This window comes from endosymbiont of Lamellibrachia barhami (genome assembly GCF_011947365.2).
GTDB lineage: Bacteria > Pseudomonadota > Gammaproteobacteria > Chromatiales > Chromatiaceae > QGON01.
The window spans coordinates 2,296,199-2,353,869 of record NZ_JAAVSH020000001.1; the positions used below are offsets into that span (position 1 = coordinate 2,296,199).

At 56.5% G+C, this 57,671-nt stretch carries 49 protein-coding genes and 2 pseudogenes (1 of these 51 cut by a window edge); 22 read left to right on the forward strand and 29 right to left on the reverse strand.

Going from position 1 to position 57,671, the window contains the following annotated elements; genetic code table 11:
• The first annotated feature begins 90 nt into the window (after positions 1 to 90).
• The 4 genes from G9Q73_RS10365 (at position 91) to G9Q73_RS10380 (ending at position 6,725) form a co-directional block, all read left to right on the forward strand.
• Positions 91 to 2,265, forward strand: coding sequence for a sensor histidine kinase (locus G9Q73_RS10365; RefSeq protein WP_177419723.1), 2,175 nt, complete (start codon positions 91 to 93; stop codon positions 2,263 to 2,265).
• Complete coding sequence (locus tag G9Q73_RS10370) at positions 2,262 to 3,629, forward strand: sigma-54-dependent transcriptional regulator (RefSeq protein WP_177419724.1); 1,368 nt, start codon at positions 2,262 to 2,264, stop codon at positions 3,627 to 3,629. Before G9Q73_RS10365 ends, G9Q73_RS10370 begins: the two co-directional genes overlap by 4 nt.
• 143 nt (positions 3,630 to 3,772) lie before the next feature.
• Positions 3,773 to 5,146 carry a Trk system potassium transporter TrkA gene (gene trkA / locus G9Q73_RS10375; RefSeq protein ID WP_177419725.1) on the forward strand — a complete coding sequence of 458 codons (1,374 nt, stop codon included), beginning with the start codon at positions 3,773 to 3,775 and terminating at the stop codon, positions 5,144 to 5,146.
• Between the two features lie 127 nt (positions 5,147 to 5,273).
• On the forward strand, positions 5,274 to 6,725 hold the full coding sequence (locus tag G9Q73_RS10380; RefSeq protein ID WP_177419726.1) for a TrkH family potassium uptake protein: 1,452 nt from the start codon (positions 5,274 to 5,276) through the stop codon (positions 6,723 to 6,725).
• Between the two features lie 319 nt (positions 6,726 to 7,044).
• Here G9Q73_RS10380 and yihA read toward each other — a convergent pair whose 3' ends face one another.
• The 6 genes and pseudogenes from yihA to G9Q73_RS10410 form a co-directional block, all read right to left on the reverse strand.
• The gene (gene yihA, locus G9Q73_RS10385) at positions 7,045 to 7,662 is read right to left on the reverse strand and encodes a ribosome biogenesis GTP-binding protein YihA/YsxC (RefSeq protein ID WP_177419727.1); all 618 of its coding nucleotides are present in this window, start codon (positions 7,660 to 7,662) and stop codon (positions 7,045 to 7,047) included.
• An 11-nt stretch (positions 7,663 to 7,673) separates the two neighbouring features.
• The gene (locus G9Q73_RS10390) at positions 7,674 to 8,129 is read right to left on the reverse strand and encodes a bacteriohemerythrin (protein WP_177419728.1); all 456 of its coding nucleotides are present in this window, start codon (positions 8,127 to 8,129) and stop codon (positions 7,674 to 7,676) included.
• Positions 8,130 to 8,235: 106 nt separating this feature from the next.
• Positions 8,236 to 8,715, reverse strand: coding sequence for a cyclic pyranopterin monophosphate synthase MoaC (gene moaC / locus G9Q73_RS10395; RefSeq protein ID WP_177421401.1), 480 nt, complete (start codon positions 8,713 to 8,715; stop codon positions 8,236 to 8,238).
• A gap of 7 nt (positions 8,716 to 8,722) precedes the next feature.
• Positions 8,723 to 9,262 carry a YfcE family phosphodiesterase gene (locus G9Q73_RS10400; protein WP_177419729.1) on the reverse strand — a complete coding sequence of 180 codons (540 nt, stop codon included), beginning with the start codon at positions 9,260 to 9,262 and terminating at the stop codon, positions 8,723 to 8,725.
• A 63-nt stretch (positions 9,263 to 9,325) separates the two neighbouring features.
• Positions 9,326 to 9,874: an inorganic diphosphatase gene (gene ppa, locus G9Q73_RS10405; protein ID WP_177419730.1), complete on the reverse strand. Its 549-nt coding sequence runs from the start codon at positions 9,872 to 9,874 to the stop codon at positions 9,326 to 9,328.
• Positions 9,875 to 10,156: 282 nt separating this feature from the next.
• Positions 10,157 to 11,416: pseudogene (locus G9Q73_RS10410) on the reverse strand (proton/sodium-translocating pyrophosphatase); the annotation flags it as partial.
• Positions 11,417 to 11,424: 8 nt separating this feature from the next.
• On the opposite strand from G9Q73_RS10410, the pseudogene G9Q73_RS10415 reads away from it, so the two are divergent.
• Positions 11,425 to 12,477, forward strand: a pseudogene (locus G9Q73_RS10415) (M3 family metallopeptidase); the annotation flags it as partial.
• Between the two features lie 94 nt (positions 12,478 to 12,571).
• Here the strand turns inward: G9Q73_RS10415 and G9Q73_RS10420 are convergent.
• The 7 genes from G9Q73_RS10420 to G9Q73_RS10450 all read right to left on the reverse strand — a co-directional run bounded on the left by G9Q73_RS10420 (position 12,572) and on the right by G9Q73_RS10450 (position 19,484).
• Positions 12,572 to 13,078 (reverse strand): hypothetical protein, encoded by a 507-nt coding sequence (locus tag G9Q73_RS10420; RefSeq protein WP_177419731.1) that lies wholly within the window; start codon positions 13,076 to 13,078, stop codon positions 12,572 to 12,574.
• Between the two features lie 9 nt (positions 13,079 to 13,087).
• On the reverse strand, positions 13,088 to 13,297 hold the full coding sequence (locus G9Q73_RS10425; protein ID WP_177419732.1) for a hypothetical protein: 210 nt from the start codon (positions 13,295 to 13,297) through the stop codon (positions 13,088 to 13,090).
• Between the two features lie 244 nt (positions 13,298 to 13,541).
• Positions 13,542 to 14,846 carry an ArsB/NhaD family transporter gene (locus G9Q73_RS10430; RefSeq protein WP_177419733.1) on the reverse strand — a complete coding sequence of 435 codons (1,305 nt, stop codon included), beginning with the start codon at positions 14,844 to 14,846 and terminating at the stop codon, positions 13,542 to 13,544.
• A gap of 3 nt (positions 14,847 to 14,849) precedes the next feature.
• Complete coding sequence (locus G9Q73_RS10435; RefSeq protein WP_177419734.1) at positions 14,850 to 15,302, reverse strand: CBS domain-containing protein; 453 nt, start codon at positions 15,300 to 15,302, stop codon at positions 14,850 to 14,852.
• A complete protein-coding gene (locus G9Q73_RS10440; RefSeq protein ID WP_177419735.1) occupies positions 15,299 to 16,045 on the reverse strand; it encodes a tRNA 2-thiocytidine biosynthesis TtcA family protein in 747 nt (248 codons plus the stop codon). The genes G9Q73_RS10435 and G9Q73_RS10440 overlap by 4 nt, the downstream gene beginning before the upstream one ends.
• Positions 16,046 to 16,314: 269 nt before the next feature.
• Positions 16,315 to 18,786, reverse strand: a complete 2,472-nt coding sequence (locus G9Q73_RS10445; protein ID WP_177419736.1) for an ABC transporter permease — start codon at positions 18,784 to 18,786, stop codon at positions 16,315 to 16,317.
• Positions 18,780 to 19,484 carry an ABC transporter ATP-binding protein gene (locus G9Q73_RS10450; RefSeq protein ID WP_177419737.1) on the reverse strand — a complete coding sequence of 235 codons (705 nt, stop codon included), beginning with the start codon at positions 19,482 to 19,484 and terminating at the stop codon, positions 18,780 to 18,782. The genes G9Q73_RS10445 and G9Q73_RS10450 overlap by 7 nt, the downstream gene beginning before the upstream one ends.
• Positions 19,485 to 19,497: 13 nt before the next feature.
• On the opposite strand from G9Q73_RS10450, the gene G9Q73_RS10455 reads away from it, so the two are divergent.
• Entirely contained in the window at positions 19,498 to 20,145 is a 648-nt protein-coding gene (locus G9Q73_RS10455) for an arylesterase (protein ID WP_177419738.1), read from the forward strand.
• On the opposite strand, the gene G9Q73_RS10460 is transcribed toward G9Q73_RS10455, so the two are convergent.
• The 3 genes from G9Q73_RS10460 to G9Q73_RS10470 all read right to left on the reverse strand — a co-directional run bounded on the left by G9Q73_RS10460 (position 20,072) and on the right by G9Q73_RS10470 (position 24,381).
• Positions 20,072 to 22,357 carry a CBS domain-containing protein gene (locus tag G9Q73_RS10460; RefSeq protein ID WP_177419739.1) on the reverse strand — a complete coding sequence of 762 codons (2,286 nt, stop codon included), beginning with the start codon at positions 22,355 to 22,357 and terminating at the stop codon, positions 20,072 to 20,074. The genes G9Q73_RS10455 and G9Q73_RS10460 overlap by 74 nt on opposite strands.
• Positions 22,354 to 22,983 (reverse strand): ANTAR domain-containing response regulator, encoded by a 630-nt coding sequence (locus tag G9Q73_RS10465; RefSeq protein ID WP_177419740.1) that lies wholly within the window; start codon positions 22,981 to 22,983, stop codon positions 22,354 to 22,356. The genes G9Q73_RS10460 and G9Q73_RS10465 overlap by 4 nt, the downstream gene beginning before the upstream one ends.
• A gap of 63 nt (positions 22,984 to 23,046) precedes the next feature.
• Positions 23,047 to 24,381, reverse strand: coding sequence for a GGDEF domain-containing protein (locus G9Q73_RS10470; RefSeq protein ID WP_177419741.1), 1,335 nt, complete (start codon positions 24,379 to 24,381; stop codon positions 23,047 to 23,049).
• Positions 24,382 to 24,800: 419 nt separating this feature from the next.
• Between G9Q73_RS10470 and G9Q73_RS10475 the strand changes: the two genes are divergently transcribed.
• Positions 24,801 to 25,715, forward strand: a complete 915-nt coding sequence (locus tag G9Q73_RS10475) for an SPFH domain-containing protein (protein WP_177419742.1) — start codon at positions 24,801 to 24,803, stop codon at positions 25,713 to 25,715.
• Positions 25,715 to 26,161 carry an NfeD family protein gene (locus G9Q73_RS10480; RefSeq protein ID WP_177419743.1) on the forward strand — a complete coding sequence of 149 codons (447 nt, stop codon included), beginning with the start codon at positions 25,715 to 25,717 and terminating at the stop codon, positions 26,159 to 26,161. The genes G9Q73_RS10475 and G9Q73_RS10480 overlap by 1 nt, the downstream gene beginning before the upstream one ends.
• Positions 26,162 to 26,311: 150 nt before the next feature.
• Here G9Q73_RS10480 and G9Q73_RS10485 read toward each other — a convergent pair whose 3' ends face one another.
• Both G9Q73_RS10485 and G9Q73_RS10490 read right to left on the reverse strand, forming a co-directional pair.
• A complete protein-coding gene (locus tag G9Q73_RS10485) occupies positions 26,312 to 27,307 on the reverse strand; it encodes a zinc-dependent alcohol dehydrogenase family protein (RefSeq protein ID WP_177419744.1) in 996 nt (331 codons plus the stop codon).
• Positions 27,304 to 27,504 carry a hypothetical protein gene (locus tag G9Q73_RS10490; RefSeq protein WP_246345177.1) on the reverse strand — a complete coding sequence of 67 codons (201 nt, stop codon included), beginning with the start codon at positions 27,502 to 27,504 and terminating at the stop codon, positions 27,304 to 27,306. Before G9Q73_RS10490 ends, G9Q73_RS10485 begins: the two co-directional genes overlap by 4 nt.
• A gap of 134 nt (positions 27,505 to 27,638) precedes the next feature.
• On the opposite strand from G9Q73_RS10490, the gene G9Q73_RS10495 reads away from it, so the two are divergent.
• The gene (locus G9Q73_RS10495; RefSeq protein ID WP_246345179.1) at positions 27,639 to 28,250 is read left to right on the forward strand and encodes a uracil-DNA glycosylase family protein; all 612 of its coding nucleotides are present in this window, start codon (positions 27,639 to 27,641) and stop codon (positions 28,248 to 28,250) included.
• Between the two features lie 73 nt (positions 28,251 to 28,323).
• Positions 28,324 to 28,785 carry an OsmC family protein gene (locus G9Q73_RS10500; protein ID WP_177419745.1) on the forward strand — a complete coding sequence of 154 codons (462 nt, stop codon included), beginning with the start codon at positions 28,324 to 28,326 and terminating at the stop codon, positions 28,783 to 28,785.
• A gap of 48 nt (positions 28,786 to 28,833) precedes the next feature.
• Here the strand turns inward: G9Q73_RS10500 and G9Q73_RS10505 are convergent, their stop codons facing one another.
• The 3 genes from G9Q73_RS10505 to G9Q73_RS10515 are packed head-to-tail and all read right to left on the reverse strand — an operon-like array spanning position 28,834 to position 31,497.
• Positions 28,834 to 29,781: an acetoin utilization protein AcuC gene (locus G9Q73_RS10505; RefSeq protein ID WP_177419746.1), complete on the reverse strand. Its 948-nt coding sequence runs from the start codon at positions 29,779 to 29,781 to the stop codon at positions 28,834 to 28,836.
• 11 nt (positions 29,782 to 29,792) lie between these two features.
• Positions 29,793 to 30,425: a peptide-methionine (S)-S-oxide reductase MsrA gene (gene msrA, locus G9Q73_RS10510; RefSeq protein ID WP_177419747.1), complete on the reverse strand. Its 633-nt coding sequence runs from the start codon at positions 30,423 to 30,425 to the stop codon at positions 29,793 to 29,795.
• Between the two features lie 52 nt (positions 30,426 to 30,477).
• On the reverse strand, positions 30,478 to 31,497 hold the full coding sequence (locus G9Q73_RS10515) for a response regulator (protein ID WP_369408875.1): 1,020 nt from the start codon (positions 31,495 to 31,497) through the stop codon (positions 30,478 to 30,480).
• Between the two features lie 115 nt (positions 31,498 to 31,612).
• Here G9Q73_RS10515 and metH point away from each other — a divergent pair, with 115 nt between their 5' ends.
• The 3 genes from metH (at position 31,613) to G9Q73_RS10530 (ending at position 37,748) form a co-directional block, all read left to right on the forward strand.
• The gene (gene metH / locus G9Q73_RS10520) at positions 31,613 to 35,413 is read left to right on the forward strand and encodes a methionine synthase (protein WP_177419748.1); all 3,801 of its coding nucleotides are present in this window, start codon (positions 31,613 to 31,615) and stop codon (positions 35,411 to 35,413) included.
• A 467-nt stretch (positions 35,414 to 35,880) separates the two neighbouring features.
• A complete protein-coding gene (locus G9Q73_RS10525) occupies positions 35,881 to 37,020 on the forward strand; it encodes a hypothetical protein (protein WP_177419749.1) in 1,140 nt (379 codons plus the stop codon).
• A gap of 68 nt (positions 37,021 to 37,088) precedes the next feature.
• Positions 37,089 to 37,748 carry a c-type cytochrome gene (locus G9Q73_RS10530; RefSeq protein WP_177419750.1) on the forward strand — a complete coding sequence of 220 codons (660 nt, stop codon included), beginning with the start codon at positions 37,089 to 37,091 and terminating at the stop codon, positions 37,746 to 37,748.
• 70 nt (positions 37,749 to 37,818) lie between these two features.
• On the opposite strand, the gene G9Q73_RS10535 is transcribed toward G9Q73_RS10530, so the two are convergent.
• Positions 37,819 to 38,397 (reverse strand): PEGA domain-containing protein, encoded by a 579-nt coding sequence (locus G9Q73_RS10535; protein WP_177419751.1) that lies wholly within the window; start codon positions 38,395 to 38,397, stop codon positions 37,819 to 37,821.
• Between the two features lie 306 nt (positions 38,398 to 38,703).
• Here G9Q73_RS10535 and nosD point away from each other — a divergent pair, with 306 nt between their 5' ends.
• On the forward strand, positions 38,704 to 40,122 hold the full coding sequence (nosD, locus tag G9Q73_RS10540; RefSeq protein ID WP_177419752.1) for a nitrous oxide reductase family maturation protein NosD: 1,419 nt from the start codon (positions 38,704 to 38,706) through the stop codon (positions 40,120 to 40,122).
• A gap of 1,401 nt (positions 40,123 to 41,523) precedes the next feature.
• Here the strand turns inward: nosD and G9Q73_RS10545 are convergent.
• The 4 genes from G9Q73_RS10545 to G9Q73_RS10560 form a co-directional block, all read right to left on the reverse strand.
• Entirely contained in the window at positions 41,524 to 42,018 is a 495-nt protein-coding gene (locus G9Q73_RS10545; RefSeq protein WP_246345181.1) for a retropepsin-like aspartic protease family protein, read from the reverse strand.
• 261 nt (positions 42,019 to 42,279) lie between these two features.
• Entirely contained in the window at positions 42,280 to 42,885 is a 606-nt protein-coding gene (locus tag G9Q73_RS10550; protein ID WP_177419753.1) for an MlaC/ttg2D family ABC transporter substrate-binding protein, read from the reverse strand.
• A 110-nt stretch (positions 42,886 to 42,995) separates the two neighbouring features.
• Complete coding sequence (locus G9Q73_RS10555) at positions 42,996 to 45,119, reverse strand: nitric oxide reductase activation protein NorD (protein ID WP_177419754.1); 2,124 nt, start codon at positions 45,117 to 45,119, stop codon at positions 42,996 to 42,998.
• A gap of 225 nt (positions 45,120 to 45,344) precedes the next feature.
• A complete protein-coding gene (locus G9Q73_RS10560; protein WP_177419755.1) occupies positions 45,345 to 46,157 on the reverse strand; it encodes a CbbQ/NirQ/NorQ/GpvN family protein in 813 nt (270 codons plus the stop codon).
• A gap of 565 nt (positions 46,158 to 46,722) precedes the next feature.
• Here G9Q73_RS10560 and G9Q73_RS10565 point away from each other — a divergent pair.
• The 7 genes from G9Q73_RS10565 to G9Q73_RS10595 all read left to right on the forward strand — a co-directional run bounded on the left by G9Q73_RS10565 (position 46,723) and on the right by G9Q73_RS10595 (position 53,522).
• A complete protein-coding gene (locus G9Q73_RS10565) occupies positions 46,723 to 47,994 on the forward strand; it encodes a CoB--CoM heterodisulfide reductase iron-sulfur subunit A family protein (protein ID WP_177419756.1) in 1,272 nt (423 codons plus the stop codon).
• Positions 47,995 to 47,997: 3 nt separating this feature from the next.
• Complete coding sequence (locus G9Q73_RS10570) at positions 47,998 to 50,247, forward strand: hydrogenase iron-sulfur subunit (RefSeq protein ID WP_177419757.1); 2,250 nt, start codon at positions 47,998 to 48,000, stop codon at positions 50,245 to 50,247.
• A gap of 11 nt (positions 50,248 to 50,258) precedes the next feature.
• Positions 50,259 to 50,870, forward strand: coding sequence for a 4Fe-4S dicluster domain-containing protein (locus G9Q73_RS10575; protein ID WP_177419758.1), 612 nt, complete (start codon positions 50,259 to 50,261; stop codon positions 50,868 to 50,870).
• Between the two features lie 16 nt (positions 50,871 to 50,886).
• The gene (locus G9Q73_RS10580) at positions 50,887 to 51,786 is read left to right on the forward strand and encodes a CoB--CoM heterodisulfide reductase iron-sulfur subunit B family protein (protein ID WP_177419759.1); all 900 of its coding nucleotides are present in this window, start codon (positions 50,887 to 50,889) and stop codon (positions 51,784 to 51,786) included.
• A gap of 152 nt (positions 51,787 to 51,938) precedes the next feature.
• Positions 51,939 to 52,430, forward strand: a complete 492-nt coding sequence (locus G9Q73_RS10585; protein ID WP_177419760.1) for a hypothetical protein — start codon at positions 51,939 to 51,941, stop codon at positions 52,428 to 52,430.
• Between the two features lie 3 nt (positions 52,431 to 52,433).
• Positions 52,434 to 53,057: a hypothetical protein gene (locus G9Q73_RS10590; protein ID WP_177419761.1), complete on the forward strand. Its 624-nt coding sequence runs from the start codon at positions 52,434 to 52,436 to the stop codon at positions 53,055 to 53,057.
• On the forward strand, positions 53,058 to 53,522 hold the full coding sequence (locus G9Q73_RS10595; RefSeq protein WP_177419762.1) for a hypothetical protein: 465 nt from the start codon (positions 53,058 to 53,060) through the stop codon (positions 53,520 to 53,522).
• A gap of 134 nt (positions 53,523 to 53,656) precedes the next feature.
• On the opposite strand, the gene G9Q73_RS10600 is transcribed toward G9Q73_RS10595, so the two are convergent.
• Positions 53,657 to 55,072: a response regulator gene (locus G9Q73_RS10600; protein WP_178941496.1), complete on the reverse strand. Its 1,416-nt coding sequence runs from the start codon at positions 55,070 to 55,072 to the stop codon at positions 53,657 to 53,659.
• Positions 55,073 to 55,186: 114 nt separating this feature from the next.
• Between G9Q73_RS10600 and G9Q73_RS10605 the strand changes: the two genes are divergently transcribed.
• Positions 55,187 to 55,534 carry a 4a-hydroxytetrahydrobiopterin dehydratase gene (locus G9Q73_RS10605; RefSeq protein WP_177419764.1) on the forward strand — a complete coding sequence of 116 codons (348 nt, stop codon included), beginning with the start codon at positions 55,187 to 55,189 and terminating at the stop codon, positions 55,532 to 55,534.
• A gap of 183 nt (positions 55,535 to 55,717) precedes the next feature.
• On the opposite strand, the gene G9Q73_RS10610 is transcribed toward G9Q73_RS10605, so the two are convergent.
• Positions 55,718 to 56,608: a YkgJ family cysteine cluster protein gene (locus tag G9Q73_RS10610; protein ID WP_177419765.1), complete on the reverse strand. Its 891-nt coding sequence runs from the start codon at positions 56,606 to 56,608 to the stop codon at positions 55,718 to 55,720.
• 246 nt (positions 56,609 to 56,854) lie between these two features.
• Positions 56,855 to 57,671 carry the end of an adenylyl-sulfate reductase subunit alpha gene (gene aprA, locus G9Q73_RS10615; protein WP_177419766.1) on the reverse strand. 1,178 nt of this gene lie beyond the right edge of the window, so the window shows 817 of its 1,995 coding nt (coding positions 1,179-1,995); its start codon lies off the right edge, out of view; its stop codon occupies positions 56,855 to 56,857.

Below are 57,671 nucleotides of genomic sequence, written 5' to 3' on the forward strand. Positions count from 1 at the left end.
GATCTGGTTGGATATCGAATCCCTGCCGCTGCCGCTGCGCCCCCTGGCCTATCTCGGCACAGGCTGGAAACTGACAACCGGGTGGACCCAATGGCCTCTACAACCCTGAAATCCATGCGTATGGGCGGCCTGTCAGTGGTGGTGCTGCTGACGCTGCTGTTGACGTCGCTGCATCTGATGAGCAGCGCGGTACAGAACTCCGCTGAACTGAGTCGCTATTTCGTGCCTCTGCTGGTGGTTTCCATCGCCGGCATGTTCATCCTGCTCGGACTGATCATCTACAACAGTATCCGCCTGATAAGACAGTATGCGCGGCAGCGGCCGGGATCCCGCCTGATCCTGCGCATGGTGGTGTTATTCAGCGCGATCTCGCTGGCGCCTGTCGGGGTGGTCTACTACTACTCATTCGGTTTTCTCCAGGCGGGTATCGACAGTTGGTTCGATGTGGATATCGACCGTGCGATGGAGGATGCCCGTGAGTTGGGTCAGTCCGCGTTGGGTCTGAATCAGCGGCTGCTGCTCAAATACACCGAGCAGTTGTTGAGCAGCATCGATGATCAGTCGGAGTCGGCCCTCTCCCTGGCGATTGCCGAACTGCTGCAGCAGTCAGGGGCAGTGGAGCTGGCGCTCACCGACCTGGGTGGACAGATCATCGCCTATGCCAATGTGGATCCGACCGTGCTGGCACCGGGTGTCCCGGACAGTGAGATTCGCCAGCAGTTGCGGGCGGGTAATGATTATGTGGGTTTGGAGCATGGTAAGGACGATCTGATGATTCGGGTAGCGGTGCGGGACCCGTTGAGCCGACCTTTTATCCTGCAGGGACTCTACCCGACGTCCACCCGCATCAGCGGGCTTTCGGAGAAACTGGAGCTGGCCTATAACCGGTACAAGGAGCTGGGGTATCTGCGTCAGTCGCTGAAGTGGAATTTCTCTCTGACCCTATCGCTGGTGCTGCTGTTTGGTGTTTTGTCTGCTATCTGGGCCGCCTTCTTCACCGCGCGCCGCATGGTGGCGCCTATCGCAAATATTGCGGAGGGTACCCGGGCGGTAGCGGAAGGTGACTACGATCGTCAGCTGCCGGTGCCGCGCCGGGCTGACGAGCTGGCCTTTCTGGTCGCCTCGTTCAATGCAATGACCCGGCGCATCGCCCAGGCCAGGGATCAGGCAGATCGCAGTCAGCGCGAGGTGGAAGGGCAGCGTGCCTACCTGGAAACAGTGCTCGGCAGCCTCTCCTCCGGTGTGCTGACCTTTGATGCCACGCGTAATCTACAGACTGCCAACCCAGCTGCGGGAAAGATCCTGGGGAGCGATCTTGGTAGCTTGATTGGGGCGCAGTTGCAGGAGTTGGCGCTGGGATCCCCTGTGTTGCGCCAGTTTGTGGAGATCCTGCAGACACCGCTATTGAATCCGAACGAAGAGTGGAAGGGTGAGGTGACGCTCTTCGGCGGTGAAGGGAGAAAGGTTTTGATCTGCAGGAGCACACCCTTTGCGCAACCCAATGGGCGCAACGGGCATATCATCCTGTTTGATGATGTTACCGCCCTGATCCGCGCCCAGCGGGATGCGGCCTGGGGTGAAGTGGCGCGTCGCCTTGCCCATGAGATCAAGAACCCGTTGACGCCGATCCAGCTCTCGGCGGAACGCCTGCGGCACAAATATCTTCACACCATGCCGGAGCAGGATGCCAGGGTACTGGATCGTGCAACCCACACCATCGTGCAGCAGGTGGAGGCGATGAAGGAGATGGTCAATGATTTTTCTGAATATGCGCGCCCCCCCCAGATGCAGGCCAAACCTTTGCAGGCCGACAGTCTGATCAGCGAGGTGGTGGATCTCTACAGGGGGGTCGATAAGGAGATCTGTCTTGATGTTTCTCTGCAGGCTGGCACCAGTCAGATTGAAGCGGATTCCCTGCGGCTGCGCCAGGTGGTGCATAATCTAGTGAAAAATGCTCAAGAGGCGGTTGCCGCCCAGGATAATGGCTGCGTTTCGGTTTCCACTCAGATCATTGAGCGGGCAGACCATGCCTTCTTTGAGATGCGGGTGCAGGATAACGGTCCCGGTTTCAGTGAAGAGATGCTGCAACATCTGTTTGAACCCTATGTAACCTCAAAACCAAAGGGTACCGGTTTGGGGCTGGCGATTGTAAAGAAGATTGTGGAGGAGCATGGCGGTATCATCTGGGCCGAGAACTGTTCAGACGGTGCCTGTTTGACCCTACAGCTGCCAGTGCTATGTGGTACGGAGGAAGAAAAACAATGAGTACATCCCATATCCTGGTGGTGGATGATGAGCCGGATATCCGCAATCTCGTCAAAGAGATCCTGGAGGATGAAGGCTACGAAGTGGTGGTCGCAGAGAACGGTGCAACCGCCCGTCAGGCTCTGCGGGATCGTCGCCCAGACCTTGTGCTGCTCGACATCTGGATGCCTGACGTGGACGGCATCACCCTGCTGAAAGAGTGGGGTGAGGACGAGGGCCTGCCCTGTCCGATAATCATGATGTCGGGGCACGGCACGGTGGAGACCGCAGTGGAGGCAACCCGTCTTGGGGCCTACGATTTTCTTGAGAAACCCCTCTCCCTTGCCAAGCTGCTGTTAACGGTGGAGCGTTCCCTCGAGGCCGAGCAGTTGAAGCAGGAGAATGTGGGACTGCGTCGCCACTCCATGCCGATACATGAGCCGACCGGCAAGAGCCCAATGATGCAGCGTCTGAAGGAACAGGTGAAGCGGATCGCCCAGCACGACACCTGGGTGCTGATCACCGGTGAACCCGGCAGCGGCCGGGAGACGCTGGCCCGGTATCTCCATATGCAGAGCGTGCGCCGGGATCGCCCATTTGTCGATGTGGCGGTGAGTTCCATCGCCAGCGAAAATTCTGCCCGGGAGTTGTTCGGCAGCGAAGAGGGGGGGCGTATCCACTATGGCCGTCTGGAACAGGCCGCGGGTGGCACGCTGTTTCTGGACGAGGTGGCGGATATGGATCTGGAGGCGCAGTCTCAGCTGCTGGGCGCGCTGGATACCGGCGCCTTTCTGCGGGTGGGTGGTACTGATCCTGTGAGCATCGACGTGCGCATCATCGCCGCAACCCATAAAAACCTCGAAGAGTCGGTACAGAGTGGCGATTTTCGGGAAGACCTGTTCTATCATCTGAACGTAGTCCCACTGCGTGTGCCCCCCCTGCGGGAGCACCCGGAGGATGTGCCTGACTTGCTTAACTTCTACGTCGATCATTTCGTCGCACATGAAAAGCTACCCTACCGGCGTTTCAATGTGGGGGCACAGAATTTTCTGCGCAACCACCCCTGGTACGGCAATGTACGAGAGCTTAAAAATCTGGTGCAGCGACTGTTGATTCTCGGAGCGGGAGACGAGGTTTCCCAGGATGAAGTCGAGGCGGCGCTGGGTGCGCCGGAGCTCAGAAGCGGAGATGGTGGGGGGGGTGTGGTCTCCTTCGATTTGCCGTTGAGGCAGGCCAGGGAGCAGTTTGAAAAGGCCTATCTTGAATACCAGCTGCACAAGCACGAAGGCAATATTTCACGCATGGCAAAAGACGTGGGGATGGAGCGCACCCATCTCTATCGTAAGTTGCGTTCGCTGGAAATCGAGATAAAGGATCGGCGCTAGTGCAGAGTCAGTCTTGAAGTCCGCAACTTACCACGAAGACCACGAAAAACACGAAGATAAGAAATTGATTCAAAATAAGTTTCTTTGCGTTTTTGTGGTGAAAACGGTGTTTCTGAACGGGCAATAGTGTAGGGATAAAAAGAATGAAAATTATCATCCTTGGCGCCGGGCAGGTGGGGCGCTCGGTCGCCAATGCCCTGGTGCATGAGGACAACGACATTACGGTGGTGGACCAGAAAAACGACCTGCTGCTGGAACTGCAGGATCGGCTTGATCTTGGAATTGTGCAGGGGCATGCCGGGCATCCGGATGTGTTGCGTCGCGCCGGGGCTGAAGATGCCGATATGATCCTGGCGGTGACCAACAGTGATGAGACGAATATGGTTGCCTGTCAGGTTGCCTACACCCTGTTCCACACCCCCATGAAGATTGCCAGGGTCCGGGCGCAGGGTTATCTCGACTATCCCGGGATCTTTGCCCCAGAGGTCTTCCCTGTTGATGTGCTGATCAGTCCGGAGCAGTTGGTCACAGAATATATTCTGCGCTTGGTGGAGTACCCCGGCGCCCTGCAGGTGCTCGATTTCGCGAGGGGACGTGTTCGCCTGGTGGCGGTCAAGGCTTACTATGACGGCCCTTTGGTCGGGCATAAGCTCCGCACACTCTATGACCATATCCCGAACACTGATGTCCGCGTGGCGGCGATCTACCGGGAGGGTGAGGTCATCCAGCCGTTAGGTGATACGGTGATTGAAGTGGATGACGAGGTTTTTTTCATCGCAGCCACGGAGGATATTCGTGCGGTGATGAGTGAGTTGCGCAAGCAGGAGAAGCGATACAAACGGCTGATCTTCGCCGGAGCCGGAAATATCGGCAGGCGGCTGGCGCAGGCTCTGGAGTCGAAATACCGGGTAAAACTCATCGAATCCAACCAGGATCGGGCGCGGGAGATCGCTGAGCGTCTCGACAAGACAATCGTGTTGCACGGCGATGCGGCGGACGAGGATCTGCTGCTGGAGGAGAACATTGAGAATACTGATGTTTTCTGCGCCGTCACCAACGACGATGAGGCCAATATCCTTTCGGCGATGCTGGCCAAGCGGCTCGGCGCTGGCAAGGCGATGGCGCTGATCAATCGGGCAGCCTATGTGGAACTGGTGCAGAGTGGTCCCATCGATATCGCCATCTCACCGGAACTGGCCACAATCGGCAGTCTCCTGACCCATGTGCGGCGGGGTGATGTCGTGGTAGTACACTCCCTGCGGAGGGGCGCGGCCGAGGCTATAGAGGCGGTGGCGCACGGTGATCGGGGTTCCTCCAAGGTAGTGGGACGCTCCATTGATGAGATCAAATTGCCCAAAGGGGCCAGCATCGGCGCAGTGGTGCGGGGCGAAGAAGTGCTGATCGCTCACCACGATACCACCATCGAGAGCGGTGACCACGTGATCCTCTTTCTGGTTGATAAACGGCAAATTAGGGATGTAGAGAAGTTGTTCCAGGTTGGGGTTACGTTTCTTTAAGGCAAAAGGCTAAAGGTGAAAGGATAGAGAAAATGGTTTCATTATTACTCGATGACAGGCGTCCAGTTCTGGGCTGTGTTCAAGGCTGTGAGCCTTTAGCCTTTAGCCTTTAGCCTTTCCCTTTTTTATGCACTTCTCCGTCGTCCAACGCATTCTCGGTGTCCTGCTCATGCTCTTTAGCCTGACCATGCTGCCACCGATGCTGGTGTCGCTCTGGTTTGGAGATGGGGAGCTGATTGGTTTCACCGATGGCTTTATCCTGACCTTGGGGCTGGGTTTGGCAATTTGGGCGCCGGTGCGCAGTCGGCATCAGGAGTTGCGGGTCAGGGACGGCTTCCTGGTGGTGGTGATGTTCTGGACTGTATTGGGTTTGACCGGTGCATTGCCGTTTATGCTCTCAGAAAGTGCGGACATGACAATAACCGATGCGATATTTGAGTCGGTCTCCGGGCTTACCACTACTGGGGCAACAGTGATCATCGGGATCGATTATCTGCCTCCGTCAATCCTCTATTACCGGCAGCAACTGCAGTGGCTTGGTGGCATGGGTATCATCGTCCTGGCGGTGGCAGTGTTGCCGATGCTGGGTATTGGTGGCATGCAGCTCTACCGTGCGGAGACGCCGGGACCGATGAAGGATAGTAAGCTGACGCCACGCATCACCGAGACGGCAAAGGCGCTCTGGTATATCTATCTTGGACTCACTGTCAGTTGCGCCCTGGCCTATTGGGTGGCGGGCATGACGCCCTTTGACGCGCTGGGACATGCTTTTTCGACAGTGGCGATTGGCGGTTTTTCAACCCATGACGCAAGCATAGGGTATTTTGACAGTACCCTGATAGAGATGATTGCAGTCGTCTTCATGGTGCTCTCCGGGGTAAATTTTGCCCTCCATTTTCTCGTCGTCCGGCGCAGGTCGCTGGGTATCTATCTGGGGGATTCCGAATTTCGACTCTATATCGCAACGCTTGGAGTGGTCACCCTGATGGTGGTAGTCGCACTCTATGGCATGGGCATCTACTCCGATTGGAGTGAAGCGTTTACCCAGGGGCTGTTTCAGGCGGTCTCCATCGGCACAACCACCGGATTTACCACAACTGACTACTCTCTTTGGCCCGGCGTGATTTCGATTCTGCTGCTCTTTACCAGCTTTATTGGTGGCTGTGCCGGTTCCACTGGCGGGGGTATCAAGGTGATTCGCTTTCTGCTGCTGATCAAGCAGGGGATGCGAGAGATCAATCGCCTGATCCACCCCAGTGCCCAGATTCCCATCCGGGTCGGAGACAAGACCATTCCCAGGCGGGTCGTTGAGGCGGTGTGGGGCTTTTTCGCCCTCTATGTGGCCAGTTTTACCGTTATGTACATGGCATTGGCATTCACCGGGTTGGACCTGATGACCGCCTTCTCTGCAGTGGGTGCGAGTATCAATAACCTGGGGCCGGGACTTGCCGGTGTCGGCGCCAACTATGCGGGTCTAAATGACACGGCGAAACTGATCCTCTGCTTCGCGATGCTTCTTGGGCGGCTGGAGATTTTTACTTTGCTGGTGCTGCTGACCCCTGCCTTCTGGCGCAAATAGCGTGGGTCAAAACCATTTTAGGAGTTTTGGTTCTTGTTCTGCGATCCAGGATGTCGGTGGGATTTATTTCCAGTAAAAATAAATGGTTGAGGTTTTTGCGAGCCGATGAAGACTATTTTTCATCAGTTTTGAACTATCTTTGACGATACCGGTCTTATTTTACAAGTCGCGACGACTGATAGGGCTGCTTCCCTCCCTTGGCGGCCCGCCCTTCCCGGTGACCCCATCCGGGAAGATCGACCCCGGACGCCTTTCCCCTTTAGGTGCTCGGGGTCTTCTTTTTTGCCCTGTTTATTTCCTGTCGCGAACTTCTTTGGGCTTATTGCGCTTCGTCCTGGTTCTGGTCTAGGTCAAACCAAATGTCGAGCAGGTGATGCACTTCGGCAATACCCTGGCGTTTTGGGGATGAAAAAAGCTGCAGCGTAATCTCAGGGTACGCCTTCAGCGTTTCTCTGACCTGCAAGAGTGTGCTGTTGGCTGCTCCCCGTTTCAGCTTGTCCGCTTTTGTCAGCAGGATGTGAGTGGGGAGGCCCTGGTGGGTGTTCCATTCCAGCATCTGCCGGTCAAAATCCTTTAACGGGTGGCGAACATCCATTAATAATATCAGTCCGCGCAGAGACTGCCGCTGAGCCAGGTAGTCTGCGAGTGCTCCCTGCCACTGGCGTTTTACCGCCTCCGCCACTTTAGCGTAGCCATATCCCGGCAGGTCGACCAGACGCCTGTTTTCATCCAGAGAAAAGAAATTCAGCAGCTGGGTCCGCCCTGGGGTTTTGCTGGTGCGCGCCAGGCTTTTTTGCTGACATAGAGCATTGAGGGCGCTGGACTTTCCGGCATTTGAGCGGCCGGCAAATGCCACTTCGATGCCTGTGTCGGCGGGACTTTGAGAGAGCTTGGCCGCGCTGGTGAGGAACTGTGCGCGGTGGTAAAAGGGGTTCATATTAAGGTAGATCAACTGCCCCAAAGGCGCCGGATCCAGGATTTTTTGCTCAGTTTCGGGCTGGCGCCTGCGGCAAGAAAGAAGCCGGTGTACCGCATGTCCTCCTCCATAATGTGCTTGGTGAGCCAGGTCTTGAGAAAATGCAGCAACTCGAAGCCGATGGCGGTTTTGCCCGACTCGACCTTCTCTATGAGCTCGACGACGTGACTAAGCAACTCGTCATGGATCTCTTTGTGCTCATCATAGCCGGGGTAGTTGAGAATACGCATCAGGCTCTCTTCCACGGCAAAATGGATACGGGTGTAGTCCGCGAGTTCTGCGAGAATGACTTTGACGACATCGCTGCCATGGCGCTCGTGGATTGCCTGATGCATGCGGTTTATCAGATTCACCAGAATTTTGTGCTGTTCGTCGATCTCCTCAATTCCAACGCTTAGCGAATCTGACCACTCTACAAAGGCACCCATGGCGTATCTCCTCGGGTTGGCATATCGTTCAAAAGATGCATGTTAAGAAATATGAAGAACACTCATGCTATTTTACATTATTTTGCATTTGTTAATATGATCGTAGTTACTCAGAACGCTTCCAGTGCCCCGATTTGCCGCCGGCTTTTTCCAATAGCCGCACCTGATTGATGGTCATGCCGCGATCGACAGCCTTACACATATCATAGATGGTCAATAGCGCCACCTGGGTTGCACAGAGCGCTTCCATCTCGACGCCGGTCTGACCACGGGTCTCCACCCTGCTTTGGCAGTAGACACTGTTGCTGTCTGGCTCAGGGATAAGATCGATATTGACCTTGGTCAGTGCCAGTGGGTGGCATAGGGGCACCAGATCTGCGGTCTTTTTGGCGGCCATGATGCCGGCTACCCTGGCGATACCGAGCACATCGCCCTTTTTATGCCCTCCCTGCATGATCAGTCGGAGGGTGTCAGGCTCCATTTGGATGCGTCCTTCAGTGACGGCTACGCGGTGGGTAACGGTTTTATCACCCACATCGACCATATGAGCCTCGCCGATAGCGTTGAAGTGGGTGAGTTCAGACATCTGTTTGTTACTCATCGTCCTCGTGTTCTATCTTCTTCGAGATCTCGCGGACCTCAAACTGCATGCTTTCAAGATCGGCCATGACGTAGGTGGCTGCGGATTTTCCGACGCCACCAATAGTGCCGGGATTGACCAGCGGGGTCTTGCCGCCCTTGATGTTGGGCAGGTCTTCAAATTTGACTTTGTGACTGTGGCCACAGCAGACCAGATCCCAGTTGCCGGTTGCGGCGATCGCACGCGCATAATGGGGGTAGTGCACCAGAAAGATGCGTTTTCCCGCCAGTTTCACCCCGGCATCCATACCATGATATTCAATCACGCTGTCTTCATGACTGGTGAGACGCCCCAAGGTATAGAGGTCGCCGGTATTGTTGCCATGAATGACGTGTACGGGTAAACGGTGTTTATTCAGGCATTTCAGTGTGCTGGGCGCGACAACATCGCCACAATGCAGGACTGCTTCGGCACCCAGCGACTTGGCCTCGGCTACCGCAGCGTCGAGCAGGGGGATATGGTCATGGCTGTCGGATAAAATGCAGATCTTCATGGATTTTGGTTGCTTTGGGGAGGGGCAGGCTATTATAGCCCGTTCACGCCTCCAGTCGTCCCGTTAGAAATTGGGTTTTTCAGGGGCATCCTGGTACATCTTGACGCTCGATAGAATCTCGTCTTTCGCTTCATCGATGCCGTACCAGCCGTCGACGCGCACCCACTTCCCTTCGTCGAGATCTTTGTAGTGTTCGAAGAAGTGGGAGATGCGGTTGAGTACGTCACCGGGCAAATCCCGGAAGCTCTGCACATGACGGTAGGATTTGCAGGACTTGTCGATCGGCACAGCGAGAATCTTGGCGTCATCGCCGGACTCATCCTTCATCTTTAGTACGCCGACCGGGCGGCAGGAGATGACCGACCCTGGGATCAATGGATAGGGCGTAAGCACCAGCACATCGACCGGGTCGCCGTCTGGTGAGAGCGTATGGGGCACATAACCGTAGTTGCAGGGGTAGTGCATTGCTGTGGACATGAAACGGTCGACGAACATTGCACCGGTTTCCTTATCCAACTCATATTTGACGGGATCTGAATGAGCTGGAATCTCAATGATGACATTGATTTCATTGGGTAGGTTGTTGCCGGAACTGACTCTGTCCAGATTCATAAATTGCTACCTTTATGGGCGCAAAAGGCCGGATAGATACCGGCCTATGTGTGTAAAACGTATTTGTTGATTGGCGGCATCGAGCTGAAATATCGATTTTTTGGCCATGCAATTTTTGGCTAGGTTAAGGGTATGCGCGGTGGGTGTCCAGTGTGTTGAGTATTTCCCTTTTTTATGGCGTGGGAAATTATTTTGTTGGGATGCCTGGTTGAGGCTCAAAAATGAACCCAACAAAAAAGGGGAGCCGAAGCCCCCCTTTTCTCTCAAACCAAAGGTCTGAAATTACAGCAGCGGTACGATCAGCAGTGCAACGATGTTGATGATCTTGATCAACGGGTTGATTGCAGGACCGGCGGTGTCTTTGTAGGGGTCGCCTACGGTGTCACCAGTGACTGCCGCTTTATGTGCATCGGAACCCTTGCCGCCAAAGTTGCCGTCCTCGATGTACTTCTTGGCGTTATCCCATGCGCCACCACCGGTGGTCATGGAGATAGCGACGAAGAGGCCGGTTACGATGGTGCCGATCAGCAGGCCACCCAGCGCCTGAGCACCGAGGGTCAGCCCCACAATCACGGGAACCGCGATTGGCAGCATTGACGGGATGATCATCTCCTTGATGGCAGACTTGGTCAGCATGTCCACAGCCTTGCCATAGTCAGGCTTCTCACTGTAATCCATGATGCCAGGCTTCTCCTTGAACTGGCGACGCACTTCGTTGACGATGCCGCCGGCGGCACGGCCAACAGCTTCCATCGCCATGGCGCCGAACAGGAAGGGCACCAGACCACCGATGAACAGGCCGATGATGACCATGTGGTTGGAGAGATCGAAGCTGACCAGCTTGCCGGCAGATTCAGGCTGTGGGTGTAGTCGGCGAACAGCACCAAGGCGGCGAGACCTGCGGAACCGATAGCATAGCCCTTGGTCACTGCCTTGGTGGTATTGCCAACGGCATCCAGCGGGTCGGTGACGTTGCGGACCCTTTCGTCCAACTCGGCCATCTCGGCGATGCCTCCGGCGTTGTCGGTGATCGGGCCGTAAGCGTCCAGGGCGACGATGATGCCGGTCATGGAGAGCATGGAGGTGGCGGCGATGGCGATGCCGTAGAGGCGGCCAGATCGTGGGCACCCCAGATGGAGGCGCAGATCGCCAGCACGGGGGCAGCGGTGGACTTCATGGAGAGGCCTAGGCCGGCGATCACGTTGGTGCCGTCACCGGTGGTTGAAGCCTCAGCGATGTGCCTCACTGGGGCAAACTCAGTTGCGGTATAGTACTCGGTGATCACAACCATTGCCGCAGTCAGCACCAGACCGATCATGGCGGAACCGAAGAGGCATAAAGTCAGTTGTTGACGCCCTCGATAACCACGTCAGCCATCATGTAGTCAGTGACAAAGTAGGAGGCCACTGCGGCGATAACGCCGGCAACCGCCAGTCCTTTGTAGAGCGCGATCATGATCTTGGAATCGCCCTCATTCGCCTTGACGAAGTAGGTGCCGATTATCGAAGCGATGATGGAGACGCCGCCGAGCACCAGTGGGTAGGTGATCCGAGGCCTGGGACATCGGCTACTACAGCGAAAAACTACGCCAACACCGCCACAACATAACGCAGGAGGAGCTCAAGCCCTACTTCCCGGAGACGCAGGTGATACCGGGTCTGTTCGCTGTTGTGGAGCGCCTCTATGGCATCAGGATTCAGGAGATCCTGGGCGTCGACAGCTGGCACCCGGACGTCCGCTTCTTCGAGATTCGCGACGCCGACGGAGAGGAGCGGGGGCAGTTCTACCTCGATCTCTATGCCCGCCCACACAAACGGGGCGGCGCCTGGATGGATGAGTGCGTCACCCGTTTCTTTAGCGACACCGTCGACCAGTTGCCGGTCGCCTACCTCACCTGCAACTTTTCACCACCGGTTGGCGACAAACCGGCGCTCTTCACCCACGATGAGGTGGAGACCCTGTTCCACGAATTCGGCCACGGCCTGCACCATCTGCTCACCCGCATCGACTATCCGGCAGTGGCAGGCATCAACGGCGTGGCCTGGGACGCCGTGGAACTGCCGAGCCAGTTCATGGAGAACTTCTGCTGGGAGAAGGCGGCCCTCGATCTTATCTCCGGTCACTATGAGAGCGGCGAGTCGATTCCCGAAGTCCTGTTTGAGCGCATGACCGGCGCCAGGAACTTTCAGTCCGCCATGACGATGATGCGCCAGTTGGAATTTTCCCTCTTCGACTTCCGCATCCACCGGGAGTACGACCCGAAGAGGGGTGGGCGCATCTACGAGATCCTCAACGAGGTGCGTAAACAGGTCTCGGTGGTGACCCCGCCTGAGTGGAACCGGTTTGCCCACGGCTTCTCCCACATCTTCGCCGGTGGTTACGCAGCAGGTTACTACAGTTATAAATGGGCGGAGGTGCTATCGGCTGATGCCTTCTCCCTCTTCGAGGAGCAGGGTGTTTTCAATCCAGAAACTGGCAAAGCCTTTCTGACGGGCATCCTTGAACAGGGCGGTTCCCGGGATGCCATGGAGCTGTTTATCGACTTCCGTGGACGCGAGCCAAAGATCGATGCGCTGCTGCGTCACAACGGCATCACCGGTTAATGCCACACATCATTAGGGGTCGGAGTCAAACCGCAGCAACCTCGTCAGTGTTACCATCATTGTTGCGCGGTTTGACTCCGACCCCTTCAGCCTCTTAAATCTGCAGGGCTTCAACCGTCCAGCCGACAGCGCCAATCTCTGCCTCGGGATGTAATCTGCGGATCTCACGACCGACCTCTGAAACCCTCCAACGGGGCACATCGACCATCAGGAGGATCTCCCCGTGTTTCAATGCGCTCCGGCACTCGTCCATGTGGGCGTGTGGCACATGTCTGACAAAGTACCGGCCAGCCAAAAAGGTGGCGGCCATAACCAGACCATTCAACAGCGCCCAACCCACCAAACCGACAAACAGGCTACCGACCAGTAGTATCAGGGCCAGAAAAAAGGTCAGAAGGTTCAGGTTCCATAAGGCGCGTTCCAGGCGGGCTGCAAAATCGGTGCGCTGGCGCACCGATGCCTCGGGAAGCCCGGAGATATCAATACCTTCCCTCGCGACGGTATGCATGTGGCGCCTGTCGACGCCCAGCCGTAGCAGATCAGGCAGCGCCTGTTCAACATGGTGCCGTTGCGGAAACAGCAGATAGATTCGTCTCAACATGGCCCCACCTCAACCTTCGGCAACGTAATCATCGGTATCGTTTCCCTGCACTATCTTGTGATCCTCAGTCTCCATCTCCATATAGAGACGTTTGTTCTCCTCATTTTCGAAGTAGATCTCAAGGCCGTTCTTGCCATCCCCATCATAGAGGCAGGGGTGGTGTTCAGGATCAGAGACTTCGTGCAACGTGATGGGATCTGTTGTCGTACGAATATGCATGATTATTCCCTCAGAATGTTGACTGTGTACTGCTTTTATAGGAATACCAAGCAATTTAGTCAAGTATGATGGCGCGCCAAATACTGACGCAGAAAACATGGGTTTTCAGGCGGCAGGAGTAATATTGCTACTGTGCAAGGCGTAGGCCCGATCAAGCGTAGCGGATCGGGCAATACGTGGTTTAAGCACAGGACCGCTGCCGGTTCCGCTGCGCTTGAAGCGGCCTACTTCAGTCACCAAATGGTCATCTAAAGATGTCGAAGAAGAGGGTATAGAACAGACTGGCCAGAATCAGGCTGAAAAAGGTGGTCGGTATGCCGATGCGCATCCACGCGGCTGGCGTGATACGGGCGCCGGGAATATTGGAGTGCTCGGACTCCGCCACCGCGATAATATTCGCCGTGGCCCCTATGTGGGTGCCGTTGCCGCCCAGACCCACGCCCAACGCCAGCGCCCACCAGAGGGGCGTGATATTGACCCCGCTGGACTCCAGTCCCAGGATGATGGGAATCATGGTGACGGTGAAGGGGATGTTATCCACCACCGCGCTGAGAACAGCGGCAATCCACATCAACATCAGGCCCGCCAGCAGCAGCTGACCCGGTTCCCGCGCCATCTCCGCCAGTGAGTTGCCGAACAGGTTCAGCAGTCCCGAGGCCTCCACCCCGCCGACGATCATGAAAAGCCCGGCAAAAAAGAACAGCACCGACCAGTTGACCCCGTTGAACAGCACATCCATGTCGGGCTTCATCAGCACCAAGGCCAGCGCCAAGCCGATAAAAGCGGCGTAAGCGGGGAAAAAGTGAAAATGGTGGTGAACGAAAAACAGCCCCACGACCAGCGCCAGGGAGACAAGTATTTTTTGTAATCCAGCCAAGTCCTTGATGGCATGAGTGTCGACCAGCTCCCGAACCTCTCCAGTGCCACTGCGCATCTGTTTGCGGAAAAGAAAGAGCAGTAAGAGCACAGTCCCGGCCCAGACCACCACCACCGGTGGCCCCATATGGAACAGAAAATCGTTGAAGCTGATATCCCCCGCACTGCCGATCATCAGATTGGGCGGGTCACCCACAAGGGTCGCCGCCCCGCCGATATTGGAGAGCATCGCCTCAGCCATCAGATAGGGCATGGGATTGAGTCTTAGCAGACGGCAGATCAACACGGTCAGGGGCGCAAATACAATGACCGTGGTGACATTGTCCAGGATCATACTGATCAGGCTTACCGCAAGACTGAGGTAGATCAGCAGCAGACGCGCATCGCCCTTCGCCCAGCGGGTGAGATAGACGGCCATATATTCGAAGGCGCCGGTGGGACGCAGCAGCGAGACCAGCATCATCATCGCTGCCAGCAGCAGGATGGTATTGGCGTCCACCGCCGCTATAGCCGCCTCCTGAGTATAGAAATCCATACTCATGCCGACACCGATCATCACCACGGCACCCAGTATCGCCGCACTGGTACGGTGTAGTTTTTCCGAAAAGATCAGCGCGTAGGCCAGCACCAGGATCAGCGCGGAGGCCAGCATGGAGTCACTGAAAGCGGTCATGCTTCAGCAACAGCCCAGATTCAATACCAGACGGGCAATCCCCACCCGGGTAATAACCCCTTTGTACTCATCCCCGTCAGTCAGAAACAGATAGCCGGTATTGAACTGCTCCATGATCGCCAGCGCCTTCATTACCTGCGCGCCGGGATTGAGCTGGATGGCATCCTCCAGCACATACCCTTCGACAGGTTGCGGCAGAATCATCTCCGCTTTCTCCTCGGCCATATCCATATAATCGAGATCATCACCCAGCAGGTGCGCACCCTGAATATAGTCCCGTGGCACGCAGGTGAGGCGAAACGCATGCCGCAGAGAAAAACGGCCAACGATCTTGCCCTGGTCATCCACATAGGGGATGCCCGGCACATTCCGTTTTACACACTCCGCCAGGGCATCGCCGAAGCTCATGCCGGCATGGGCCACTTCCGTTGGGATCAGGACCTCTTCCAGGTTCATGGGTCAGCTTTCTCCGGACGCTCGTCCATCAGGGGTTTCATGGCATGCAGCATATTGGCAAACAGATGTTTGTTCTGCCGCTCCTCTCTCGCCAGCAACTGCTTCATATAAGCGCGTTGGGTGGGTGCCGTAAAGCAGGCAGGGCAGCTGTCGGGTATCACCGGCAGTCCAGCCTCCAGGGCAAAGGCCCCGGTCTGACTCTCGCGGCAATAGACCAGCGGGCGGATGATGCGGATATCGCCATCATTGTTCTGATAGTGCGCCTTCATGGTACGTAACTGTCCGCCGTGAAAGATCGACATCATCAGACTCTCCGCCAGATCATCGAGATGCTGAGCCAGTGCCAATACATTATAGCCCTCACGGCGACAAGTGGAGTACATGATGCCCCGCTTCATGCGGGCGCAGTAGGCACAGAATGAGTCGCCATCCAGACGTGTCTTTGCCTCTTCCATGATCGGCTGCTCTGCATAGATCCAGGATACGCCCAAGCTTTCATAATAGGCTTTCAGCGGCGCGGGATCGAAACCCTCCACCTCAGGATCAACAGTGATGACGCCCAGCTCAAACTTAACCGGCGCATAGGTCTGCAGGTGACTCAGTATCTGCAGCAGGGAGAGGGAGTCCTTGCCGCCGGAGACGCCCAGGAGTATCCGGTCCCCCTCACGAATCATGTCGTAATCGGCAATCGCGCGACCGACTTTGCGCAGCAGGGATTTGGGAGGTTTGGCATAGTGTGTCATGGGGTTATTGTGACACGCGGAAAACCAAGGATTCCAGCAGGATTACCAGTGCCCAGGAAACCGGGACAGGAGTCAACTGGCACTAACATTAGGCAATATTATTCGTATTATCAATAATTTGCCAAACACCTAAAAACTGTAGGTCGTGTTAGCGCAGCGTAACACGACAAGAGTCGCGCACATTGTTGGGTTACGGCCAAAAAAAACGGCCTAACCCAACCTACCCAAGCGGTTGATTATTAGTGATTTTCGCGGCGAGGGCACCGTTCCTACAGGATCTGCTGCAACGGCGGTTTCTGTAACACGGAACGAACACCCAATACCCCGGAGGCTCCCATCAGTAACATGCCGCTCAGCAGGCTGCCGGGCCAGATCCAGAGGTTACCCTGATAGCTGAGACCGAAGAGCTGATCGGCAAGCAGTGCGGCGATGAGGCTGGCGCCAAGGGCCGCCAGCAGACCGGCAATTGCACCCAGCACCATGAACTCTGTGACGATTGCGGTACGGATCTGCCTTTTCATCGCCCCCAGGGTGCGCAGGATAGCCGCCTCGCGGATGCGCTCATCAAGGCTCGACTGGACTGCAGCCAGCAGCACCACCAGCCCTGCCAGCAGGGTGAAGAGGGAGACGAACTGCACCGATAAAATCACCCGGTCGATGATCGAGCGGATCCGCTGCATCAACGCACCCACATCGATATCGGTAATGTTGGAAAAATGGACGATCAGCCGAGTCAGGAACCGTTCCTCGCCGGGAGGCAGGAAAAAGGCAGTGATATAACTCGCCTGGGTGGCATCGAGCTGCCCCGGCGGGGCGATGACGAAAAAGTTCACTTCAAAAGAGTCCCAGGCCACCGTCCGCAGGCTGGTGACGGGCGCACTGACCGTCTGCCCGGCAATCTCGAAGTTGAGACGATCACCAAGCTGGATACCCAGAGTGCGGGCGATACCCTTCTCCACCGACCAGCCACGTTCATCCGTCCGGCTCCACCAGTGACCTGAGACAAGCCGGTTGGTGGTCGGCATTCGTTCCATCCAGGAGAGATTGAACTCCCGCTGAATCAACTGTTTGGCGCGGGGTTGAGAGTAGCTTTCAGCCTCAACATGGGTGCCGTTGAGACTGTGCAGACGACCACGAACCATCGGATAGATAACTGGGGCAGGCTGCTTTTGCTGGCGGAAGAACTTCTCCAGCGGCGCCAACTGATCCGCCTGAACGTTGATCAGGAAGTGATTGGGCGCTTCAAAGGGCAGTGTGGCGCGCCAGGCATCGAGCAGGTCGGTGCGGATCAGGATCAGCAGCAAAATCACCATCATGCCGAGACCGACGGCGACCAGTTGAATGATACTGACCTCTGGATGACGGGCAATATTGGCCAGACCCAGCCGCCAGGGCTGGCCGCCGGAGAGAGAAACATGCTGCAGCATACGGGTCATCAGCCAGGCAACCAGAGTGAGCAGACTCAGGGTAGCCAGCAGACCGAGACTGACCAGCAGGGTCAGCTGCCAGTCGGCGGCCTGCCAGGCCAGCAGTCCTGTGAGTACAGCCAGGGCGGGGCCATAGATTGCCAGACGACTGAGGCGTGGCAGGGGCATCTCCCGTCGCAACACCCGCAGGGGTGGCGTGTTACGCAGGGCCAGCAGGGGAGGCAGGGCAAAGCCGGTGAGGGTGACCAGGCCGATCAACAACCCCAGCAGCAACGGCTGTAGCGTGGGAGGAGGCAGCTGCTGAATAAACAGACCGGCCAATAGTGCAGCAAGCAGATGCTGGACCAGGTAACCGAACAGCAGTCCGATCAGCGAGCCTGCCAGACCGAGCAGCAGAAGCTGCCCCGTGAAGATGCGGGTGATGAGCTGGCGGCTGGCGCCCAGGCAGCGGAGCAGGGCTGCATTGTCGAGATGGCGGCGGGCGTAACGGTTGGCAGCCATGGCTATCGCCACGGCCGCCAGCAGCAGACTGACCAGCGAAGCCAGGCCGAGAAAGCGTTCAGCCCGCTCCAGGGCGGAGGTCAATTCCCGGCGGCTGTCCCGAGGCCCAAGCAGACGTTGCCCGGCCTGCAGGCGGGGTTTGATCCAGCCACGAAATGCCTCGAGGACATCTGCCTCACCCGCCAGCAGCAGGCGGTATTCCGCCCGGCTGCCGACAGTCAGCAGGCCAGTGGCCGGCAGATCGACCGGGTTCATCATCAGGCGCGGGGCGATGTTGAACAGACTCCCACCCCGATCAGGCTCCTCGATGATCAGACCACTGATGCGGAATCCGGACTCTCCCAGCTGTAAGTCATCTCCCGGTTTCAGTCCTAGGCGATCGAGCAGCTGGCGCTCCAGCCAGACAGAGCCACTCTGCGGCGGGGTTTGGCGCTGTTGTTCCAAATGCCCGGATGTCTCTGCCACCAGCAGCCGACCCCGTAGCGGATAACCACGGGTCACAGCCTTCACTTCGGCCATCTGCAGCCGTTCTCCCGCCAGGGTCATGGAGCGAAAGCTGATGGTTTCGGCCAGTTGCAGGCCCATCCCGAGGGCCGATTGCCTCCAGGCTTCGGGCAGTGGACTGGAGGATTGAACCAGCAGATCGGCAGCCAACAGTTCACCGGCCTGATGGGTCATCGCCTGATGTACCCGCTCGTTGAACAGCGCCACTGAGGTGAAAGCACCAACACCGATGATCAGCCCAAGCAGCAGCACCCGCAGTTCGCCGGATGCGAGCTCCCGCCAGAGTGATCGCAGGGTGAAGGCTAGCATTCTGATGTCTGCAGCAGACGGCCCTCCGCCAGCTCCAGCCTGCGGCTGCACTGATCCGCCAAAGCCGCATCGTGGGTGACCAGAATCAGGGTGGTCCGGTGCTCACGGTTGAGTTCGAACAGCAGGTCGATCACCTTGCGGCCAGTCTGCTGGTCGAGGTTGCCGGTGGGCTCGTCAGCCAGCAACAGTTGCGGCGAAGTGGCAAAGGCGCGGGCAATGGCGACCCGCTGCTGTTCGCCGCCGGATAGCTGATTGGGACGGTGCAGGCGCCGGGGTTGCAGACCAACCCGTTGCAGCCACTCCTCAGCCAGTGGTCGGGCATCACTGTGCCCGACCAGCTCAAGGGGCACCATGACATTCTCCAGGGCGGTCAGAGAGGGCAGCAGGTGGAAAGACTGGAAAACAAAACCGAGCAGCTCCCGACGTAAACGGGCGCGGCCATCCTCATCCAGACTGTTGAGATTTTGGCCATTCAGTTCGACCCGCCCCCGGCTGGGCTGGTCGAGGCCGGCAAGCAGACCCAGCAGGGTCGATTTGCCTGAACCCGAGGCACCGACCACAGCGAGGGTTTCGCTCTGCTGCAGGTCGAAGTTGACCCCCTGCAGAATATCCAGCGGGCCATCGGGACTGCTGACTTGTTTTGAGAGATCCTCTGCCCGCACAATGGGGCGGCTCTCTGCGCGCTTCTGCTGACTCATGGAAATGGTTTCTATGTTCCGACTGCTGCCAAGTTTACTGCTCTGCTCACTGCTGCTCCATCTTACGACGCTATTTGCAAATGACAGGCCGGTAATCCTGTTGTTGGGTGACAGCCTCAGCAGTGGTTATGGCATCGCCCTCTCGGAAAGATGGACAACCGCTTTGCAGGATCGTTTAATCGACCAGGGATTTACGCACCGGTTGGTCAACGCCAGCGTCACTGGCGAGACCAGCCGTGGCGGCCTGAGTCGTCTGCCCGAGCTGTTGCAACGCCATCGGCCCCGGTGGGTGGTCATCGAGCTGGGTGGCAATGACGGCCTGCGTGGTCTCGGCCTGGTGCAGACCCGGCAGAATCTTCAGCAGATGGTTCTCCTCTCCCGCACGAAAGGCAGCAACGTGTTGCTGATCGGCATGAAGATTCCACCCAACCTGGGGCCGGTTTACACCCGCAGGTTCGAAGCGATCTATACCGGCATCGCCCGTAAGGGGCAGATACCGTTGGTACCCTTTCTACTGGAGGGTGTGGCAGGGGATTCCACCTTGATGCAAACAGATGGCATTCATCCGAATGCCCATGGTCAGGCGGTTATTCTGGAAAATGTCTGGACGGTTCTGGAACCGCTGTTGCAACCTCAGGGAGCGAACTCTTCTGAAGACTGATCACCGGAGCCTGAAGCATCAGGGTTGCCAAAACAACATCACCCTCTTGCGCAACGAAGAGCCGGGCACCCCGGCCTGGCAACATGGATTTGACCAGTTCCAGCCCGGTGCCAAACCCGACACCCGTTGCAAAATCAAAGCCCTCAGGTAGAGAGCCACGATTGCTGACCGATAGTAACAAGCGGTTCTCTTGCTGCCATTGGACCGTCACCTCCACCGATGGTGGTGAAATTGTCTTGTCGCAATGTTTGGCTGCATTGATCAGCAGCTCATTGATCACCAGGGCGATGGCAACAGATTTATCCTCGACCACCCGGCAATCCTGAACCGATTCTGTAACTGAGCAGCGTTCAATCACTATACCCGTCAAAAACTCAACGGATGCCACGATACTCTCCAGCATCTCGGCAAAATCCAACACCCGATCCTGTTGCTTGCCCAGCAGGCCGTGAACCAACGCCACACTCTCGACCTGACTGATGGCGTCGTTGAGGATATCGTGCACGTTGGGGTGTTGTTGGGAACGCTCCCGCAACAGTCCGATAACCCCCTGCAGGTGATTCTTGATGCGGTGATGAACCTCCTGCGTCACGACATTTTGTTGCACCAGGCGCTGCTGCTCGACACGCCGTTTCTCGGTGATATCCTGGAGCAGGGCGACCCCGGATGATGTCTTACCGGCTTCATCACGAATATATCCTATTGAAACCAGACACCAGATGGGGGAACCATCCTTGCGTTGGTGGCAGACTTCCACCTGATACCCGGAAATCTGCTCTTTGAGTGCATCGCTGATACGTGTCCGGGCGGCTTCCCGGTCATCCGGATGAATCACGTCCAGCACGCTTTTGGTCAGTAGCTCCTCTTCACTATACCCGAGCATGCGGCAAAGCTCGGGGTTGACCCGGGTGAATCGCCCGCCAGGAAAATCCGCCATCGCCATGCCCGCTGCAGCGTTGCGAAACATGGAGTTGAGCCGCGCCTCACTCTCGCGCAAGGCTATCTCTGCCTGCTGCTTGGCAGTGATATCCTTCAGCGTAAGGACAAAACCGGCCAACTGATGGGTATCGTCCCAGATGCCAAAAACACGGGCATCATAATATTCAGTTTGCACCTTGCCCTTCCGGGCAATCGGGTAGTCGTAACTGCCCATACCTGGAACCAGTCTGGCGCCATGAGTAAAGATTCCGGACTCCATGTCGGAACGCCTCAGGACTTCCGTCAGCTTCTGGCCATAGACATCACCCTGACTGAGATCCAGCAGACGGTCCGCCAACTGGTTGCAGAAGGTGATCCGGTAATCGAGGTCGGTCGAAATGACCGCGATATCGCTGGATGAGCGCAGCAGATTGTCCAGCAGGGTCTTCTCACTGAGCTGTTTGCGAACCTGCTTCAGCGTCCCTGCCTGACGTGTAATCACCTCTTTGAGCAGCTCCACATATTTCCCGTGTACCCCCTTGACGATGTCGTGTTCAGTGACAAGCCCTTCGATCAAACCCGCCTTATCCACCACCACCAGACGGCGAATGCCCAGCCGCTGCATACGCACAGAGGCCTCATGGACGCCGATCCCCCCATCCACCGTATGCACAGGTGAAGCCATCACCTGCTCCAGGGGGACCGAGGAGAAGTCGATGCCGTCATCCAGCAGCCGCACCGCATCCCTCTCCGTGACCATGCCCAGCGGAAAACCCTCCTCTTCCACCAGGATGCAGCTGATCCGCGCCGATGACATCCGTTCAATTGCCTGATCCAGGGGCACCTTGGGGCCAAGCGTCGCCACACTACGGGTCATGACATGGGAGAGTCCCGTGTACTGCAGGAAATGCTCCAACCCCATGTGGCGCATGATATCCGTTTCGGTGACGATACCGGCGAGTCGACCTTTATCATCCACCACCACAAGATGACGGATCTGGTTCTCCGCGAAGCGCTCATACCCTTCCCGATAGTCCAGGGTATGTGGTGCGGTCACCAGACCTGTACTCATCACAGAACCGACCTGATGGCGATGGATGTCAGCGACCAACGAGGCATGACGCACCAGATCACGCTCGGTGATGATGCCCACCGGCCGCTCGTCCTCTTTGACCACCAGACAGCTGATCTTTTTCTCCACCAGGAGATGCAGGGCAACAGCCAATGGAGTATCCGGACTGACAGTCACCACCGACGAGGTCAGCAGATCCGCCAGGGTCTTGACTGGCTTCATGTTCTGCCTTTGCGGGATTTGTGATCCACCCCCCCCTCGAAAGCCGTTAACTCATGGAGTGAGTCCCAGGCGTCCAGCAGTTCCGCCGCCACATCACGCACCTTGCGGCGCTGCGAACGGGCACGCGAGCGAATGACCTCAAACGCCTCCTGCCGGTTGATACGCTGACGCTCCATGATCAACCCCACCGCGACATTGACCAGATTGCCGGTATCCAGCGCATGGTTCAGGCGCTCACCGACCAACTTCAGCTCTCCCAGTTCCTGGGCTCGTCCCAGCGCCGCCTCTATGGTGGGTATCATCCGGGATACATCGATGGGCTTCACCACATAACCGAGCGCCCCCTCCAGTACGGCTGATTCGACGATCTCCCGGCCGTCATAGGCGGAGAGGAATATCACCGGAACACCGATTTTACGCATCTCCTTCGCCACCTCGACACCGGACATACCCGGCATGCGCACATCCAGGATGGCCAAATCGGGCCGATCATTTTGCGCCAAACCAATGGCCGCCTCCCCCGAATCGGCTTCCATTACCGCATAACCTGCATCCCTGAGCCCTTTTCCGAAGGTTGCCAGCACCACGCCGTCATCATCTGCCAACAGTAAGCGTGTCTCTTTCATTTCAAACTCATACCCATCAAATCATCATCCAACACTCGGGGAAAGTCTCCCGCATAATCAACCTTACTCACAACCTTTCTTTTTTTTCGCTTGGTACATGGCGCTATCGGCATGCCTTAACAAGCTTTCGCAATCGCCATGGTTGGGGTAGAGCGCATATCCGACACTCATACCGATGGTCAGTTTCTCACCACTTTCAAGATAGAAAGGGGGCGCAATGAGATCATTCAATTTCCTTGAGACCACTGCCGCATCCTCCGCTGCCGATATATCTTCCAGAATGATCGCAAACTCATCACCACCAATACGGGCTACTGTATCCATCTCCCGCACGGCAAGACGAAGCCGCTTGGTCACTGACTGCAACAACCGATCCCCGGCATGATGCCCATATTGGTCATTGACCGGTTTGAAACGGTCCAGGTCGATATAGAGTAGTGCCAATTTGGACTCTCTGCGCCTTGCCCTGGCCACGCCCGACTCCAGCCGATCCATGAACAGGGTGCGGTTAGGCAGCCCTGTCAGATGATCATGCTCTGCAAGGTAGACCAGCTGCTGCTGCTTCGACAGACGTTCGGTGATGTCGAAAAAGGTGACAGACAGACCGACGATCCTATTATCGTGGAAGATGGGGTGACTGCGGTACTCCACCGGGAAGCTCTCTCCACCGGCGCGCAGAAAGTGGCCATCATCCAGGCAAACTCCGCAACCTGAATCCAGGGGTTCGTAGATCCGTCCTCTAGTTTCTCCATGACAGGAACCTGCCCCGTTATCAGGCAGATGCAGATTCATGCTGCTGCCAATCATCTGTGACGGCGCTCTGTAACCGAGCAGATCTGCGGCAGAGGGGTTGGCAAAAGTGCAGCGTCCATCAAGGTCAAGCGCCACTATCGCCGCACCTGTGGATTCCAGTAATCGCCGGAGCTGCACCTCGCTATCACGCAGCGCGCTTTCCGCCCGCCGTCTCTCGGTAAAATCCCGGCTCACGATGTTGAGCAGTGGCTCCTCACCTGGCCCACTGCGCAGATAACGGATCCGCGTCCTCATCCAGCGTGGCTTGCCATTCTTATGTATCTTGCGGCACTCAATCTCCGAATAGGGGGTCTCCCGTTGAAAGATTTCGGCCAGCATCCTACGCACCCGTTGCAGATCGTCCCTGTGGAGCAGTCGCCAGACTGAAGATCCAATCAACTCCTCTCTGCTGTATCCCAACAGATCGACGACGGAAAGATTGATCTCTCGAATCGTCCCATCCTCTCTGACGGTGAGCAGGATATCCGGGGCATTGTCAAAAAATCCACGGCACCCTGCATCGCCCGGCACCGAAACCGAGGCCATTGTTGCAGTCTGGTTGTTGAATTCGACCCGCTTCATTTCGTCAACAATACAACCTTCCATAGGCAGCCCCGACGGGACAGCCTCCCAAGCCAACCAGGGCACAGGGTTCATTTTTCAGCCAGGAGAAATGGCTATATCGAACACTCAATCATTGAGTGGAGGTGGCGGGAGGACGGCCGAACAGTCACCGAACCGCTGCTATGCAATGGCAGTGGGCGGAGCCGAAAATGGGTCGAAACGACCCGGTCAGAATCAGCCATGCCTTACTCAAACAAAGGGCACGGCGAATCTCTAACGCTTAGAATGAATCTAGCACATTTTGAGGTTTACGTCGAAAAACGCTCCGCATCACTTTCGTGATATATGTCAGTATAAACCGAGTAAAATCTCACACTTATGTACGCCTCAAGCATTGAAATAGAGCCAACAATGCCCCATCCTTTATCTTAACCCGCTTTATTAAATCAAGGAGTTCCGCCATGGAAGTATTTGTCATTGCCGCACTGGTCCTGGCCATTGCTATCGTCGTCATGGGCGCCAAGCGCGTGCCACAGGGCATGGAGTACACGGTTGAACGTTTTGGACGCTATACCAGGACGCTACGTCCCGGTCTCAATCTGATCGTGCCGGTCATCGATCAGATCGGCCAAAAAGTGAACATGATGGAGCAGGTGGTGGACGTACCCTCCCAGGAGGTCATCACCAAGGACAATGCCATGATCACCGCTGACGGCGTGATCTTCTTCCAGGTGCTGGATGCTGCCCAGGCCTCCTATGAGGTCAACGACCTTTTTCGGGCAATTCTCAACCTGACCATGACCAATATCCGTACCGTCATGGGCTCCATGGATCTGGACGATCTGCTGTCACAGCGGGATGCGATCAATACCCGGCTGCTCAACGTGGTGGACGACGCCACCACCCCCTGGGGCCTCAAGGTAACCCGCATAGAGATCAAGGATATCTCCCCGCCCCGCGACCTGGTGGATTCGATGGCCCGTCAGATGAAGGCAGAGCGTGACAAACGCGCGGCAATCCTCGTAGCTGAGGGGCAGAGGCAGGCGGAGATCCTAAAGGCGGAAGGCGAGAAGCGGGGCACCATCCTCAAGGCGGAGGGGGAGAAAGAGGCCGCCTTCCGCGAAGCCGAAGCGCGGGAGAGACTTGCCGAGGCGGAGGCGAAGGCAACCACCCTGGTCTCTAAGGCCATCGCCGAGGGTAACATCAATGCCATCAACTATTTCGTGGCGCAGAAATACACTGAAGCACTGGCCACTATCGCCTCCGCTGACAATCAGAAGGTAATTTTGATGCCGTTGGAGGCCTCCAGTCTGATCGGCTCCATCGGCGGCATTGCGGAGATCACCAAAGCTGCTTTTGCCAAGAAGGATGACTAGTGGAATTTCTACCGCAGCTGGACTATTGGCACTGGTTCATCCTGGGTGTCGGTCTGATCATTCTGGAGATCTTCTCACCCGGTGTCTTTTTCATCTGGCTGGGTTTTGCCGCCGGTCTGGTGGGACTCCTGCTATTGGCCTTGCCGGGGATGGAGTGGGAATACCAGCTGCTCGCCTTCGCCGCGTTCAGCATAATCAACATCCTCATCGCCCGCGCCATCCTGCAGCGGCGGCCGATCAAGACGGACCAACCCAATCTCAACCGCCGGGGCGCACAGTACACCGGCCGGGTTTTCACCCTGGACCATCCCATCATCAACGGCGAGGGCAAGATCCATGTCGATGACAGCACCTGGAAGATCAGGGGTGCGGACTGCCCTGCCGGCACTCAGGTAAAAGTCGTCGGCGACGAAGGGGTGGTGCTGCGGGTTGAGTCGGTCGACTAGTGTAGGATGCCGGTGAGGAACGAACCGCATCATTCGCCACCGATGCGGTTCGCAAGCTCACCGGCATCCTACGCCGCTACCGGTTGAGTCGCGCCCATTATGCAGAGGTTTGTCTACGGACAAATTCAATTCGCCCAGTCCGTATAGTCATCATGGCACCAGCACCAACTTACCTTGCAGGTGCCCGGCTTCGACTTGGCGATGCGCCTCCGCCGCCTCTGCCAGCGGCAAACGCCCGGCCACTTCGATGTGCAGACTGCCTGCGTCCACAAGCTCATCACAACGTTCCAGTATCTCACCGTGATGGGCGCGGGCTTCCGGCAGGTCACGCAGCAGCGGCGTCAACATCAGCGTGAAACCGATCCGCAGATTGCGATTGCGGGCCTCTTTCCACACCATATCCGCCCCTGGATCGAGCAGGGTCACCAGATCACCGTAGTGAGCCACCGCCGGAATAGAGCGGCGAAAGACCTCGGAACCCACGGTGTCCAGCACCACATCGGCGCCCCGCCCACCGGTCAGGTCGTTTACCGCCTCGACAAAATCTGTCTCTGGATAGAGAATGGCCTCATCCGCGCCAATGGATTTAACGAACGCCGCTTTCTGGGTCGTACTCACCGTGGTCAATACCCGCGCCCCGGCCTGTTTTGCCAACTGAATCGCCACATGGCCCACACCACCCGCACCGGCGTGGATCAATACCGTCTGCCCAACTGTGACGCGGGCGCGATCGAACAGCGCCTCCCAGGCAGTTATCAGCACCAGCGGCCCTGCTGCGGCCGTCGCGAAGTCGATGGAAGTGGGCTTTTTACGCACCACGGAGGAATCAACCAGCACAAACTCGGCATAGTTGCCCTGCACACCACCCAGACCACCACTGCAAAACCAGACCGCATCACCCGCCTTGAACCCACCGGCCTCAGCGCCCGTCTCCACCACCACACCGGCCCCATCACAGCCCAATACCGCCGGTAGTCCGGCAGGCAGAAAAACACCCCGGCTACGCAGCTTGGTATCGATGGGATTGACTCCCGCCGCCTCGATGCGGACCTTGAGCTGGGTCTCTGTAATCCGTTCAGGTTCCGGCAGATCCTGCAGGGAAAGCACCTCCGGCGGACCGGGTTCGTTCATCACCACCGCTTTCATGACGCCTTTTTCTCCAAGGGGGCCAACAGCGCATAGAGTATCCAGGCGAACCAGGAGACAAACAGCACCGCAAGCAGCCAAAACAACTTCTCCATACCAGAGGTTTTGTCAGAGCGCAGGATCAGCACAATCGGCAAAAACCAGATAAACAGGGCGATCAGCATGGCACCGACCCCCATTCCCAAAATCATCTGCATCAACTCAATTCCAATAAACCGTAGGCCTGATCAAGCGTAGCGGATCGGGCAAAATGTGTTATGAACAGATAATCCACGCCGGATCCGCTACGCTTGATCCGACCTACACTCCATTTCTGTTAGTTTAACGCCTCATGACCCCCCTTCAAGCCATCAAACAGCACCAATCGAATCTGCGGGCCTGCCGGCTCTGTCCTGATATGACCGGGCCGGTGGTCATCTGCCAGCCGGTCGTCTCTCCAATCATGCTGGTCGGCCAGGCGCCGGGCGACAGGGAAGGCCCCGCAGGAAAACCCTTTGCCTGGACCGCCGGAAAGACCCTGTTCAAATGGTTCGACGGCATTGGATTGGATGAAACGCAGTTTCGCAGCCGGATCTATATGACTGCAGTCTGCCGCTGCTTTCCCGGGAAAAATCCGAAAGGCGGTGACCGGGTACCAACCAGGATTGAGATAGCGAACTGCAGCCGCTGGATCGACGCGGAGTTCGGACTGCTCAAACCCCGGCTGCTGATCCCCGTCGGCAAACTGGCCATGACTCGTTTCATGAAGGTAGACAAACTGGTCGATATCGTCGGCAAAACCCATCAGATCGAAATCAATGGCCTGACCACGGACGTAATTCCCCTGCCCCACCCCTCCGGCCTCAACACCTGGTTCCGCACCGAACCCGGCAAGAGCCTGCTGCAACAGGCCATGTCACAAATAGGGGCGCATCGCGCCTGGCAGTCGATTGTCGGTGAATAATCGAAGCGGTTAATACCGTCTACCCTCTTTGGATATAGTGTAACCTCATCAATGATTTACAAAGGAGATTGTTATGTCAGAAGTCGGTCGTTTCACTATCCACCTGGAGCAGGAGGAGGGTTACGCCTTCAAGGTCAAATTCGATCTCAAAAAAGCAGAGGACATCCTGCTGGATGAACCCCCACCACTGGGCGAACGCAACGGTCCCAACGCATCCCGTCTGCTGGCCGCAGCTACTGCCAACTGCCTCAGCGCCAGCCTGATGTTCTGCCTGGCAAAAGAGGACGCTCCGGCACACAGCATCAAAGCTGAGGCCACCTGTACCATGGTGCGCAACGAGAAGAAGCGCCTGCGGGTGGGCGGCATCGAGGTCAAAATCACCATCGACGACGAACTGGCGGAATCCGCAAAACTGAAACGCTGCACGGATCTGTTCGAGGATTTCTGCATCGTCACCGCAAGTATTCGTGAGGGCATCCCGGTGGGCGTCCAGGTGGTGGACAAGGCGGGTCAGCTTCTGCACAAGGCAGAGTAGCCACGGGCCAATGTAGGCCGGATCAAGCGTAGCGGATCCGGCGCAACCCTACGCAGCCTCGATAAAGGCCTCGACCACCGCGCACCATGCCACAGCCAGATTCTCCAGGTTGTAGCCACCACCTCCCAGCGCCAACAGCCTGCCGTCACAGTGACGCTGCGCCAACCGGCGAAGACGTGATGCAGCATGGCGATGAGCAGCGCCTGAATAGCGCAGATCGGTAATGGGGTCACCCGCCAGGCTGTCGGCACCGCACTGGAAAAGGATGAAGTCGGGCTGCGCGCGATCCAAGAATGACTCGGCAACCTCCCACGTCTTGAAAAACTCCTTATCATCCGCCTTCGGCGGCATCGGGATATTGAGCTTGGTCCCCTTCGCCTCACCGCGCCCTGTCTCGGTCACCGAACCGGTACCGGGATAGAGATAGCGGCCATCTTCATGCAGGTCGACGAAGATGAGATCCGGGTCATCCTCGAACGCATAGAAGACCCCGTCACCATGGTGGGCATCTATGTCCACGTAGGCCACGCGCCTTATCCCATGAACCCGGCGCAGGGTCTCGATGGCGACCCCGCAATCGTTGAAGACACAGAAACCGGCGGCACTGTCACGACGTGCGTGATGCAGACCGGCTATGGGCACAAACGCCCGGCGGCAATTACCGGTGACGATATCGTCCACCGCCTTGAGCACCGTGCCCACGACCCGGGCAGATGCCTCCATCACGCCGGGAAAGGCTGGGGTATCACCCGCATCCAGCAGGCCCTGGCCGTCCACCGAGGCCCGCTCCACCCGATCGATATATTCGCTCGTATGAAATCTGGCGATCGCCTCCCGGTCAGCCAATACCGGCGCTTCCACAGCGCAGCGCGCCTCGAGTCCCCGCCGCCTGAACTCGTCGAAAAAGGCATCGTGACGGGAGGGGCCGAACGGGTGATCGGCGCCGAAGTTGTACTCCCCCAGTCGTCCTCCTGCGTAGATGGCGGTGTCTGACATGGGACCAGACTCTACGGGAGACAGACGCCGGTTCCACCCAGACCACAGTAACCCTGCGGGTTCTTGGCCAGATACTGCTGGTGGTAATCCTCGGTAAAATAGAACTCGGCGGCAGGTTGGATTTCGGTGGTGATCTCCGCGCCCCCGGCGGCGGTCAGCGCAGCCTGGAACAGCGCCCGCGTTTTTTCCGCCTCAGCCAACTGGGTCTTGCTGTAGGTATAGATGCCGGAGCGATACTGCGTCCCTGCATCATTGCCCTGGCGCATGCCCTGGGTCGGGTCGTGGGACTCCCAGAAATGCTTCAATAGTGTCTTGTAGCTCACCAGGGCCGGATCGAAAACCACCCGCACTACCTCATTGTGGCCTGTTTTGCCGGTGCAGACCTCGTCATAGGTCGGGTTCGGCGTGAACCCCGCGGCATAACCCACGGCGGTGGAATAGACCCCCGGCAACTCCCAGAAGCGCCGCTCCGCCCCCCAGAAACACCCCAAACCGAGCATGGCGAATTCCATCCCTTCCGGAAATGGGCCTGCCAGTGAATTGCCGTTAACAAAATGCTCCGACAACACGGCCATAGGCGTATCTCTGCCGGGCAGGGCCTCCGACGGCGTCGGCATCTCTCTCTTGCTGTCCAATCCGAACATGGGGCTCTCCCGGGATCTGTTAGGGCCCCGCATGACAAAAGCCGGGGTCGATTCAATTATAGATGATCAACCCGGCGGCCACCGCCAGTAACAACACCGTTATCCCCAGATAGAGCAGGGTCCGTTGACCCTGCTTGCCGGCCTTGCTCTGTGCGCTGTCGACCTCATCACTGAGTCGATGATCGATGAGTGCTTCAGCCGTTTCGATCGCCGTATGGTGCGCCACCTCCTGTGAGACCCGGGTGGCCGTTTCTGTTGCCAGCGCCTCCATGGAACCCTCCGTAACCATACGGATATGTTCGATCATGTCGTTCTTTTCCGGCACCTGCCCCAAGACCTCGCTGCGGAACGCTTCAAGCTGTTGAGTTATCTGTCCGGAGACCTGCTGCCACTGTTCACGAAAATGGGTCTCTATCACCTCAGCCACGATGGAGTCGTTAACCTGTCTGACGATACCTTCCAGCTCCCCGCTGACCTGTGTGGCGATCTCTTCACGCAGCTTGTCGACGTCGATCTCCAGCGGCCGTTCTGCCAGCCGCTTCTCCACAGCGGCCTCCGCCAGAGGCCCTATGACCTCCCCGGCCGCCTGCTGCGCCGCCTCCCTGGCAATCGTCCGCACCTCTTCCGCTGTAATGACAAATGCCGGAACAGCCGGTTTGGCGCCCGCTCCAGTGGACACCGCTGCAGGAACAGCCGCGCCTTCAACACCGTCGATGAGTTCGATTATCTCCTTGAGACGCTGTGTGGTCGGCGGCTTGGTAAGAATCCCCATCGCACCGTAAGATTGCGCGGCGGTTGCGTAGTCGGCCCCCTCGTTGGCGGTACACATAAAGATCGGCACCTTAGCCAGCCGCTGATCCTTTTTTATCGCAGCGATCGTCTCCAACCCATCCATGCCATCCATCTGATAATCGACAAATATGGCATCCGGCACCGTATCCTTGAGCAGTTCGAGGGCCTGTTCACCCGACTCGGCCATCACCACCTCATCAAAGCCGTGCCGGCTCAACAAACGACTGAGCACGATGCGCGCAGATTTGGAATCATCAATCAGAAAGGCTTGTCTCGCCACAATTCATTCTCCGTGAGGATAAGGAAGCGCCGAGATGCAAAAAACAGAGGGATTCGCCTACATCAACGCAACGTCTTATAATTGTCGGTTCCGTACCAAATTCTGAGTTCCCTGAATGGCCGATCCGCACAGACAAAATAGTACTCCGGAAATCGAATCGATTCTACGCCAGCGCATCCTCATTCTGGACGGCGCCATGGGCACTATGATTCAGCGCCACAAGCTCGATGAGGCCGACTACAGAGGCGAGCGTTTTGCCGACTGGCCGAGCGACCTGAAGGGAAATAACGACCTGCTGGTGCTGACCCGGCCAGCGGTGATCCAGGGCATCCACGAGGAGTATATGGAGGCGGGCGCCGATATCCTTGAGACCAATACCTTCGGCGCCAACCGGATCTCCATGGCCGATTACGGCATGGAGGCATTGGCTTACGAGATGAACGTTGCCGCGGCCCGACTGGCCCGCGCTGCGGCTGAAAAGCATACTACCGAAAACAAACCCCGTTTTGTCGCCGGGGTACTCGGCCCCACCAACCGCACCGCCTCCCTGTCACCGGACGTCAATGACCCCGGCGCGCGCAACATCACCTTCGATCAGTTGGTGGAGGCCTATGCCGAGGCGGCGCGAGGCCTGATCGAGGGCGGCGTGGACCTGCTGCTGATCGAGACCATCTTCGATACCCTCAACGCCAAGGCGGCGATCTTCGCCTGCGAGCAGGTCTTCGATGAGGACGGGATACGGCTGCCGATCATGATCTCCGGCACCATCACCGATGCCTCCGGCCGCACCCTCTCCGGCCAGACCACCGAGTCTTTCTACAACAGCCTGCGCCATGCCAAACCGATCTCCATCGGCCTCAACTGCGCCCTCGGCCCCGAACTGATGCGCCAGTACGTGGAGGAGATGTCACGCATCTCCGAGACATTCGTCTCCGCCCACCCCAATGCGGGCCTGCCCAACGAGTTCGGTGAATACGACCTCGACGCGGCCCACATGGCGGAGTATCTCAGCGAGTGGGCCGAGGCCGGTTTTCTCAATATCATCGGCGGCTGCTGCGGCACCTCACCACTGCACATCCGTGCGATTGCCGACGCGGTGGCGGGCAAGGCGCCGCGACAACGGCCGGAGATCCACCCCGAGTGCCGCCTATCCGGCCTGGAGCCGCTCAACATCGGGCCTGACTCGCTGTTCGTCAACGTGGGCGAAAGGGCCAACGTCACCGGCTCCGCCAAATTCAAGCGCCTGATCCTCAACGAAGAGTATGAAGAGGCGCTGGACATCTGCCGCGCCCAAGTGGAGAACGGCGCCCAGGTGGTGGACGTCAACATGGATGAGGCGATGCTCGATGGCATTGCCGCGATGCAGCGTTTTCTCAATCTCTGCGCCAGCGAGCCGGACATTTCAAAAGTGCCGGTGATGATCGACTCCTCCAAGTGGGAGATCATCGAGGCAGGGTTGAAGTGCGTGCAGGGCAAGTCCATCGTCAACTCCATCTCCATGAAAGAGGGGGTGGAGAAATTCAAGCAGCATGCCAGACTCTGCCGCCGCTACGGCGCGGCGATTATTCTGATGGCCTTCGACGAGACGGGTCAGGCCGACACCCAGGCGCGCAAGGTGGAGATCTGTACCCGCGCCTATCAGATTCTGACCGAAGAGGAGGGCTTCCCGGCGGAGGACATCATCTTCGACCCCAACATCTTCGCCGTCGCCACCGGCATCGAAGAGCACAACAACTACGGCGTCGACTTCATCGATGCAACCCGTGAGATAAAAGCGGCCTGCCCCCATGCGCTGATCTCCGGTGGCGTCTCCAACGTCTCCTTCTCCTTTCGCGGCAACAATCCGGTGCGCGAGGCGATCCACGCAGTCTTCCTCTACCACGCCATCAAGGCAGGCATGGACATGGGCATAGTCAACGCCGCCCAACTGGCGGTCTATGATGATCTGCCCACCGAGTTGCGCAACGCAGTGACAGACGTGGTGCTCAACAAAGATCCTGAGGCCGGTGACCGGCTGGTGGGGATCGCTCCCAACTACGCGGGCGTGGCCCACGTGGAGAAGAAGGAGGATCTGGAGTGGCGCTCCTGGCCTGTCAGCAAGCGGCTGGAGCACGCCCTGGTGAAGGGCATCACCGAGTATATCGACACGGATACCGAAGAGGCCCGCCAGGGTTTCGACAAATCCCTGGAGGTGATCGAAGGGCCGCTGATGGACGGCATGAACGTGGTCGGTGACCTGTTCGGCGCGGGCAAGATGTTCCTGCCCCAGGTGGTGAAATCAGCCCGGGTGATGAAAAAATCTGTGGCCTATCTGAACCCCTTCCTCGAAGCGGAAAAAGCAGAGTGCGGCGCTCGGGCTCAGGGCAAGATCTTGATGGCCACGGTGAAGGGCGACGTACACGACATCGGCAAGAACATCGTCGGCGTAGTATTGCAGTGTAATAACTACGAGGTGATCGACATCGGTGTAATGGTGCCCGCTGACACCATCCTCAAGGAGGCTCGGGAGCAGAACGTCGACATCATCGGTCTCTCGGGCCTGATCACCCCGTCCCTCGAGGAGATGGTCCACGTCGCCAAAGAGATGAAACGACTCGGCATGACACAACCCCTGCTGATCGGCGGCGCCACCACCTCCATCGCCCACACCGCAGTGAAGATCGAACCGGCCTGTGACCACCCGGTGGTCTACGTGCCGGACGCCAGCCGCGCAGTCGGCGTCGCCAGTAACCTGCTGTCGAGTAAGCAGCGGGACGACTATATAGCCAAAATCCGCGCTGAATACGAAGCAGTTCGCCAGCGCCGGGCGAATAAGAACGAGGCACGTAACCTGATCCCCATCGAACAGGCCCGCACCAATGCGACCCCAATCGACTGGTCCGTCTTCGAGCCGGTTGCACCCGCCAAATACGGTATTACAACCCTCAGCGACATCGACCTGAAGCAACTGATTCCCTATATCGACTGGACCTTCTTCTTCCACGCCTGGCAGATGAAGGGGCGTTACCCCCAGATCCTTGAGGATGCGGTCAAAGGCGAAGAGGCGCGCAAGCTCTTTGCCGACGCAGAGGCGATGCTGGCCAAGACCATCGACGAAAAGTGGCTGCAAGCCAATGCTGTTGTAGGGATCTTTCCCGCCAACGCCGTGGGCGATGACATAGAGGTGTATGCCGTACAGGGAAGTACCAATGCCGCGGGAGGCACGCCTCCAGGGATGGAGGTGGTAGAGTCGAGTCTGGAGCAGAGACCGAGGACGCCGGGAGCGGCTGCGGATGAATCCCGCGCACAAATCCTCACGACACTGCACAATCTGCGCAAACAGGGCAAACAGCCCAGCGGCAAGTACAACGAGTCACTGGCAGACTTTGTCGCACCCAAGGAGAGCGGCAAGCTCGATGCCATCGGCGGCTTTGCCTGCACAACCGGCATCGGCATCGACGAAAAGGTCGCCGAGTTCGAGGCCGATCACGACGACTACTCATCACTGATGCTGAAAGCACTGGCCGATCGTCTGGCCGAAGCCCTGGCCGAATGGCTGCACGAAAAGGTGCGTAAGGAGCTCTGGGGTTATTCGTCAGATGAGCAACTCAGCAACGCGGAGCGCATCGCAGAGAAGTACACCGGCATACGTCCGGCAATGGGTTATCCGGCAAGTCCGGACCACTCCGAGAAGGATCTTCTCTGGACACTGTTGGATGCGGAGAGGAACACCGGCATCTGGCTCACGGAATCCAAGGCGATGGTGCCCACCGCCGCAGTCAGCGGTCTCTATTTCGCCCACCCGGAGGCCCGCTACTTTGCCGTCGGCAAACTCAACAAAGATCAGGTGGCGGACTATGCCGAACGCAAAGGCATGGATCTGAAAGAAGCGGAAAAGTGGCTGGCGCCCAATCTGGCCTATGAGCCGGAAGTGTAAAACAGAGGGCTTGGGGCCGCTTCTCATTACTGCAAGGCTCAGGTATGCCAGGGTAGGCAATCTGTCTATATCTTCAGCATTGAGCCCTATCTCTACCCCAATCTCAATGTTTTCCAGGTCATGGAAAACATCTGTTTTTTCAGCTTTCTTATTGCGTTACACATATCTTGGCCTGCCAAATAAACATATTAATAAAATAAGGGTAGGGTTTTTTTTCCGCAATGGTAGTAGTTCTGCCCAAGGTCAAATCTCGTCTGTTTTGTAAGGTTGTTTGTAGATTATCGGCAACAGTCAAATAAGCCAATAATCACAATATAACTAAATAATGATTCTGGGGAGGAAACATGACCATAGGCACAAGCAACATGCTTCAACGTATTTCCCTAACGGGCTTAATACTAATAAGCGGCGTTTTGACAATACCTAAAGAAGCCTCGGCCGTTCCGGCCTTTGCACGACAAACGAGCATGCCCTGTACCGCATGCCACTTTCAACATTTTCCCGCGCTCAATACCTTTGGTCGCGCTTTCCGTGCTGGCGGCTACACCATGACAGGCGGCCAAGGGCTGATTGAGAGTGACGATCTCTCCATGCCTGCAACACTCAATGCCTCAGTCATCGCAAAGCTCCGTTATGTCAAAACCAACGGAAACTCAGATCAAGGAACAGACCGGGGAGAAATTCAGTGGCCTGATGAAGCCGCACTGCTTATCGGCGGACGATTGGCTGCCAAGGCGGGATTCCTCATGGAACTTGGCCTTGTCAGTGGCGTTGAAGATGACACCGCCAACGCTTTCCTGTCGACAAAGGTTCACTTCAATGTTGCACAAGTAGGCAACACTCAACTCAGCGCCATCCCCTTTTCCACGGATGGCCTGGGCTCTGGTTACGGCTTTGAGCTTCTCAATACCGGCGCTCAGCGCTCCCAGCGCCCCATCGAAGATCGCAAGGGATTCAGTGCTGCCCAGGCACTTGGGCTTGCAAGCGGGGCCGCCACCGGTCTCGCCTTGGTGGCTTCCAGCAACAACTACTTCCTCAACTACTCGCCTTGGGTTCCTGGATGGGGTGGTACCGATATGGAGGTCGCACCATCCGGACTCGCCCACTACTTCAGGGCTGCCTATACGCCATTTATCGGAAGTTGGGACACCGGTTTTGGCGTTCAATACTGGACCGGCGATGCCGAAGTGGCAGATGGTCCTGTCGACAAGATCATAGCTACAGATGGTTGGGTCATCGACGGGCAGGCACAGGGCAATGTGGGTGGCATGCCGTTGGGAATCTATGCAAGTTACGGCGAGTGCTCGCATGATGCTGACCATTTTGTCGGTAATTGCAGTAATGCCAATAACGCGGATTCCTTTGCTATTCTGGGACAACTCGGGTTGATACCCAACAAGGTTGATATCTATGCCGCCTACCGCATGCTGGACGATGGATCGACTACCGATTCAGAATTCAACTCGGTCACGCTTGGTGCAAACTACATGTTCGCTCAGAATGTTCGACTTGAATTCTACTACGTAACAGAAGACGGTTCCGGCGTGGATGCGCGAGCCGATGGTCACGACAACAAGTTTACTCTGCAACTGTTTGCGGGTTTCTGAGGGTTAACCTCATTTGTTCGATCAGCCACCACACGTGCTAGTCACAAATAATGTTGCAGGAGTTAGAGATGATAAAACGACATACGGTAATACTGGCATCGGCACTACTTGCCGGTGCGATTTTCACTTCGCCCGTTTTTTCCGCCTCATCCAAGGCGTATGAGGGAAATCAATTATTCAACACGACCTGTTTTCTTTGCCACGGAAAAAGCGGCAAAGGGGATGGCCCGCTGGCAGGGAAACTGGACACGCCTGTCACGGATCTTACCAACGGAGGCCATGTCAGCCAATTGTCGGATAGAGAGTTATTCCGAATCATTCAGGGGACCATGGCCCACGGAACGGTCAATAAGAGCATGCCAAGATGGGGTTTGGCGATATCCGAACCGCAGATACACTCTCTGGTTGCCTATATTCGGTTTCTTCACCGATCAAAACACGAGCTTGCAGGCGATCCGGAGCTTGGAAAAAAGGTGTACCAAAAAAATTGCGCAACCTGCCATGGGAGAGACGGCAAAGGGGATGGCGCTTTGACCAATGTCATTACAATGTCACCCGCAGATCACACTGATGGGGTTACGATGAACCAAATCAGTAACGAACAGATGCGCAAAAACATCACCATTGGAAGCACAGGAAAGGGTTTGATGCCTGGCTGGAAAGACTTGTTATCTGATGCAGAGATTGACGGACTCATCAGTTACATCAGGTTGCTATCCAACCATTAACTTACAACTTTACGGCACATTGCCACGTCCCGTTTACCCAACCGGTAAGCGGGACGTTTTACTATTGTCCTCACAGTTCATTCAGAATGCGATTACGGATTGTTTGATACTCTTTCTCGGAAACAAGACCTTCCTCATACAGGTCGTTCAGGTGTATAAGACGCTCTTTACTTGTCTTCGGTACAACCTGCTCTACAGCTTGCGCGGCTTGAGTCTGAGAAGCCTTGGCTGCCTCTGAGGAGACTTCTTTTTCCACTGGCGCAGCAACCGGCGAGGCAGCAACGGCAGAAGCAGAAGCAGAAGCAGTGCCTTTTGACTGGACTTTCATAGGCTCGCCACACTTTAACTTGGCATCAACTCCACGACTGATAACCCGTCCGCTTACACGCTGAGAGAGTGGCTCGCATCCATCCATTTCCAGCTGAATGATTCCGTAGAGTGCTATCTTTTCCGGATCGTAGACCAGCGGAAACACATCCTGCTGCTTCACATCGACCGGCGTATTCCCCATCGATTTACCCATGACATAAACCGCTGCACCTGAAGGCTCGGAACGAACCGGTATCGTGTCAGTATTCGGAACAATCAGTGAACTGCCGCATCCCTGCAACAGCATTGCTGAGAAAAGAATAGAATATTTTTTGAACATATCACTGACTCCACGTAGTTTTTCTTGTGTCCGATACCATGAATTATTCAAGGCAGGCGATTAAGCCAGACTTCGTCCTCACAACCAATTTGTACCAGCTCCCGATTAAAAAATCGACGTTGGCTTCTCACATCGCGTGACATAGATCATACCAACATCCCGTATCTTTGGGGACGATATATGGGAACCCTATTGAACCGGTTTTTCGAACTAACGGGGAGAATGAGACATCTCTACCTGGCCGAAATGACGTAATCACTTTTGCAAAACAACTTTAGAACGCCTCCACCCTGGAAGTGGTTTTCCATGACAAGAACTCTCCGGCTCACTCTCTTGTTACTGCTCGGCAGCCTGCTCGTCAGCCCTGCCTATTGCCTGCCGTCACTGCAGCTTTTTATTGACCTGACACCGCTCGGCACCACCCTGCGGCCGCCCGCAGGCACCTATCGCGGCCCTATCATCATTTCACGTCAGATCACCCTCGACGGGCAGGGAGTGGTCACCATCGACGGGGGCGGCAAGGGCACAGTCCTCACCGTAAAGGCCGATAATACGGTTATCCGGGGACTGCATCTCACCAACTCCGGGGAGTCCCACAATGCCCTCGATGCAGGTCTGCAGCTTAACGCGAATAATGTGACATTCGAACAAAACACCCTCGACAATGTGCTGTTCGGCATCAACATCCATCAGGGCAACGACAACACCATTCGGGGCAACCGAATCTCCTCCAAACCTGTCGTATCCAGTCTGCGCGGTGAAGGAATACGATTATGGTACAGCCGCAACAATCATATTGAAGAGAATGAGATTATCGGCGTGCGTGACCTGCTTCTGACCAACTCTGCCGATAACCACATCATCGGCAACAGACTACAGAACAATCGCATCAGTATGGAGTTCATCTTCTCACCAGGGAATGAGATACGGGGCAACCATATCGGCAACAATGACACCGGCATCGTCGCCATCTATTCAGATGAACTGGATATCCGGGACAACCGCATCGAACACATACGCAACACCGGCAGCTCAGCACTTGCCATCAAGGAGAGCTCCCAAGTCGCCATCGTCAACAATGAGATCGTGCACAATGCCGTGGGACTGACGGCAAACTCACCGATTCACCCGGAGAACATCCTCTATATACGTAACAACCACTTCACCTACAACAACATCGCCATCTATTTCTACGGCGAGAAGGGCGGCCACATCATCCATAACAATCATTTCGACAATAACCTGATGTCCGTTGCGGTGAGCGCGCCAATCAGTGCTCGTTATAACGATTGGCGCAACAACCATTGGGATAACTATGAAGGTTTCGACTTGGACGGGAACCACATTGGAGATCTGCCGCACGACATCTATCTCTACGCCGACCGTATCTGGATGGATCGGCCAACAACGCAGTTTTTCCGCAGCACACCCACTATGGAGTTCATCGATTTCATAGAACGCCTCGCCCCCTTCTCCGATCCCGAACTGATTCTCAGCGACCCGGCCCCCCCGCATACACTGACATGTGCGGCCGCCTATGCCGGGGCTATACTGTGCCTATCTATCCGGACAAGCATTGAAGGCGTTTCATGCAACACAAGGACCAGCCAGATCAAAAACTCTGCATCGCATGCAAAGAGCCGATCCACGAAAACGCCTCTCTCTGCCCCCACTGCGCCACTCCGCAGCACCAGAGCAAATGGCACTATTTCACTCTCTCCCTGAAGTGGATCGGTGGCTTTACCGCCATCCTCTCGCTGGTGATCGTTGCCAACCAGACTCAGGATCTTCTCGGCCAGTGGAAAAATACCCAGGAGACCGTCAATGAGCGGGTGGAGGGGGCGAAACTACAGCGGGAGATAGGCGACTTAAACGGCGCATTCCAGCAGTTGAAGCAGGCGCTTGAACTCGATCCTTCATCCAGCGAAGCGCGCAAGTTTGAAGTTGAGCTGGCGATGGAGCAGTTGCGCAGAGTCATGGTGATCGACGTGCGTCACTCCCATCGCGATCAATACCAGTCCATACAGGAGAACCAACTCGGCCTGGTGCTCTACCGTGGAGCCGTCTCCGCCGCGGACGAAGAGCGGGCAACCATCATGGCCCATCTCGGCTGGCTCGATATACTCAGACATCGCAATGGCATCGAAGGCCTGAATATTGACCTCCATTTCAGCAAGGCGCTGAAACTGGATCCAAACAACCTCTACGCGAACGTCATGTGGGGGAGTTGGATCCCCAACCGATATAATCCGAGCAAAGATACAGAGGACAAAGTAGCGCTCTCACGAAAACACTTCGCCAGAGCTTTGCAGCATAAAGAACAGCGTCGCTATGTACGCAGGCTCCAGAGACAGGCCTACAGAGACCATCCGTTGGAGCTGTTACGCATCGGCTATGAGATGTACAGATCTGGTGAGCTTCCCGCGCTCCAGCCCTATCCCACCCGCCCCTTCGTTGACTTGATCTCCCAAGCCCACCAGCGGCAGCGCAGTTGGGATGCACTCACCCAGCAGTTTTCACTGGAGGAACTGCTCGCACTCACCGCGTGGCTGCTGGTGGAATATCCCGACCTGGAGAGTGAAAGCGGCGTCTATGCCAACGAGCAGAGGAAAGAGGCGCTCTACTACGCCAAAGGCAAGATCCTTGTCGAAATGGGGAAGGATAAAAATGCACTGGATGCCTTCCTGAAATCCCAGAGCCTATTCATCGAACGGATCAAATTCACCAGCTCCCGCTATGCGGAGAAAGAACTGCAGAACTCCATCAATCCCCAACTCGAGGCGCTGGCGAAGAGACTGGACATCCCCCTAAAACCCGCCCTGGTCTCCTACGGGGGATATGCAAACGGCGGCGCCATGACCGCCGGACTGGAGAATGGCGACTTGATCCTTTTCTTTAACGGGGCCCCCCTGCACTCGCAATCGCGACTCCCCGAAAGAGGCAGCGACCCGACAACCGCTTCGATCGAGGTATTGCGATCAGGAAAGCTGCTGACGATCGAATTTCAGGCCAACCGCCACGGCATCAACAGCCGGCAGATCCTTGTGCCTGCAGCGCTATGGGACAGGGAAACGACCGAGATGCAGCGACAGCAGCTGCACCAAACCTGGATCAACCCGCATGAGACTATTCCCCTTGACGCAGGATGAGGGTTTTGCCTTTCTGCACCAGTTCGAGATGTTTTAGAAAACTCATCCCCAGCAGCACTTCATCGCCCACCATACCGGGCATGATGGTGGCACGCACATCCTGTCGGATTATGGAACCGAGCTGCACCCGATCCAGCCGGGTCAACCAGGTTCTGACCCGGCCGTTTGCGGTCAAACTGATCGACTGGGCGCCACGTTTGAGTGCGAGGCGCTCTGCCAGCGAGGCGGATACCGCGACATTGGTGGCGCCCGTATCAAGCAGGAAAATTACCGGGGCGCCGTTGATGAAGCCGGGGGCGACATAGTGTCCGGCCCGGTTGCGCAACAGGGTGATCTCTTTGGGACCGGATTCCGTTGAGGAGTTCACCAGGTCCCGGTTTGGATTGGACTGCTGTTCCAGCAGATTGGAGAAGAACATGGCCAACAGGCCAAGCAGCAACGCCCAGGCGGCAAAGATCATCCAGCGACCCATTTTTTCACCTGGACGCCTTGGACCTCTGCCTGGTTGCAGTGATGGTCTTTTCATCAACAGTTAGACTCTCCAACAAACGCGATGCCGGATCCGCTGCGCTTGATCCGGCCTACATTTGTCAACTTGTGTAGGATGTGGTGAAAGAATGAACCGCATCATTAGCGGCCGATGGGTTCGCAAGCTCACCACATCCTACAAGTTCCTTCAGACACAAAAAAGCCGGAGCCGAACCCGACCCCGGCCCTTTTATTCCCAGCTCAATCAGCCGCGATGACCACGCCTCTGACCTTTATTATCCCGCAACTGCTTCGAAAAGTGCTGCCGATAGTAGGCAAGAGCGCTGGTGCCGTTGGCGGAGACATCAAACACCTTCCAGCCGTCTTCAGCATGATAGAAACGAAAATCTATCTTCGCTGGGTAACCGCCGGAGTTGAGGATGCCGACGCTCACCTTCACCTCGTTTCGTCCCGCGCGGCGGGGACGATAGAAGCGCACATCCTGGTCTTCGTAGCTGCTGAGGCGTTTGGTCAGCGTGCCCAGCAGCATCTCTTTCACCTGCTGGCTCATAGCCTGACGCTGACCCCCACTCATGTTGCGGTAGGCCGGTCCGGCCGCCCACTGCGCCATATAGTCAAAATCGAAATTGGGCGCGATTACAGTTTCGAGAAACGCCGTGATCTGCATGGGGTTGCGCTGTTCCTTGGTGCGCAGAAACTTCAGCAGCTGGGTCAAACCCTCGCGTATGATCGTATCCGGGCCGACTTCCTGCTGCTGTTGGGACTGTGGATAACCATAACCCGGCATGGCGTGTGCCTGCACAGCGCCGAAAAGCATCATTGCGCATACTGCAACCAGTCTTAACTTCATAATTTCCTCCAGTGGTCAAAATAACTCCGACCCTCTTTGTGGCCGTTGTCTGTACACTTTCAAGCGTGTGCTGGGAGGTTGCCTACGCGCTCGAAGAAAATCAAGCTGTATCAGCTCGTTATTCTTTTATAAATATCTGAAACTTTGAGGGGGAGTTTCTCCACGTCCTTTACTACAGCATAGTTTGCCGCCCCGTACATATGGGGCAGATAGTCCTGCCCTTCCTCATCGATGGTGATGCAGAAGGCATGGATACCGTCACGATGGGCTTCGTAGAGGGCCTGTCGCGTATCCTCAACACCGTACTCTCCACGATACGGGTCGGGATAGTCCTCCGGTTTTCCGTCGGACAGGGTTATCAGCAGCTTGGTGCGCGCCTCAACCTCTCTCAGCAACTGGCTGAGGTGGCGGATCGCCGCCCCCATGCGAGTGTAGTCCCCCGCCTCTATACCGCTGATCCTCGCCTTTACCTCATCGTCGTAAGGTTCATCGAAGGTCTTGATCCGATAGATTTCGCAACGCTTGCGGCTCGAACCGGTGAAGCCATAGATGGCATAGCGGTCACCAAGGGTCTCCAGGGCCTCCGCCATCAGCACCAACGCCTCTCGCTCCGCCTCATTGATCCATCCCTTGGTGGAACCCGACATATCCACCATGAATATGACCGCGATATTGCGCTCGTCCCGGTGCATGCGGGTAAACAGCCGGTCACTCATCTCCAACCCGACATGCATATCCGCCCAGGCCTCCACAAAGGCATCGATATCCACGCCGTCACCGTAGACCTGGCGTTTCAGCAGCCGGTCCTCGTCCCGCATCGCCTCGAAGGTCTTACGCAGATTACCCAGCAACCGCCGGTACTTGGTCACCACCCGGCCGGCAAATCCATCGTAAGAGGGTTTGGCCGGCAACTCGCGCACCACGCACCAATCCTTGCGATAGTGTTTGCGGCGAAAATCCCACTCCTGGTAGAGAAACGCGCCCTCCTCATGGTAGGTGCCGCCCCAGACATCTTCAGGATCGAGCCGCTGCTCCGCATAATCCTTCAGCTCGTATTCACCGGCTCCCGCCGGGACGAGATATTCATCGGGGATATCGCCGAGATCCTGCAGGATCGAGGTCATGGTGCCCTTCACATCGTCCGGGATGGGGATGGACTTGCCGTCCAGCATGAGTTCGATCTGAAACCCCTCCGGCACCGACATATCAGGCTTCTTGTCCACCTCAAACTTTCCAGGCGGGGCCTCTTCATCTTCCCGCCCCTCCTTCAGTTCATCCTCGATCAGCTTCAGGGCCACCCGCAGTTGTGCCTGCTCGCGCTGCAGGCGTTTATCCAAAACAGCCGTCACTTCTGCGGGTTTCAGGCGCCCCCGGTAACAGCTGGATGCAGGTAACCGGCTACCGATGACTTTGTCGACCAACCGCAGGGAATCCGCTGCGCTGGCCTCCCGCCGGGTCAGCTCGGCGGTCACTGATGACCAGCCATCCGGCACATCCGCATCACCAAGCTTATCCCGCAGTTCACCCATCTCCCGAAACAGGCCGGGCAGTTCACGAGCGATACAGGTGTCGAGACGCACCGACTCGAGTGCATGAAAACAGCGCAGCGCCAGATCGGGCGTAGGATGTGCTGCGATGTATTGTTCGAGATCGACCCTGAAGGTGCCGAAACGGGCCTGCGCCCAAAGGTGCGCCACTGCAGATTTGTAGAGCTTGAAGTTGTCCTGCTTGTCGGGCAGATGGGCCATCACAGCCGGTAGAAAGATCACTTCACTGTCGGTAAAAGTGTGGTCGCCCTGCTCAACCTTCAGTTTGCGCCCGGAGAGGCCCTGGACAAAGGGCAGCAACACCCCCACCTCCTCTTCGAAAACACAGCCGGATGCCCGCTCCCGCCCCTGGCGCACGAAGAGATCGATCTCCCGAATCACCTTCAGGCCGGGATAGAGGCCGGAGCGGTCGTAGATATCCATGGCATGCAACACCCAGGCCTCGATCATGTGCTCATCCATCAGACTCAAGGCGCGGCTGGACTGCTCGACAAACTGGAAGGCGATCTCGACATGCGTGCTGGCGATGCGCTGTGTCCAGTCGAGTACAAAGGCCTGTTCACCCGCAGACATCAGCGCGAGGGCAGCGGCGAGAACACCGGTATTACGGAAGGTAAATTCCACCTCGAACCAGTCGTCCAGGAGGGGTTGGATTTGGTCAGCGGTTAGTTGGGGCAGTTTTGGCATAGGTTGGGGGCTAAAGGCTAAAGGCTAAAGGTGGCCGTGCCAAGGGAGATGCCGAGTTATGCCGCCTGATGTGTCGTAGTCGTAGGCCGGTTCAAGCGTAGCGGAACCGGCAACCTAAATCGTTCTGCCAAAGCCTGGATGCCCGATCCGCTACGCTTGATCGGGCCTACATGCTTGACGCAAGATTCGGCCAAATATTCGATTTGCCAGCCTTTAGCCTTTTGCCTAAAAAAGTGACGCGCTAAGTTCATTCACCGCCGTCAGCATATCCGCATCGTCGGTCAGCGCCTGGGCGATAGATGCCCGGCAGGCAACCACGGGATCGACGCCATCGTGAATCAACTTGGCAGCATGTACCAGCAGACGCGTGGAGGCGCCCTCGTCCAGACCGCTGCCTTTGAGGTTGCGGGTCATATGGGCGAACTTCACCAATCGATGCGCCATCTCCGAGGCCACTTCGACCTCGTTTTCGATAATCTTCTGCTCCAGCGCCGCGTCCGGATAGTCGAACTCCAGGGCAATAAAACGCTGTCGGGTACTCTGTTTGAGATCCTTCAACACACTCTGGTAACCTGGGTTGTAGGAGATCGCGAGACAGAAGTCGGCGTTCGCCTCCAGCAGTTCCCCAATCTTCTCCATCGGCAACACCCTGCGGTCATCCGCCAGGGGATGGATCACCACAGTGGTGTCCTTGCGCGCCTCGACCACCTCGTCCAGATAGCAGATGGCACCGGCCCGCACCGCAGCCGCCAGGGGACCGTCCACCCAGACTGTTTCACCACTTTTGACCAGGAAACGTCCGACCAGATCAGACGCAGTCAAATCATCATGGCAGGAGACGGTGATCAGCGGGCGCTTTAGCCGCCACGCCATGTGCTCCATGAAGCGGGTCTTGCCGCAACCCGTCGGCCCCTTCAACAGAACCGGCAGTTGATTGCGATAGGCGGCCTCGAAGACCTCTATCTCATCACCTACCGGCTGATAGTAAGGCTCTTCGTTAATAAAATACTCTTCAGGCTTCAGAATGCGCGCTTGCAACGGGTCTAACCTCTTCCACAAAATTAAAGTATGTAATGAAGTATCAATTCAGCGCATAGTGAAGACTGAGGCAAGGTATAGGATGCGGTGAGTAAAACGAACCGCATCAATCGCGACAGATGCGCATCGCACTGCTCAGCACATCCTACAATCCCATATTTTCCGCACTTACGTGAGGTAGCTGAATAGTTATGTAACGAATAATTAACCCGGAGCAGGTCTCTTTACAAGAGTCGTGTCCTGTTTGAACCCAAGATAATCCGTGAGGTAGAACCTCTCTTTAGCTGAGTGCATATTCCTGGATTACCCCACTCAAAGGTCAAGTATTAATTAGCGGATGCTAATAAACTATAACTGCTTTCTATCAAAGCATTGGAAAATTCGATGGGGAATTAGCAGCTTTTATATGGCGGGGAATCCCGAAGGCGGGTATCGTATCGAGTCCAGAATCTGGGCGCAGTAACGCTGACGCCAATCATGGAATAACCTAGCAGGCAAGTCAAGTATTATTGCGCTGCCGGTTATTTCGGACTTTGAAAAGCCATTCCGCGACGGAGGAGATTCCATGACGGAAGTAATCGCAACCAATGAGACCATTCTGGTGGTCGGCGGCGGGATCAGCGGCATGACCGCTGCCCTTGAAGCTGCTGAAACCGGAAAAAAGGTCGTACTGGTTGAAAAGCGCCCCTATGTTGGCGGTCGCGTCACCCAGCTGTACAAATATTTCCCTAAGCTCTGCCATCCCACCTGTGGTCTGGAGATCAACCAGCGCCGGGCCAAGATGAACCCCAATCTCACCATTATCACGATGGCTGAGGTAACGGACATCAAGGGCGAGGCCGGCAACTACACTGCCACGGTGAAGATCGCCCCCCGCTATATCAACGACAACTGCACCGGTTGCGGCGATTGCGGCAAGGCTGTCGAGGCCGAGTTCGACGATGAGTACAACTACGGGATGGGCAAGCGCAAAGGCGCCTACCTGCCACATCGCATGGCCATGCCCCAGCAGTACATCATTGATCCCGCCATCATCGGCACCGATGACGCGCAGAAAGCCAAGGACGCCTGCAAAGTGAATGCAGTCGACCTGGACATGCGGGAAGAGACCATCGAATTCAACGCCGGCGCCGTGGTCTGGGCCACCGGCTGGCAGCCTTACGATGCAAACAAGATCCAGCCCTACGGCTACGATCGTTTTGAAAACGTCATCACCAGCGTCGAGTTTGAGCGCCTGGCAGATCCCACCGGCCCCACCGGCGGCAAGATCCTGCGCCCCTCCGACGGCAAAGAGGTGAAGAGCGTCGCCTTCATTCAGTGCGCCGGCTCCCGTGACAAGAACCACCTGCTGCACTGCTCGCGCATCTGCTGCATGGCGTCACTCAAGCAGTGCACCTACCCGGCTGACGACGTGGACATCTCTGTCTACTACATCGACATCCGCGCCATCGACCGTTTCGAGGACTTCTATCAGAAGGTCAAGGCGCAGGATAACGTCAAGTTCATCAAGTCCAAGGTTGCCTCCATCGTCAAGGGCGAGGACGACAGTCCCGTACTACACGGGGTGGACACCGAAGGCTACAACCGCTACGCCAACCAGCACGACTTGGTGGTACTGGCGGTCGGCATGGAGCCCAGCGTCGATAAAGAGAGCTTCCCGGTGGATATCGTCATCAATGAGGAGGGCTTCATTGAGCCTGCCTCTGAGAATGGCGGCATCTTCGCAGCGGGTTGCTCATCCGACGCACTGGATGTAAACCGGGCTGTACAACATGCGACCGGCGCTGCACTACGCGCCATCCAGGTCATTAACCGCGTAGCTGGAACGGAGGGCTAAACAGTGGCTGAAGAAAAGAAAATGGCAGGATTTGTCTGCACCGGCTGCGGCATCGGCGAGCGACTCGACGCCGGCCAGCTGGAAACCACCGCAACCCGCGACGGCAAGATGAACACCTGTGTACAGCACGACATGCTGTGCAGCAAGGAAGGTGTGCAAGTGATCCGTGACGCCATCGACAACGACGGCGCCACCCATGTCATGATCGCCGCATGCTCCCGTCGCGCCAAGGTCGAAGCCTTCAACTTCCCTGAAGTCGCCATGACCCGCGCCAATCTGCGCGAAGGCGTCATCTGGGTTCGCCCGGACACCGACGAAAACAAGGAAACCACTCAGGAGATGGCGGACGACTACATCCGCATGGCCTGTGCCGAAGCCAAGTTCAGCACCAAGCCGAATAAATCCGGCGAACAGGAGCTGAACAAGACCATCATGGTGGTTGGTGGCGGTATCACCGGCATGACCGCCGCGATGGAAGCTGCTGCTGCAGGCTACCCGGTTCATCTGGTGGAAAAGAGCGGTGCGCTGGGCGGACGGATCGCAGAATACTATAAAGTTCTGCCGACCCGCTCCCCTTATGCGACCCCTCAGGAGAGCGGCATCGCCGAGATGGCTGCCGCCATCGAGGCTGACGACAAGATCACTGTTCACCTGAACAGCACCCTCGCCCAGACCTCCGGTGCCCCCGGACGTTTCAGCGTGGATGTCGCTACAGAGTCCGGTTCCACCAGCAACTTCACCTGCGGTGCGATCGTTCAGGCTTCCGGCTTCACCCCCTACGATGCCAATAAACTGCCTGAGTTCGGCTACGACAAGAGCGCGGACGTGGTCACCAATCTCGAACTCGAAGCGCTGGCCAAGGCTGCCAACGGCGAACCGATCAAACGTCCTTCCGACGGTAAGGAGATCAAGTCTGTCGCCTTTGTACAGAACGCCGGTCAGTGTTCCGATGAAGAGGGCAAGCTTGCTTACTTCTCCGGCGTCACCGACCTGGTCTCCATCAAGCAGGCGATGTACTTCAAGGAGCTGAACGGCGACTGTGACACCACGATCCTGTTCGACAACCTGCGCACCCCCGGCGCTGCCGGTGAGGATTTCTACCGCGCCGGACAGGAAGCGATGGTTCTCTTCTCCAAGGGCATCGTCTCAGAAGTCGTTCCTGGTGATAGCCTGACGGTCAAGTTCAAGGACCTGATCCTGAACGAAGATACCGAGATGGATTGTGATCTGGTGGTACTGGCGGTCGGCATGGAGCCCAACTCCGGCCCCGATCCCTACTACGCCACAGAAGGTGCCGGTGCGCCAGGACCAGGCGAAGAGGCCAACCCAAACGCTACACCGGAAGTCAGCGTCGACTCCATCCTCAACCTCGACTACCGTCAGGGCACCGACCTGCCGCAGCTGAAGTATGGTTTCAACGACTCCCACTTCATCTGCTTCCCTTATGAGACCCGCCGTACCGGCATCTACGCCGCCGGCCCAGTGCGTCGTCCCATGGATATACAGCAGGCGCGTGATGACGCAGCCGGCGCCACCATGAAGGCAATCCAGGCTGCGGAGAACGCAGGCAAGGGTATGGCGGCCCATCCCCGTGCCGGTGACCTCTCCTATCCGATATTCCGTAAAGAGGGCTGCACCCAGTGTAAGCGCTGCACGGTTGAGTGCCCCTTCGGCGCCATCAACGAGGACGAGAAGCGTTACCCGCTGTTCAACGAGGCCCGCTGCCGCCGCTGCGGCACCTGCATGGGCGCTTGCCCGGTGCGCGTCATCTCCTTCGAAAACTACAGCATCGACACCGTCGGTCAGCAGATCAAGATCGTCGAGATCCCGGAGGAGTGGGACGAGAAACCCCGCATCCTGGTGCTGGCCTGCGAGAACGACGCCTACCCGGCGCTCGATCAGGCAGCCATGAACGGCGTTGAGATCAATCCCTGGGCACGTGTCATCCCGGTACGTTGCCTCGGTTCTGTGAGCCTCTCCTGGATTACCGACTCCCTCAACAACGGCTACGACGGCATCGTTCTGATGGGTTGCCAGCATGGAGAGGACTACCAGTGCCACTTCGTACGCGGTTCTGCCATGGCGGCCGAGCGTATGAGCAAGGTCGGCGATACCCTGCAGACCCTCAACCTCGAACCCGAGCGTGTTGTGGTCTACGAGGTCGCCATCACCGATATCGAACGTGCGCCCAAGCTGATCAACGACATGGCTGAGACCATAGAGAAGATCGGCATGAGCCCATTCAAGTTCTAAGGGAGCCTTCAATGAGCACAAATAGTCAAAAATACCGCAACAGCTTCCTGAAGGAGGTTGAAGCGAACGTCGAAGAGGGCGAATGGGTCAAGATGTGCATGCAGTGTGGTGTATGCGCAGGCTCATGTCCTTTGGGCAAGCACTGGGACCATCCACCGCAGGAGATCTTCATGATGATCCGGGCGGGCAAGCGTGAAGAGGTTCTGACCTCCGACTCCATGTGGATGTGTACCTCTTGCTACAACTGTATCGCACGCTGCCCACGCGGCCTGCCGATCACCCACATCATGCACGGTCTCGCCACCTACGCGAAACGCCTCGGCCTGGCGCCGAAGAACCAGCCGACTCAGGGATTCTCTCAACTGTTCTGGGACAACCTGATGAAGAAGGGCCGCGTGAACGAACTCAAGATGGGCCTCTCCATGTACTTTAAGGACGGCTTTGCCCAAGGCGTCAAAAACGCCATGGCCAACCAGAAGCTGGGCCAGAACATGATGAAGGCAAAGCGCATGAATGCGATGGAGATCATGGGTGGACACGGCGTCAAGAGTCCTGGCGATCTGGCAAAGATCATCAAAAAGGCCCAGGAAATCGAAGACGGCAAAATCCAGGACTTCAGCTGAGCGAGGACATACCCAAATGGCTAAGATAGAACTTTCATTCTACCCGGGGTGCTCCTCACAGACAGGCGCATCCTCATCCAACTACCTCGTCTCTGCACAAACCATGTGCGAGGAGCTGGATATCACCCTCAATGAGATCCCCGACTGGAACTGCTGCGGCGCTTCCATCGGTTACGGCGGTGGTGGCGAACTGCCACGTCTGACCCTCTCTGCCCGTAACATTGCACTCTCCGAAGAGCACAATGCCGGTCAGGAGATCGTCGCGACCTGTGCCGCCTGCTGGCTCTCCACCCGCGAGGCAAAAGAGCGTCTGCATGAAGACGAGCAGATGTTCAAGGATGCCAATACCGCACTGGCCGAAGGCGGACTTCGCTATAAAGGCGAAGTCGGCGTCCACCACATGGTTGAGGTGCTGATTGAGGACATCGGTTTCGACGCCATCAAGGAGAAGGTCAAAAAACCTCTTGAAGGCATCAAGATAGCCGGTTACGTCGGCTGTCAGACCAACCGCCCCTTCGGTATCGCCGGAGAGTCTTTCGAAAATCCGCAATATCTCGACAAGATTGTCGAGGCTGTCGGCGCCGACTCGATTCCCACCTACGAGAAGAAGGTACAGTGCTGCGGCGGCGCCCTGGCATTCTCCGAGCCTGAAAAGTCTCAGGAGATGATCCACGGCATCATCGAGGCGGCCTACGACAATGGTGCAGACATGATCGTCACCCCCTGCCCGCTCTGTCAGGCCAACGTTGAGATCTATCAGGATCAGATCAACGAGACCTACGGCACCAAGTTCGACATGCCCGTGGTCTACTACTCCACCCTGATGAGCGTCGCCTTCGGCCGCAATGCAAAAGACGCCGCACTAAATGGCCACATCATCAAGGCCAAGAAGCTGGAAGAGATCGCAAACAAATAGACCGATCTTTACCAGCGCCCCCCTTGCGGGGCAGACTGAAAGCCCGCTTCGGCGGGCTTTTTGTTGCACGCCCTAAAAGACACCTGAGGCGACGAAGGGATATCAACGCTCCATGCTATAGTGAAATGCAACCTTCGCACAGGCATCTCTTTATGGTCACTCCAACGAGTCCCGCTCCCTGGGCAAAACTCATCGAACTGGCCCTTCTGTTCTCGCTTGTGGCGCTGCTCGTTACGCTTTATACCCAAGGCTACCTGGATCGTATTCTCGGCAATCTCCTGACCCTATGGTTCTTTTGTATCATCCTCACCATCGTCCTGCTGGTTGAATCCTTCGCCTTCGCCGGGCGCGATGCCGATGACCACTTCTGGTCCTGGCTGACGACCGGGCTTGGCATGTTGGGTACGGTTCTCGGGTTTTCCATGGCGCTGGCCGGACTTGAAGTTGACGCCCTGCATGAGCCAGCCACCCTGTCGGCCGAGATCGGACGATTCCTGAAAACCGTCTCGTTCGCCACCGATACCACCATGATCGGTTTGTCTGCAGCCATGACGATGGAGGCCATGAACAAGGTTCGCAAGATGCTGTATGGCGAAAGAACTGCCGAATCAAGCACACGAGCGATTGCCTCAGAGAAGGATTAAGCCATGACCCGGCAGCGCGAAGACAGCATGTCCATTGTTTTCCGTGATCTGCTGATGCTGCTGGCGCTCCTGATGCTTACCCTGGTGGTGTTATTGATTCCTCTCATCGAGGTCAAGCAGGAGACCACACAGACCGAGACCGAGATAGAGAAGGCTGCAGGGGATATGATCGCCGAGATCAGCTGGGCCTCGGACAGCCCTGCCGATATCGATCTGTGGACCGATGCGCCGGGCGAAGAGAAGGTCGGCTACTCCATGCCCTTCGGTAAAATTTTCAACCTGGTACGGGATGATCTTGGCCGCGACGTGGACTATTCCGGCCTGAACTACGAGTTCTCCTTCTCCCGCGGCATCCCCGATGGCCGCTATCGCTTCTCCATCGTCTACTACACCGACAACGGTCAAGGCGAAACACCGGTGGATGTGCGTATCTCCATCCGGCACCGCCAGGGAAAGCTCATGATCCCGATATACGAGGATGTGATGACGCTGGACTACCCCGGGCAGGAGAAGGGCGTCGTGACCTTCACCATGGAAGATAAAAAACTGCTCCCGGACAGCCGATCATTTGAGCCATTTGATATTTTCCACAACACACTGAAGCAGAGCCAGACAAAGAGCAAATAGATGTTCACCGATCCGCTAACGCTGCAATATCTACTGCTGGCTGTTTTCGCCATCTGGGGAAGCTTGGCTGTCATAGCAACCAGACGCAGCTTCGCCTCTTTTCTGCTGGGCGCCTGCGTGTTTCTCACCATCGCCTACATTGCGCTGGGATCCGGCTTCTCTATCCGCTTACCCTACCTGCACGAAAAGATGGAGGTTATCGTCTACACGGTTCACAATGACCGTGTTCACGCCCTCGCCCACCCCCTGAATCGTCCCGGCGAACCCATACACATCGTCTTCAGTATCGACCCCGACACCCACGCTGGCGCCCAGATGCGCAAGAGCTTCTTCGATGCAGTCCGCGCCCGTGAAGGCAAGCGCCATCAAACAAAAATTGTTATCGACATGCGTGGCCACTTCACTGACCTGGGCGTCTACAAATATGAGATACCACCAGCCATGCCACCGAAGATGCCACCGTAGGCCGGTTAAAGCGTAGCGGAACCGGCAAACCAGATGCCCGATCCGCTACGCTTGATCGTGCCTACGCCTTGAGCTAAACAAGCCAATCTTCACAACCGATCTGAATAGACACGATTGAACGAACGCTTCATGTTTTATTCCGCAGCAAACAACTTGATATCGATACGTTGGTTCTGGCTGGCAACCTGGTTCCAGGCACCGACATCCTGCGCGACATAGGGCTCTGGATAGGGCACCTTCGTCGCGTCAAACCCCGATACCTCCAACTCGACGAATATATCTCCATTGATCAATGAGGGGGCATTATTCAGATAGTTGGAAAAACCGATCGTTGGAACCGCCTGCTTTTTGCCCTCGGTTTCCGCCAGATCACGGGCGAATACACAGTCTGCAAATGTCGTCTCGCCGGAAGCAGGCACAAACCGGCTCTGATCGTTTCTGCTCAGACAATAATTACCATAGTTGGCCGCCAGCCTTACGGTTCCGGTAAAACCTGCTGCAGCCAGATGGTCGATGATCTGGGAGAGCCAGATGACCCGCTTATCACTAAACGGCCCTTCGCCATAGGGGAAACGCGAATCACGGTTAACCGCCCACTCAAGCAACGGCAGCGCTTCTGTACCAACCTGTTTACCTAAATCCTCCAAGCGACTTTTCAGCGTCTCAATGGCTGTTTGCTGCTGCTGTATCAGCGCATCCACCTGCGTGACTTTTTCTGTCAGAATATTCCGTCCTGACTCCAGCAGCAGCAGGTTTTCCGCCACATCCCTCTGTGTCCTGTCGCTATTGATATTCCAGAACCACACCGTTGCCGAGATCGCCAGGCAGGCAACGAATACCATCAGCAACCACTTTGGGACACCCCCTTTTTTGGGAAGGCTCGCAGCAATCGATCGCTGGGTATCATTCAGACGTTCATTCACCCCGGAAAATTGCTGTTCCATGGAGCGCAATGACCTTGCTGCATTCACATCCATGCGCTTTGAAAGCAACTTATGCTGTTGCGCCAACAGCAACGCCATCTGTTTACGGCTGCCCCCCTGCTTGAGTGATTGCTCCGCCTGTTCAACCAAGCCCTGAAATCGATCGATATATTCTGCCTCGGCCCTGACTTCGTCACCACCACTCGCAGCCCCCACTACTGCGTGCGTATAACGCGCGACCAGGGAATCCTGATCGGGGTTGAGATGAAGCGCATGAATGACTTCGTCGAGATCCTGCGTCTCCAACTCCTTCGGCAGGACACCCAGCGCACCTAGCGCCCTCGCCTGGCCAATCGCCAACCCTCCTGCTCTGGAGGTATACATCATCACTGGGATCGCGGCCGTATTGGGATTCGATTTGATCGCTTTCAAGGCCTGAAAGCCGTCCATACCAGGCATTTCATAATCCAGGAAAACCGCGTCCGGAATATGCTCGCTGAGATAGTCTATGGCTGCACCGGCTGATTCTACGGCATCGACCTCGATATCGTAGCCGGCCAGGCGTTTCGCAAGCACCTCTCTGGCCGTTTGCGAGTCATCAACAATGAGCGCATGTTTGCGTGCCATATCGATTACCATCTGAATTCGACTATTCCATAAACAATAACAGTATTTATCTTCCAAGAACTATCGAATAATTCGCATCCTGTGAAGTCTCAAAGATTAGAGGATCGGTATAAAATGTCCACGAATGAGCTGACAAGTGTCCATTGCGAAGCCTGCAGGGCGGATGCACCCAATGTTTCAGATGATGAACTCGCCAGTTTGATAAAAAAGATTCCAGATTGGAATCTAGAGGTCAGAGACGGCATCATGCAGCTGGAAAAATCTTTTTCCTTCAATAACTTTGTTGATGCAGTCGCCTTCACGAACCGGGTCGGTGAACTGGCGGAGTCTGAAGGGCATCACCCTGCACTGCTGACTGAGTGGGGCAAAGTGACCGTGACCTGGTGGTCTCACAAAATCAAAGGACTGCACCGCAACGATTTTATTATGTCTGCAAAGACCGACCAGATTGCGGCCTCTTAAGGAGACTGTCGGGTTTAACGCTGTTCAATCCGCGCCTGCGGATTAGTCGCTTCGACCGCCATGGATGGCGGAAGTGCGGGAAACGCAGGAGCAGTTATCCGTCAAACGGATAAACCCGACAACCTCCTGGAGAAATAAAAAAGCCGCACAGATGTGCGGCTTTTTTGGATTTGAGGGACGAGATCAGGAGATCGCGTCTTTCATCTTCTCCGCTTCCCTCTGACGATGAATCTCCGCCTCGGCCTCGCGGCGCATCTTCAGGATATCCTCCCGCTCTGCCATGCGCGTTTCATAAGCCCCCTCTTTTTCCGGGATGGTCTTGTCGCCAAACAGTACCTGTTTGAGCAGACGTGCACCAAACAGCATCAAGGCAACGTCCTCTTTTTCGACAGTCGCGTAGAAAGCCTCTTCAAGGTCGTAGGTGGCCCGGAAAGAGTCATTCATTACATAGTGGCGCAGCCGGTCTACATCATAGGAACACATGAAGAAGAACTGCAGACTGGTGTCCGAAGGACGGCCGATGCTGGGACCCGCCGAGCGCTTTTTAAGCATCAGCTGCAACCACTCACGGTTGATCTGGTCGTACTGCTCCACACCCTGCTCACGACGGTAGGCATCGATAGAGATCTTTCGATCCTCGTTATGCCCCATGCAGTGATCCTCCTTGATCATGAAATAGCGGGTTTCATCCTCAGTCGCTCCTGCCTCGTGCAGCGCCATATGACCCAGCGGATAGTAACGGCAGGCGGTGGGGCGGTCAGCATAGACACTGCACCCTTCATCGGTGACAAACAGGCAGGCACCCTCATCGTCAGTGCGCAGCTTAACGCCGGGTATGCCATCCTTATCCATCTCGAACGGCACCGTGTGATTCTTCAAAAACTCGGTTCCACTGATCCCCAGATTATCCTTCAGACGAATGATGTCGTAAGGCATCAGCTGAATATCTGCGCGGCGGCAGCACTCATTGAAACAGGATATGCCCTTGGAGCACTGAAACTGGATCTTAGTACCCGGATCCAGAATATTTGGCACCAGGTCACTTTTGAAAGGGATATCAAACTTTTCGCTCATTTTTCTCTCCGCTGGATCAATTCGGCAAAGGAGCCTGCCGAACCCTAATCAGCCAGACTATATTGATTGACTATCGGATTATCATAATCCGCAAATGAGTACCGATTACCCTACAATTTACAGGCGTTGAGAAACACTTGATAACACAGGATTACCGTCCTTCATTTACAGACTCGCTAGAGGCAAAAAAGTCCGGATGCCTTGCGACACCCGGACTTTTCACGCCATCAGGCTATCAAGTAAGACTTACTTGAACAGCTTGGACTTGTCGACCAGATCAACGTGGGCGCGCTTGAAGCAGGTCCACTCTTTGGTCTCTTTGTTGTAGATGGAGTTCACGAAGCAGTGCCAGTTCTCTTCGTCCACGAAGTTCTTGTCCATGCGGTAGTAGAAGCCCGGGTAACGGGACTCCTGGCGGAACTGGATGTGTTTCATGTGGGCTTCCGCGGTGAGGATGCGGTGATAGTTTTCCCAGGCACGAAGCAGCTCGTGAAGATCCTTGGCGCGCATCTTCAGCGCATCTATCTTCAGCTCAGTCAGCTTGCCTTCAGCCACTTCCAGCATGTTGGCGTTGGTGGTGTAGTAGGTAGCAACACCGGCAACGTACTCATCCATCAGTTTCTGCAGACGGAACTGCAGCATCTTGGGAGTGATGTAGTTGGGGTTAACGTCGATCGCGGTGCTGTAATCCTTGTGCTCAAGGTAGGTACGAACAGGGCGATAGATCTCTTCAACCAGCTGATCAACCGAAGTATCCAGCTCAGGCTTCCAATCCTTGTTGTCCATGACGAACTTGACCATGGACTTGGCGCACATGCGACCTTCAGCGTGAGAGCCGGAGGAGAACTTGTGGCCAGAGGCGCCAACGCCGTCAGCTGCGGTGAACAGACCGGTTACGGTGGTCATGCCACGGTAGCCCCAGTTCCAACCAGAAGGCAGGTGACCAGGAACCTTATCAGCTTCAGCGTGCCCTTCTTCAGTTGGCGCGCCAACATCGTCAGGACCGGAAACCCAGATGCCGCAGCAACCGGAGTGAGAACCCAGCAGGTAGGGTTCGGTAGGC

Excerpts from the sequence above, each read along its gene's own strand:
- G9Q73_RS10600 (WP_178941496.1), bottom strand. The coding sequence starts at position 55,072 with ATGGCACGCAAACATGCGCTCATTGTTGATGACTCGCAAACGGCCAGA.
- G9Q73_RS10595 (WP_177419762.1), top strand. The coding sequence starts at position 53,058 with ATGTTCACCGATCCGCTAACGCTGCAATATCTACTGCTGGCTGTTTTC.
- G9Q73_RS10485 (WP_177419744.1), bottom strand. The coding sequence starts at position 27,307 with ATGAAAGCGGTGGTGATGAACGAACCCGGTCCGCCGGAGGTGCTTTCC.
- G9Q73_RS10450 (WP_177419737.1), bottom strand. The coding sequence starts at position 19,484 with ATGAGTCAGCAGAAGCGCGCAGAGAGCCGCCCCATTGTGCGGGCAGAG.
- yihA (WP_177419727.1), bottom strand. The coding sequence starts at position 7,662 with ATGAACCCCTTTTACCACCGCGCACAGTTCCTCACCAGCGCGGCCAAG.
- G9Q73_RS10505 (WP_177419746.1), bottom strand. The coding sequence starts at position 29,781 with ATGTCAGACACCGCCATCTACGCAGGAGGACGACTGGGGGAGTACAAC.
- G9Q73_RS10460 (WP_177419739.1), bottom strand. The coding sequence starts at position 22,357 with ATGAAGCCAGTCAAGACCCTGGCGGATCTGCTGACCTCGTCGGTGGTG.
- G9Q73_RS10545 (WP_246345181.1), bottom strand. The coding sequence starts at position 42,018 with ATGGGTCGCTGGATGATCTTTGCCGCCTGGGCGTTGCTGCTTGGCCTG.
- G9Q73_RS10490 (WP_246345177.1), bottom strand. The coding sequence starts at position 27,504 with ATGCAGATGATTTTGGGAATGGGGGTCGGTGCCATGCTGATCGCCCTG.
- G9Q73_RS10530 (WP_177419750.1), top strand. The coding sequence starts at position 37,089 with ATGATAAAACGACATACGGTAATACTGGCATCGGCACTACTTGCCGGT.
- msrA (WP_177419747.1), bottom strand. The coding sequence starts at position 30,425 with ATGTTCGGATTGGACAGCAAGAGAGAGATGCCGACGCCGTCGGAGGCC.
- G9Q73_RS10525 (WP_177419749.1), top strand. The coding sequence starts at position 35,881 with ATGCCCTGTACCGCATGCCACTTTCAACATTTTCCCGCGCTCAATACC.
- G9Q73_RS10390 (WP_177419728.1), bottom strand. The coding sequence starts at position 8,129 with ATGGGTGCCTTTGTAGAGTGGTCAGATTCGCTAAGCGTTGGAATTGAG.
- G9Q73_RS10425 (WP_177419732.1), bottom strand. The coding sequence starts at position 13,297 with ATGCATATTCGTACGACAACAGATCCCATCACGTTGCACGAAGTCTCT.
- G9Q73_RS10380 (WP_177419726.1), top strand. The coding sequence starts at position 5,274 with ATGCACTTCTCCGTCGTCCAACGCATTCTCGGTGTCCTGCTCATGCTC.
- G9Q73_RS10455 (WP_177419738.1), top strand. The coding sequence starts at position 19,498 with ATGTTCCGACTGCTGCCAAGTTTACTGCTCTGCTCACTGCTGCTCCAT.
- G9Q73_RS10430 (WP_177419733.1), bottom strand. The coding sequence starts at position 14,846 with ATGACCGCTTTCAGTGACTCCATGCTGGCCTCCGCGCTGATCCTGGTG.
- G9Q73_RS10495 (WP_246345179.1), top strand. The coding sequence starts at position 27,639 with ATGACCCCCCTTCAAGCCATCAAACAGCACCAATCGAATCTGCGGGCC.
- G9Q73_RS10565 (WP_177419756.1), top strand. The coding sequence starts at position 46,723 with ATGACGGAAGTAATCGCAACCAATGAGACCATTCTGGTGGTCGGCGGC.
- G9Q73_RS10500 (WP_177419745.1), top strand. The coding sequence starts at position 28,324 with ATGTCAGAAGTCGGTCGTTTCACTATCCACCTGGAGCAGGAGGAGGGT.
- G9Q73_RS10420 (WP_177419731.1), bottom strand. The coding sequence starts at position 13,078 with ATGTTGAGACGAATCTATCTGCTGTTTCCGCAACGGCACCATGTTGAA.
- trkA (WP_177419725.1), top strand. The coding sequence starts at position 3,773 with ATGAAAATTATCATCCTTGGCGCCGGGCAGGTGGGGCGCTCGGTCGCC.
- G9Q73_RS10580 (WP_177419759.1), top strand. The coding sequence starts at position 50,887 with ATGGCTAAGATAGAACTTTCATTCTACCCGGGGTGCTCCTCACAGACA.
- G9Q73_RS10370 (WP_177419724.1), top strand. The coding sequence starts at position 2,262 with ATGAGTACATCCCATATCCTGGTGGTGGATGATGAGCCGGATATCCGC.
- G9Q73_RS10590 (WP_177419761.1), top strand. The coding sequence starts at position 52,434 with ATGACCCGGCAGCGCGAAGACAGCATGTCCATTGTTTTCCGTGATCTG.
- G9Q73_RS10470 (WP_177419741.1), bottom strand. The coding sequence starts at position 24,381 with ATGGAAGGTTGTATTGTTGACGAAATGAAGCGGGTCGAATTCAACAAC.
- G9Q73_RS10440 (WP_177419735.1), bottom strand. The coding sequence starts at position 16,045 with ATGACACACTATGCCAAACCTCCCAAATCCCTGCTGCGCAAAGTCGGT.
- nosD (WP_177419752.1), top strand. The coding sequence starts at position 38,704 with ATGACAAGAACTCTCCGGCTCACTCTCTTGTTACTGCTCGGCAGCCTG.
- G9Q73_RS10365 (WP_177419723.1), top strand. The coding sequence starts at position 91 with ATGGCCTCTACAACCCTGAAATCCATGCGTATGGGCGGCCTGTCAGTG.
- G9Q73_RS10575 (WP_177419758.1), top strand. The coding sequence starts at position 50,259 with ATGAGCACAAATAGTCAAAAATACCGCAACAGCTTCCTGAAGGAGGTT.
- G9Q73_RS10400 (WP_177419729.1), bottom strand. The coding sequence starts at position 9,262 with ATGAAGATCTGCATTTTATCCGACAGCCATGACCATATCCCCCTGCTC.
- ppa (WP_177419730.1), bottom strand. The coding sequence starts at position 9,874 with ATGAATCTGGACAGAGTCAGTTCCGGCAACAACCTACCCAATGAAATC.
- G9Q73_RS10555 (WP_177419754.1), bottom strand. The coding sequence starts at position 45,119 with ATGCCAAAACTGCCCCAACTAACCGCTGACCAAATCCAACCCCTCCTG.
- metH (WP_177419748.1), top strand. The coding sequence starts at position 31,613 with ATGGCCGATCCGCACAGACAAAATAGTACTCCGGAAATCGAATCGATT.
- G9Q73_RS10435 (WP_177419734.1), bottom strand. The coding sequence starts at position 15,302 with ATGAACCTGGAAGAGGTCCTGATCCCAACGGAAGTGGCCCATGCCGGC.
- G9Q73_RS10465 (WP_177419740.1), bottom strand. The coding sequence starts at position 22,983 with ATGAAAGAGACACGCTTACTGTTGGCAGATGATGACGGCGTGGTGCTG.
- moaC (WP_177421401.1), bottom strand. The coding sequence starts at position 8,715 with ATGTCTGAACTCACCCACTTCAACGCTATCGGCGAGGCTCATATGGTC.
- G9Q73_RS10535 (WP_177419751.1), bottom strand. The coding sequence starts at position 38,397 with ATGTTCAAAAAATATTCTATTCTTTTCTCAGCAATGCTGTTGCAGGGA.
- G9Q73_RS10610 (WP_177419765.1), bottom strand. The coding sequence starts at position 56,608 with ATGAGCGAAAAGTTTGATATCCCTTTCAAAAGTGACCTGGTGCCAAAT.
- G9Q73_RS10550 (WP_177419753.1), bottom strand. The coding sequence starts at position 42,885 with ATGAAGTTAAGACTGGTTGCAGTATGCGCAATGATGCTTTTCGGCGCT.
- G9Q73_RS10475 (WP_177419742.1), top strand. The coding sequence starts at position 24,801 with ATGGAAGTATTTGTCATTGCCGCACTGGTCCTGGCCATTGCTATCGTC.
- G9Q73_RS10445 (WP_177419736.1), bottom strand. The coding sequence starts at position 18,786 with ATGCTAGCCTTCACCCTGCGATCACTCTGGCGGGAGCTCGCATCCGGC.
- G9Q73_RS10605 (WP_177419764.1), top strand. The coding sequence starts at position 55,187 with ATGTCCACGAATGAGCTGACAAGTGTCCATTGCGAAGCCTGCAGGGCG.
- G9Q73_RS10585 (WP_177419760.1), top strand. The coding sequence starts at position 51,939 with ATGGTCACTCCAACGAGTCCCGCTCCCTGGGCAAAACTCATCGAACTG.